The 57,671-nt window shown below is 61.5% G+C and carries 43 protein-coding genes (1 of these 43 running past the window's edge); 11 read left to right on the top strand and 32 right to left on the bottom strand.

Going from position 1 to position 57,671, the window contains the following annotated elements:
- The 22 genes from ftsA to rpsP all read right to left on the bottom strand — a co-directional run.
- On the bottom strand, nt 1-186 hold part of the coding region annotated (gene ftsA, locus AXK12_RS07010; protein WP_068712864.1) for a cell division protein FtsA (this coding region is incomplete at its 3' end). Its footprint begins 844 nt before the window's first position; 186 of 1,030 annotated nt are visible.
- Complete coding sequence (locus AXK12_RS07005) at nt 176-1,291, bottom strand: cell division protein FtsQ/DivIB (protein WP_156468922.1); 1,116 nt, start codon at nt 1,289-1,291, stop codon at nt 176-178. The genes ftsA and AXK12_RS07005, both read right to left, overlap by 11 nt.
- Before the next feature lie 63 nt (nt 1,292-1,354).
- Complete coding sequence (locus AXK12_RS07000; RefSeq protein WP_068712860.1) at nt 1,355-2,302, bottom strand: D-alanine--D-alanine ligase family protein; 948 nt, start codon at nt 2,300-2,302, stop codon at nt 1,355-1,357.
- Nucleotides 2,299-4,785 carry a UDP-N-acetylmuramate dehydrogenase gene (gene murB / locus AXK12_RS06995; RefSeq protein ID WP_082782721.1) on the bottom strand — a complete coding sequence of 829 codons (2,487 nt, stop codon included), beginning with the start codon at nt 4,783-4,785 and terminating at the stop codon, nt 2,299-2,301. The genes AXK12_RS07000 and murB overlap by 4 nt, the downstream gene beginning before the upstream one ends.
- Nucleotides 4,782-5,948: a UDP-N-acetylglucosamine--N-acetylmuramyl-(pentapeptide) pyrophosphoryl-undecaprenol N-acetylglucosamine transferase gene (locus AXK12_RS06990; protein WP_068712856.1), complete on the bottom strand. Its 1,167-nt coding sequence runs from the start codon at nt 5,946-5,948 to the stop codon at nt 4,782-4,784. The genes murB and AXK12_RS06990 overlap by 4 nt, the downstream gene beginning before the upstream one ends.
- Nucleotides 5,945-7,222: an FtsW/RodA/SpoVE family cell cycle protein gene (locus tag AXK12_RS06985; protein WP_231863584.1), complete on the bottom strand. Its 1,278-nt coding sequence runs from the start codon at nt 7,220-7,222 to the stop codon at nt 5,945-5,947. The genes AXK12_RS06990 and AXK12_RS06985 overlap by 4 nt, the downstream gene beginning before the upstream one ends.
- Before the next feature lie 36 nt (nt 7,223-7,258).
- The gene (locus AXK12_RS06980) at nt 7,259-8,245 is read right to left on the bottom strand and encodes a LysM peptidoglycan-binding domain-containing protein (RefSeq protein ID WP_068712852.1); all 987 of its coding nucleotides are present in this window, start codon (nt 8,243-8,245) and stop codon (nt 7,259-7,261) included.
- Nucleotides 8,246-8,310: 65 nt separating this feature from the next.
- Complete coding sequence (locus tag AXK12_RS06975) at nt 8,311-9,642, bottom strand: Mur ligase family protein (protein WP_068712850.1); 1,332 nt, start codon at nt 9,640-9,642, stop codon at nt 8,311-8,313.
- 90 nt (nt 9,643-9,732) lie between these two features.
- On the bottom strand, nt 9,733-10,845 hold the full coding sequence (mraY, locus tag AXK12_RS06970) for a phospho-N-acetylmuramoyl-pentapeptide-transferase (protein ID WP_068712848.1): 1,113 nt from the start codon (nt 10,843-10,845) through the stop codon (nt 9,733-9,735).
- 31 nt (nt 10,846-10,876) lie between these two features.
- Nucleotides 10,877-12,286: a UDP-N-acetylmuramoyl-tripeptide--D-alanyl-D-alanine ligase gene (locus AXK12_RS06965; protein ID WP_068712846.1), complete on the bottom strand. Its 1,410-nt coding sequence runs from the start codon at nt 12,284-12,286 to the stop codon at nt 10,877-10,879.
- Nucleotides 12,283-13,788: a UDP-N-acetylmuramoyl-L-alanyl-D-glutamate--2,6-diaminopimelate ligase gene (locus AXK12_RS06960; protein ID WP_231863583.1), complete on the bottom strand. Its 1,506-nt coding sequence runs from the start codon at nt 13,786-13,788 to the stop codon at nt 12,283-12,285. Before AXK12_RS06960 ends, AXK12_RS06965 begins: the two co-directional genes overlap by 4 nt.
- A gap of 170 nt (nt 13,789-13,958) precedes the next feature.
- A complete protein-coding gene (locus AXK12_RS06955) occupies nt 13,959-15,812 on the bottom strand; it encodes a peptidoglycan D,D-transpeptidase FtsI family protein (RefSeq protein WP_068712842.1) in 1,854 nt (617 codons plus the stop codon).
- Nucleotides 15,813-15,814: 2 nt separating this feature from the next.
- Nucleotides 15,815-16,276, bottom strand: coding sequence for a hypothetical protein (locus tag AXK12_RS06950; RefSeq protein WP_068712840.1), 462 nt, complete (start codon nt 16,274-16,276; stop codon nt 15,815-15,817).
- Between the two features lie 41 nt (nt 16,277-16,317).
- Nucleotides 16,318-17,388, bottom strand: a complete 1,071-nt coding sequence (gene rsmH, locus AXK12_RS06945; RefSeq protein ID WP_082782719.1) for a 16S rRNA (cytosine(1402)-N(4))-methyltransferase RsmH — start codon at nt 17,386-17,388, stop codon at nt 16,318-16,320.
- A 15-nt stretch (nt 17,389-17,403) separates the two neighbouring features.
- Nucleotides 17,404-17,856 (bottom strand): division/cell wall cluster transcriptional repressor MraZ, encoded by a 453-nt coding sequence (locus AXK12_RS06940; protein ID WP_068712875.1) that lies wholly within the window; start codon nt 17,854-17,856, stop codon nt 17,404-17,406.
- A gap of 633 nt (nt 17,857-18,489) precedes the next feature.
- Nucleotides 18,490-19,881 carry a TolC family protein gene (locus AXK12_RS06935; protein ID WP_068712835.1) on the bottom strand — a complete coding sequence of 464 codons (1,392 nt, stop codon included), beginning with the start codon at nt 19,879-19,881 and terminating at the stop codon, nt 18,490-18,492.
- A 21-nt stretch (nt 19,882-19,902) separates the two neighbouring features.
- Nucleotides 19,903-23,016: an efflux RND transporter permease subunit gene (locus AXK12_RS06930; protein WP_068712833.1), complete on the bottom strand. Its 3,114-nt coding sequence runs from the start codon at nt 23,014-23,016 to the stop codon at nt 19,903-19,905.
- 70 nt (nt 23,017-23,086) lie between these two features.
- Nucleotides 23,087-24,202 carry an efflux RND transporter periplasmic adaptor subunit gene (locus AXK12_RS06925; protein WP_068712873.1) on the bottom strand — a complete coding sequence of 372 codons (1,116 nt, stop codon included), beginning with the start codon at nt 24,200-24,202 and terminating at the stop codon, nt 23,087-23,089.
- A 143-nt stretch (nt 24,203-24,345) separates the two neighbouring features.
- Nucleotides 24,346-26,373: a transketolase gene (gene tkt / locus AXK12_RS06920; protein ID WP_068712831.1), complete on the bottom strand. Its 2,028-nt coding sequence runs from the start codon at nt 26,371-26,373 to the stop codon at nt 24,346-24,348.
- Between the two features lie 581 nt (nt 26,374-26,954).
- Nucleotides 26,955-27,323: a 50S ribosomal protein L19 gene (gene rplS / locus AXK12_RS06915; protein ID WP_068712829.1), complete on the bottom strand. Its 369-nt coding sequence runs from the start codon at nt 27,321-27,323 to the stop codon at nt 26,955-26,957.
- Nucleotides 27,320-28,006, bottom strand: coding sequence for a tRNA (guanosine(37)-N1)-methyltransferase TrmD (gene trmD, locus AXK12_RS06910; RefSeq protein ID WP_068712827.1), 687 nt, complete (start codon nt 28,004-28,006; stop codon nt 27,320-27,322). Before trmD ends, rplS begins: the two co-directional genes overlap by 4 nt.
- A gap of 139 nt (nt 28,007-28,145) precedes the next feature.
- Entirely contained in the window at nt 28,146-28,457 is a 312-nt protein-coding gene (gene rpsP, locus AXK12_RS06905) for a 30S ribosomal protein S16 (RefSeq protein WP_068712825.1), read from the bottom strand.
- Nucleotides 28,458-28,565: 108 nt separating this feature from the next.
- On the opposite strand from rpsP, the gene ychF reads away from it, so the two are divergent.
- The 3 genes from ychF to imm9 (AXK12_RS08575) all read left to right on the top strand — a co-directional run bounded on the left by ychF (nt 28,566) and on the right by imm9 (AXK12_RS08575) (nt 30,982).
- Nucleotides 28,566-29,666: a redox-regulated ATPase YchF gene (gene ychF / locus AXK12_RS06900; RefSeq protein ID WP_068712823.1), complete on the top strand. Its 1,101-nt coding sequence runs from the start codon at nt 28,566-28,568 to the stop codon at nt 29,664-29,666.
- A gap of 233 nt (nt 29,667-29,899) precedes the next feature.
- The gene (gene imm9, locus AXK12_RS08580) at nt 29,900-30,382 is read left to right on the top strand and encodes an Imm9 family immunity protein (RefSeq protein ID WP_082782717.1); all 483 of its coding nucleotides are present in this window, start codon (nt 29,900-29,902) and stop codon (nt 30,380-30,382) included.
- A gap of 108 nt (nt 30,383-30,490) precedes the next feature.
- Nucleotides 30,491-30,982, top strand: coding sequence for an Imm9 family immunity protein (gene imm9 / locus AXK12_RS08575; protein ID WP_082782716.1), 492 nt, complete (start codon nt 30,491-30,493; stop codon nt 30,980-30,982).
- 131 nt (nt 30,983-31,113) lie between these two features.
- Here imm9 (AXK12_RS08575) and uvrB read toward each other — a convergent pair whose 3' ends face one another.
- The 3 genes from uvrB to gpmI form a co-directional block, all read right to left on the bottom strand.
- Nucleotides 31,114-33,168, bottom strand: coding sequence for an excinuclease ABC subunit UvrB (gene uvrB / locus AXK12_RS06890; protein ID WP_068712871.1), 2,055 nt, complete (start codon nt 33,166-33,168; stop codon nt 31,114-31,116).
- Between the two features lie 568 nt (nt 33,169-33,736).
- Nucleotides 33,737-36,244 (bottom strand): hypothetical protein, encoded by a 2,508-nt coding sequence (locus AXK12_RS06885; RefSeq protein WP_156468919.1) that lies wholly within the window; start codon nt 36,242-36,244, stop codon nt 33,737-33,739.
- Nucleotides 36,245-36,370: 126 nt separating this feature from the next.
- The gene (gene gpmI / locus AXK12_RS06880; RefSeq protein ID WP_068712819.1) at nt 36,371-37,972 is read right to left on the bottom strand and encodes a 2,3-bisphosphoglycerate-independent phosphoglycerate mutase; all 1,602 of its coding nucleotides are present in this window, start codon (nt 37,970-37,972) and stop codon (nt 36,371-36,373) included.
- 182 nt (nt 37,973-38,154) lie between these two features.
- On the opposite strand from gpmI, the gene hemH reads away from it, so the two are divergent.
- The 8 genes from hemH (at nt 38,155) to AXK12_RS06840 (ending at nt 48,141) form a co-directional block, all read left to right on the top strand.
- The gene (gene hemH / locus AXK12_RS06875) at nt 38,155-39,339 is read left to right on the top strand and encodes a ferrochelatase (protein ID WP_068712816.1); all 1,185 of its coding nucleotides are present in this window, start codon (nt 38,155-38,157) and stop codon (nt 39,337-39,339) included.
- 125 nt (nt 39,340-39,464) lie between these two features.
- Nucleotides 39,465-39,884 (top strand): hypothetical protein, encoded by a 420-nt coding sequence (locus AXK12_RS06870; protein WP_197457017.1) that lies wholly within the window; start codon nt 39,465-39,467, stop codon nt 39,882-39,884.
- A gap of 124 nt (nt 39,885-40,008) precedes the next feature.
- Nucleotides 40,009-41,286 carry a TolC family protein gene (locus AXK12_RS06865; RefSeq protein WP_068712811.1) on the top strand — a complete coding sequence of 426 codons (1,278 nt, stop codon included), beginning with the start codon at nt 40,009-40,011 and terminating at the stop codon, nt 41,284-41,286.
- A gap of 14 nt (nt 41,287-41,300) precedes the next feature.
- Complete coding sequence (locus tag AXK12_RS06860; RefSeq protein WP_068712809.1) at nt 41,301-42,251, top strand: efflux RND transporter periplasmic adaptor subunit; 951 nt, start codon at nt 41,301-41,303, stop codon at nt 42,249-42,251.
- A 62-nt stretch (nt 42,252-42,313) separates the two neighbouring features.
- Nucleotides 42,314-45,691: an efflux RND transporter permease subunit gene (locus AXK12_RS06855; RefSeq protein WP_068712807.1), complete on the top strand. Its 3,378-nt coding sequence runs from the start codon at nt 42,314-42,316 to the stop codon at nt 45,689-45,691.
- A gap of 48 nt (nt 45,692-45,739) precedes the next feature.
- Nucleotides 45,740-46,414 (top strand): hypothetical protein, encoded by a 675-nt coding sequence (locus tag AXK12_RS06850; protein ID WP_068712804.1) that lies wholly within the window; start codon nt 45,740-45,742, stop codon nt 46,412-46,414.
- A gap of 101 nt (nt 46,415-46,515) precedes the next feature.
- Entirely contained in the window at nt 46,516-47,085 is a 570-nt protein-coding gene (gene pyrE / locus AXK12_RS06845) for an orotate phosphoribosyltransferase (RefSeq protein WP_068712801.1), read from the top strand.
- 438 nt (nt 47,086-47,523) lie between these two features.
- Nucleotides 47,524-48,141, top strand: coding sequence for a hypothetical protein (locus AXK12_RS06840; RefSeq protein ID WP_068712799.1), 618 nt, complete (start codon nt 47,524-47,526; stop codon nt 48,139-48,141).
- A gap of 254 nt (nt 48,142-48,395) precedes the next feature.
- On the opposite strand, the gene AXK12_RS06835 is transcribed toward AXK12_RS06840, so the two are convergent.
- From AXK12_RS06835 to AXK12_RS06805, 7 genes are all read right to left on the bottom strand, one after another.
- Complete coding sequence (locus AXK12_RS06835) at nt 48,396-49,838, bottom strand: Do family serine endopeptidase (protein ID WP_156468917.1); 1,443 nt, start codon at nt 49,836-49,838, stop codon at nt 48,396-48,398.
- A 100-nt stretch (nt 49,839-49,938) separates the two neighbouring features.
- Nucleotides 49,939-50,889, bottom strand: a complete 951-nt coding sequence (locus AXK12_RS06830) for a ribose-phosphate diphosphokinase (RefSeq protein ID WP_068712796.1) — start codon at nt 50,887-50,889, stop codon at nt 49,939-49,941.
- A gap of 54 nt (nt 50,890-50,943) precedes the next feature.
- Nucleotides 50,944-51,984: a UDP-3-O-(3-hydroxymyristoyl)glucosamine N-acyltransferase gene (gene lpxD, locus AXK12_RS06825; protein ID WP_068712794.1), complete on the bottom strand. Its 1,041-nt coding sequence runs from the start codon at nt 51,982-51,984 to the stop codon at nt 50,944-50,946.
- Nucleotides 51,985-52,108: 124 nt separating this feature from the next.
- Nucleotides 52,109-52,759 carry an OmpH/Skp family outer membrane protein gene (locus tag AXK12_RS06820; protein WP_068712792.1) on the bottom strand — a complete coding sequence of 217 codons (651 nt, stop codon included), beginning with the start codon at nt 52,757-52,759 and terminating at the stop codon, nt 52,109-52,111.
- A 58-nt stretch (nt 52,760-52,817) separates the two neighbouring features.
- On the bottom strand, nt 52,818-55,187 hold the full coding sequence (gene bamA, locus AXK12_RS06815; RefSeq protein WP_231863582.1) for an outer membrane protein assembly factor BamA: 2,370 nt from the start codon (nt 55,185-55,187) through the stop codon (nt 52,818-52,820).
- A complete protein-coding gene (gene dnaB / locus AXK12_RS06810; protein ID WP_068712790.1) occupies nt 55,168-56,595 on the bottom strand; it encodes a replicative DNA helicase in 1,428 nt (475 codons plus the stop codon). The genes bamA and dnaB overlap by 20 nt, the downstream gene beginning before the upstream one ends.
- Nucleotides 56,596-57,134: 539 nt before the next feature.
- Nucleotides 57,135-57,671: TonB-dependent receptor domain-containing protein (locus tag AXK12_RS06805; RefSeq protein WP_156468916.1), on the bottom strand; the 537-nt coding region annotated here is incomplete at its 5' end.

The raw sequence follows: 57,671 nt of genomic DNA, 5'->3' as shown, positions 1-57,671 counted from the left end.
GAGCGCTTGCGCGGTGCACTGCGAGCACGCCGCGTAGTCCACGACCACTCCCTTGCGCATGCCCTGTGCACGGCACTCGCCCCAGCCTCGGATGAGGAAACCATCCCCACTGTATTCGGCTAAAATGACAGCGATTTTCGAGGTGCCGACTTCGACGGAAGCGATGGTGATGGGATCAAAACTCACGAGCGGAAGGACGCGTTGGGTGAAAGAATAGAGAATTGTTAGGCGCGCGCTCAGTGCCGGAGCGACCGTTTTCGACTTGGCGGCGCGACGACGGAGGAGGAGGCGCGATTAGCTCGGCACTCCGCGCGCCCGAGCCTCCCACTCCGCCCGCTCCCTCTTTAAACGTCACGGGCACTTGGATACGCCCATCAACCATCCGGCCAATCGCGAGGTTGATTTCGCTAATCGCGCCCGCCGCGTCCGGCTGCACCGAGTCGAGCAAGAGGTCGAGCTGTGCCACTTGCCGCAAAAACCCCGCCGACTCGCGCGCATTAAAAATGATCCGATCAATCGTGTCCGTCCTCACCTCGATCTCCGCGTCGCTCTCCAGGCGCGCGAGCGAGACCACGCGCCAAGTTTTATAGAGTGCGGGGGCCTCGTTGCGCGCCGTCGCGAGCAACTCCGCCACGAGCGGCATTCCAAAAATCGGTGCAAACTGCGCGGCACTCGAATCGCCGCTAACTCGCCGCAGCCGCACCCCACCCAGCCAAGGCAACTCAGCGAGCAGCCGCGCATCGTAGCCGCTGCCTGGATACACGACACCGTCGCGCGCGACGAGGTGCGGACGCGGCGCGGCCTCCTCGGGGCTGCTGCGCACATTGATGCGCGCGACCGGCGAGCGCTCCGAAAGGCTCACTTCGAGCGTTGCGGGAAATTTCCGCGTAAGCGTCGCAGTAATCACTTGCCGGTCAGCGAGGAGCCGCTCGCGCAGTACCGCGAGGTCTAGATCGATCAGCGTCGCCTCCGGCGGCACTGCCAGCCGCCGCATAATCCACGCTTGGTCGAGCACACCATCGGTGCGCAGCACGACCTCACGAATCGGCTCCGCATTACTCGCACGCGAGAGTTGCAAATCACCCTCCGCAAGCCGGTGCGCCACAAACAACACGCCCGCGCAAAGCCCGATCAGCCCCACAGCGAAGCCCACCCGGCGCAGCCGACGCTGCCACTGCCGACGCCGCGCCACACGCGACATCGCACGCGGCGTCACATTCTGCGGGATGTCGCGCCAAGTGCGCATCCGCTTCGGGCCTTCGGGAGAACTGCTGGACTTCGTTTTTTTCACCTCACTCGTGCTTAACTGGATTGTTATAAAACCACGCCAAACGGGATTTCTGATAAAGAAAGCCTAAACCCGCCTGCTCGCCTCCTCTCGGAGACGCCGCACAGCGGGGGCCACAAGTTCGCGAACCAAGGCCACAAAATCGAGCCCCGCACAACGCGCACTCATCGGCAGCAAGCTCGTCGCCTTCATCCCGGGCAAGGTGTTGATTTCGAGCAAGTAAAGCGTTCCTGACTCGGATAAAATAAAATCCACCCGCGCATAGTCACGGCAGCCACAGGCCGTGTAAACCCGCTGGGCCGCATCGCGCACTTTGGCCGCGCAAAGCTCGTCGAGCGGAGCCGGGGCCAGATACTCTGTTTGGCCCGGTGTATATTTGCTCGCGTAATCATAAACGCCCGAGCGCGGCCGAATCTCCACAATCCCCATCGCCCCCCGAGCATCCAACACCCCAACCGAAAGCTCGCGGCCCACGAGTCGCTCTTCCAGCAGCCAATGATTTTCCGCGCGGCCAATTTCTGCGAGAGCCGCCGCAAGCTCCGCCGCGCCCTCAATCAAGCGCAGCCCAACACTGCTGCCCTCGGAATTCGGTTTTAGAACGAGCCGTTCGCCAAGCTGCGCAATGACCGCCTGCGGATTCGGACTATCCTTTTGGGAAAAGCACAGCCCGCGCGGCCCCGCTACACCGACTGCAGCGGCAGCGGCCTTCGTCCGCTGCTTGTCCATCGTGAGTGCGCTCGCCGCCGCGCCGCAGCCCGCGTAGTGAATCCCTGCCGCGTCCAGCAAGCGCTGCATCTGCCCGTCCTCGCCAAACACACCGTGCAAAGTCGAAAAGACGAGCTCACGACTTGAGTCGATTCCGCGCGGCAAAGTGGCCTCATTCACCTGGACTAGCCGCGTCGGAAAACTCCGCGCTAGCGCGAGCGCACTCGCCCGCCCAGAAGCCAGTGAAACCTCGCGCTCGGCAGAGACACCGCCCGCTAAAACCACAACCGTGGGGACGCGCACACTCATTTCGTTTCCCCCTTCTGCCGAGTGCTCGACGAAGCGCTCGCCAAGTCAGAGAGCTCTGCGACCTCGCTCCAGTCCTTCCCGAAAAGCCGGGCTTCGGGCTCGAGCGCGACACCGTGCGCCGCCAGCACCCGCGCCTGTACTTGGGCCACTAGTTCCAGCACTTCGCTCGCCGTCGCATGGTCTCGATTCACGATGAAGTTTGCGTGCACCGCCGAAACCTCCGCGCCGCCCACGCGCAGCCCTTTCAGCCCCGCCGAATCGATTAAACGTCCGGCAGAGTCGCCCTCCGGATTTTTAAAAATGCAGCCCGCACTCGGCTCGCGTGGCTGCGACTCAACCCGCTTCTTACGGTAAACATCGATTTGGCGCGCAACCGCCTCCGTATCGACTTGCGCGCCCGAGCGGAGCAGCGCCCCAAGCGCAATCGCGCCCTCGGCAAGCTCGGCACAGTGCCGGTAGCCGACATGCAGCTCATCCACACGGCGCGTCACGACTTCACCCGCAAGCGTGATAAATTCCAAAAGCTCGACCGCATCGAAAATCCACGCGCCCATCGCCCCCGCATTCATCCGCAAGGCCCCGCCTACGCTCCCAGGAATCCCCTCCAAAAACTCGAAACCGGCGATCCCCGCCTTCGCCGCCAAGCCGCATAAATTTTTCAGACGCAGCCCCGCGCTAACGTAAATCCGGCCATCCTCGCGCACTTCAAATTTCGCCCACTCGGGAGCGCTTAGGGAAATCACTAAACCCTCCACACCCTCGTCCGGGACGATCAGGTTCGACCCGCGACCGATTGGGAAAACCGGTACGCCTCTCGCATGCGCCGAGCGCAACACGCGCTGCAATTCCTCGACGCTCCTCGGCTCCGCATAAACACGCGCCGCACCGCCGACGAGCATCGTCGTCTTTCGCGCAAGCGGCTCTTCACGCGTAAGCTTGGTTTCTGCCGAAACCACCCCCCGCAGTTCCTGCGCAAACTCATCCCAGAACCGCGCCCGCCACAGCGCAAGCCACGCCCTCGCCTTCGCATCAATGTTTCCCGCGCCGACAAAGGCGACGCAACTGGCCTGCGCCACAGTCCTACCCAACGCAGCAAGTAACGCCTCATCGCTCCGGCAGTAAGTCGCGCCCCCCTCGGCAAACTCGCGCGCCAAATCCGCAGTCGTGCCGCCCTCCACCGGACTCTCGCCCGCACCGTAAACATCGATGAGAAAAACGTGGTCGGCACTCGACAGAGCCTCCGCCAACTCACGCTTAAACTGCGCCGTCCGGCTGTAACGGTGTGGCTGGAAGCAGACGTAAAGGCGTTTGCCCGCATCGCGCCGTAACTCCGCAAGCAAGGCGCGAATCTCCGCCGGATGGTGCGCGTAGTCTTCGATTACGCGCAGCCCGCCCAAGTCGCTAAGCCGCGTCTGCCGTCGCCGCACACCGGGAAACTTGGCGAGCAAGTGAGTGTGCAACTGCGCCCCCATAAGCTGCACCGCAGCGAGCGCGGCGGTCGCGTTGAGCGCATTGAAGCGGCCACTGGCGCGAAGCTCCGCGCTGGCAATTTCAAACCGCCCGCCGAGCGCGAGCCGTAGCGAGTCGCCGCCTTCTGCTGTAATTTCCCCGGTAAAACCGCCCCCCTCGCCGACCGGGTTTGCCCCCCCCTCGCCGACCGCGCCATCACGCCGGTCGCCAAAGCGGAAAACTGGCACGGCAGCCGTTTCTGCCGCCAGCGTTTGCGAGAGCGGACACGCGGCGTTGATGAGCACCGCGCGGCGGGTTTTCGCAAACAGCGCGCCAAAAGTCGCACGCAACGCGTCCTCGCTCGGGTAGTGATCGACGTGATCCCAGTCCAGATTCACGCAAAGCGTGATCTCAGGCGTGAAGTGCTCAATCGTGCCATCGCTCTCATCGACTTCAGCCACAACCCAAGCGCCTTCCGCGCCGGCCACTTGCGCCAGCGGAAACTCGCGCCGCGCGGGCAGTCCTCCCAAAATAAAGCCAAAAGACAGGGGCGGCGGCTCGCCTGCTAAGCCAGTGCTGAGCGCGCCGCTCGCACGCAACGCACTCGCAAGCATCGCGGTCGTCGTCGTCTTCCCGTGCGAACCGCACACGGCAACGAGCCGTTTGTCCTTCACGACCTCCGCCAGTAATTCACCGCGCCGGACGATCGATAACCCGCGTTGGCGCGCCGCCAAAACCGTCGGGTGACTTTGCAAAACCGCAGAAGAGGTAACGACTAGGTCGCACGCTTCGGGCAGAGGCTCCAGTCGGACTCCGGACTCAAGCAGACGCTCGCGCAGCTCCGCCGCAGCGGGCGCCCCCGGCCCTGTCTCTGCTGCCGCCGCGTCCAATGAGTCGTCCTCGCCACTCACCTGCCAGCCACTGCGCGACAAATAGACAGCCAGCGGCCCAAGCCCCATCCCCGCCACGCCCACGCAGTGAATGCGCACCGCAGTTTTCCCAAAAAGAGTCGGTAAGGCAGCGGTAGTCATCATTCGCGCACAAGCGTTTCGAGGTCATCGAGGATAACCGAAATCGCGTCCTCTCGCTCCATCTGGCGCAAGTTTTGCTTAAGCCTATGCAGCAGCCATTCATTAAAAATCGTGTCGAGCACTTCGCGTTGCAGCCGCCCAAGCTCGCTTTGCTCGATCACGATACCGCCGCCGCGCTTTTCAAAAAACGCGGCGTTGGCGCGTTGGTGGTCGTCCGCCGCATGCGGATACGGGACGAGAATCGCAGGGGTCGCGCAGCGGATGAGCTCGGCAATCGTGCCTGCCCCCGCACGCGACACCACGAGATCTGCCGCCGAGAGCAGCGTCGCCACATCATCGCAAAACGGCACGAACACCGCGCGGACAGTCGCAGGCTGGTTTGTTTGGCGGACCTCTCGCTGGAGCTCCACCGGCTCGGTCTCCGCTGTGCCGCCGCGCTTAAGCGGTAATTCGCGTATGCCTGCCTCGCCCTTTCCCGGGCCAGTCACGCAGTACACTTGCACTCCCTCTGAGGCGAGTGCACTCCAGTGCGCCTCCGCCCAATCGTTGAGCGGGCCCGCGCCTTGGCTCCCGCCGAAAATCACGATCACCGGCCGCTTCGGATCGAGCCCGAGCTTGGCACAGGCCTCGCCGTGCGGTTTTGGCGAAATCTCGCAGCGAACCGGCAAGCCCACATGGCGGATGCACGTTGGGCGAATGCCGGTCAGCCGCACGCCCTCTGGCAGGTAAACGCGCACGGCGAGTCGCCCGAGTGTGCGCGTCGCCAGCCCGGACACCCGGTTCGACTCGTGCAGCGCAAGCGGGATACCGAGCAGCCGCGCCGCCACGGCCACCCCCGCCGAGGTAAACCCGCCCATCCCTAAGACCACGCTCGGCTTTTCCCGAGTGAGGAGTTTTAGGCAAAACAGAAGCCCTTGGAATTGCGACACGATGCATCGCAGCAGGCGCGCCGGTGCCCACGAAAACCCTGTGCCCGGCACCGCGACGAAGCGGAGCTGCGGGTAACGCTCGCTTAGCCGCGCATCGATTTTCTTTTGGCTAATGAGGAGCGTCACGCGCGTGGGTGCGCCGCGTTTTTCTCCACGCGCAAGCAAGCCTTCGGCCAACGCGACTCCCGGCGTGAGGTGTCCGCCAGTGCCACCGCAAGAGATGACGATCGACCTCATCGAAGTCCCTCCTTTCCGAGCGATGACACGGCCAGTCCACGCCGTCCGCGCGGGTGGGCCAAGGCCGCCCTTGGCCAAGCCCGTTGCGTGTTGATGACCACGCCGACCAGTATCGCCATCAGCACCAAGTTCGAGAGCCCCGCACTAATAAAGGGCAGCGACATGCCCTTCGTCGGAAAAATCCCCGTCACGACGCCGAGGTTGATTATCGCTTGCAGGCAAATCAGTAAAATCGCCCCCGCCACGATCAGAAATTGGAAAAGGTTGGGCGCCTTGCGCAGGTGCATCAGCCCCGCGATGAAGATGACCGTGTAGACCACCACGATTCCCATCGTAAACCATAGCCCGAGCTCCTCCGCCACGACCGCCAAAATAAAATCCGTGTGTGCTTCGGGCAGGTAGTGCAGTTGCTGGCGGCCTTGGCCGAGCCCCACGCCATCGACGCCGCCCGCTGCAAAGGCCGCGAGCGCTTGGTAAAGTTGGTAAGTGCCTTCCTGCTTGTTCCCCTCGACATCGAGAAACGAGAGCAAGCGGTAGAGCCGATTCGGATTATTGAGGACGAGTAATGTAAAGCCCGCCAAGACCGCCGCGCCCGTCGTTAGGATATACCGCCACTTCGCACCCGCCAAAAACAGCAAGAGCAGCCCCACTGCGACCACGAGTGCGGCCGTGCCGTAGTCCGGCTCCAGTACAACCAAGCCCGCCGTGCCCAGCGTGATGGCGACGGGAATCAAGAACCCACGCTTAAACTCTCCTATGCGCGTCTGGTTCACCGCGAGGTAGTGCGCGAGGCAGAAGACGAGCCCGAACTTCGCAAACTCCGAGATCTGCAAGCGCAAGCCGCCCACGCCCAGCCAGCGACGGCTGCCGTTGACCTCAATCCCCAGCCCGGGAATCAGCACCGCCACGAGCAAAAGCCCGAGCCCCAGCGCCAGCACCCACACGTAGCGGCGCGCCCAATCCAGATTAACCCGACTCACCACCAGACACACGAGCGTCGCCAACGCGACGCCCACACACTGCTTGGCGAGATAATAATAGGGCCCTTGGGCAAAGCCGACGCTCGCACTAAACAAAATCGTAAGCCCGAGAATCGTGAGCCCCACCGCACAAATCACGATCACCGCCGCCGGGGAGGTCGCAGCGCGTTTTACTGGGCGGGCCGCAGCTTGGCGGCCCCTCGAACTCGCCAGCCCGCGCTCCCCCGCAGTCCTGGACCGAAGTCCTAGGTCCGGGTCATCCATCCATGCAGCCTGTGACTGGGCGCGAGCCATTGAGCGCGGCGAAAGAGCCAACTATTCTCGGGGCGATTACTCCTCAATATCGATCACCGGCGCATCGGCCGGCACCGCGCCAAAACCATCGTCGAGCGGGCTGTCAATCGGCGGGGCCGCGATGATCTCGGGAGCTTCGATCGAGAGCGCGGGCGTGGACTCGATTTGCGCTGCGCTCGGCGGGGTCGGCGCCGCGGGCTCCGCTTTGGCGACGGGCGTTTGCGCGGGACGCGGCGCGGCGACAGTCGTCGAAACGCGCCCGCCCGGAATCACAAGCGTTTGCCCGAGCCGGATTTTCGCGGGGTCGGCGATGTTGTTCGCGAGCGCGATGTCGCCGACCCGCACTTGATAGCGGCGGGCGATACCGCCGAGCGTCTCGCCCGAGCGGACGACGTGCACGAGGCTCGCCTTCGGCTCAGTCGCCGTGGCGGCAGCAGGCGCACTCTTGGCCGCGGTCGTCGCTGCGGGCGTGGTCGCCGTCGCGGCGGACGAGGAAGACGACTTCCCGGGGATGATGAGTTTGCGCCCAACCTGGAGCGGTGCGCCTTGGGCCATTTTGTTAACGGCGGCGAGCTCGGCGACCGTCACTTTGTTGCGCTTGGCGATTGTCCAAAGGCTATCGCCACGGACGACTGTGTAAGTCGTCGCAGGCGTGACGTCCCCGACTTCGGGAGGCGCGTTCAGCGGAGCGCTGACTGCTGTGCGCGGGCGAGTTGGGCGCGCGCGGCCCGCAGCCGCATCCGGCTGCGCATCTTCATTCACGAAGAGCGGCACTGCGCCCTCGCCGCTCAAGCCAGCGTCTCCACCGAAGGCGTTAAGCTGTGTTGAGGCAGGATCACCACTTTGGTCAGCGACGATGTAGGGAACGCTCACTACAGGCGTATCGGCAGAGCCTAGAGCCGTATTGTTCGAGTTGGGACGCGGGCCGCGCGAAGTGGCGCTGCAACCCGGGTTGGCGAAGATCAGCACGAGCGCGGCGGCGTGGAGCCCAGCGACGATGCCGAATAGTTTTAGTAATTTCATGGGAGTGGCGGGTGTGGGTTGTGTGCTCAAGTGAGTAGAAAAATCGGTCGGAGGCAGGCTGGCGTTTAGGAGAGGGCGCGGACAGCCGCTTCAAAGGCCTCGCCGCGTGCTCGGTAGTCTCGGAAATTATCGAAGCTGGCAAACCCTGGGCTCAGCAAAATCGCTTCGCCGGGCTGGGCCTTGGCATGCGCGGCCTTCACCGCCGCCTCCAGCGAGTTGCAACGCGTGTAGGCGAGCCCTGCTGCCGCACAGGACGACGCGAGTTCGGACGCGGTCTCGCCGATTAAAAAGGCGTGCGCGACACGCGGTGCGATTCGCTCGATGAAGCCGCGCAAGTCGCCGCCCTTACTGCGCCCGCCCAAAATCAAATTCACCGGCGTGCGCGTCTCCGCAAAGCGCGCGAGTGCGCCCTCGACTGCGTTAAAATTCGTGGCCTTCGAGTCGTCCCAATAAGTCACTCCGTCCAGCTCGACCAAGAGTGTGAGCCGGTGCCGCCCTAGGGTAAAAGTCTGCGCTGCCTTGTAGAGTGTCTCGGGGGGGCGGCGCGTATGCCGCCACCACGCGAACCCGAGCCGGAAATTGTCGCGATGGGGCAGTGTGTCGAAGTCCGTGCCATCCAAGGCCTCGTCAGCAAACGGCCCGTCACAGCGCATCGCCGCGTAAGGCGGAAATGCGTACCCGAAGTCACGGGCGGCCCGCGCTACGCAGGCTCCGGAGAAAGTGCAGTCTGCGGGCGCAGAAGCCAGCAACCGCGCCTTCGCGCTAAAGTAGTTTTCCATGCTGACGTGCCGGTCGAGATGGTCTTCCGAAAAGTTCGTCCACAGGAGCGCATCCGAATAAAAATACTGGAGCGACTCGGCTTGGAAGGAGCTGACCTCGCAGACGACGATTTGCCTAGAATCGCGTGCACTGCCGCGGCCCGCACCGTACCTAGCGGTGTTTTCGAGGACGAGTTGCGCGAGCGGCTTGCCGATATTCCCCACAGCGTAGGCCCGCTCTCCCCCCACGCGCAACGCATGCGTGAGAAACTCAGTGAGCGTGGTTTTCCCGTTCGTGCCCGTGACCGCGATCAACTCACCGCGCCGGTGGATCGCCTGTAATTGCTCACGCCAAAACAGCGCCGAAAAGTCCAACTCGCCCAAGCAAAGTAAGCCATGCGCCCGCGCAAGCTGAAGCCACGGATGATCCACCGCAAACCCCGGAGAGAAGACCACGAGCGCATGTTCCGCGCAATCCTCCTCGCCAAACACCGTATCGCTCGCCTCATCGTAAAGCAGACTCTCCGCGCCCACCGCAGTCAGGAGTTGTTGCACCGCAAAGCCACTCACCCCCATGCCGAAAATGGCGACGGGCTTGGCGAGCGCAGATTTGAGAAGCGAGGGAATGGGAAACTGCATGGAGTGCGGAAAACGGATGTTTCTTGGGGGGTTGGGAGAAATAAAAGATCGAGTGTGCGTCTCTGTTTTCTCGGGTTTAGGTATTAGGACTTAGCGAAGCTTCAGTGTGGCGAGCCCCGCCAGTGCAAAGCCGAGCGAGAGCACCCAAAAGCGCAGCACGACTTTCGACTCTGGCCAGCCAAGTTTTTGAAAATGGTGGTGGATAGGCGACATCAGGAAGAGCCGCTGCCCCACCCCGCCGCGTGCCCGCGTATATTTAAACCAGCCGACTTGCATGATGACCGATAGGGCCTCCATGACGAAAATCCCGCCGACGATAATCAGCGTCACCGGTTGGTGTATCATGAAGGCCATCACGCCAATCAGCCCGCCCAACGCGAGCGAGCCCGTATCGCCCATAAACACCTCGGCTGGATGCGAGTTATACCAGAGGAAAGCCATGCACGCACCGATGAGGGCGGAGCACAGGACGGCCAGCTCGCCGACGCCCGGCACATAGCTAATAAGCAGATAATCGCTAATCCGCACATTGCCCGCCGCGTAGGCCATAATCGCAAAAACCAGCGCGACCGTAATCGTGCAACCGACCGCCAGCCCATCAAGCCCGTCGGTCAGGTTAATCGCATTACTAAAGCCGACCACCCACAGGTAGATGAGGGCGAGTAGGAGCCACCACGGCATTTGCGCGATGACGGCAGTTTTGAAAAACGGCACCCAAAGCTCGCGCACTTTGGCGGCACTCAGCGGATGGCAAAGCAGCAGCCCGAGCGCGATCAGCGTGACGAGCGATTGCCAGAGGAGTTTTTCGCGAGAGGAGATGCCCGCCCGATTGCGGTGGACGACTTTTAGGTAGTCGTCGCGAAAGCCCGCCACCGTCAGCGCCGCGTACACGAAGAGTGCCACCAGCACCCACACGTTAGGCGTCGCCCACAAGAGCGCACTCGTGAACACCGACAGGAAGATGATTAGCCCACCCATCGTCGGCGTGTTCTTCTTATCAAAGCGGGTGGCTATGTCGCCCGTGCGGTCATCGTCGTAGTGCTGGCCGACTTTGAGCGCGCGGAACTTTCGGATAAACCACGGCCCAACCAGAAACCCGATAACGAGAGCCGTGCCGGCGCCGAAAAACGCGCGCACAGTGATATACCGCAGCAAGCGCAGCGGGCCGAAATACTCTTCAAAATTGGCGAGGTAACTAAGCACTTCAGTTCTTGGTTTTGGATTCGAGTAAGGGTTAGAGGCGTGTCGCCTCGGACAGGTTATTCGTGGTGGCTGCGTCGTTTGGGCTCCCAGCAGTGGAGCCCTCAGGCGCGACTAAGTCTTCTAAGCGATAGCGGCGGCTGCCTTTGAGAAAGAGCGCACCGCGAAAGTCGGCGATTTTCGCGCGAAGCGAGTCGAGCGTCTCCACGACCCTGATTTGTTCGGGCGTGACTTGGCCGCCTTCGAGCGCGCCCGTGCGCAATGCCTCCGCCTCGTCGCCAAGCGCGTAAGCGCGATCTTGCGCGCGCAGCCGCAGCGAGCGGCCCAGCGCACGGTGAAACATCGCTGAGCGCTCGCCCAGCTCCTCCATCCCGCCCAAGACAAACACACGCGGTAAGGCCTCGGGAGCCTGCGCATAAAAGGCATCGAGCGCATCCGCCATCGACGCCGGATTCGCATTGTAGCAATCCAGATAAAGGAAACGCCCGTCTGGCTCGCTAAGCGTTTGTCCGCGCAGCGGCGCAGGCGACCACGCCTTGAGCCGAGCCTGAATCTGCGCAGGCGCGACGCCTAAGTAGAGCGCGGCGCGAATCGCCAGCCGTGCATTCTGCGCCATGCCTGCCGAAAGAGTGGGAAGCGTAAACTCGCGAGTCAGTCCGCCAAAAGTCCCCTCATCAATCCGCTGCGTTTTCGATGAGCGAAAGGCCTCAAAGTCACCGAGTGGAGCGGGGAAAATCGCGACGCCCTCCGCCCGGACATGTGCCGCGAGAATCGCCTTCTCTCGCGCGACTCCGTCGATGTCACCGAGCTCGGCGAGATGGGCGGCGGCGACTGCTGTGACAATCGCCACATCAGGCCCGATCATTTGCGCAAGCGGCGCCATCTCACCCGGACCGCCAATCCCGGCCTCAATCACGGCAAAGCGATGCCGCGCAGCGTCGATCCGCGTGAGCGTCAGCGGCACGCCGAGATGGTTGTTAAGATTACCCTCCGTCGCGAGCACACGGTCGCCCTGCCCGCTCTGTGCACCGAGCAGCGCGGCCAATAAATTCTTGGTCGAGGTCTTACCCACGCTGCCGGTGATGCCGATCACTCGCCCGCCCGCGGCTTGAAACTTCTCTCGGTGCTTTTGGGCGATCTGCTGAAACGCGCGTAGCGTATCGCCGCCACGACTACCGCCGCGCGTGTCGCCGCCCTCGACGACGAGTTGCGGCAGGTCGATCGACGCGTCTGCACGGGCCACGAGTGCGGCAGCCGCCCCCGCTTGCGCCGCCGCAGCGAGGTAGTCGTGCCCGTCGCGGTTTTCGGTTTTCAGCGCGACGAAGATTTGCCCGGGCCGAAGCTGCCGCGTGTCGATTCCGAAGCCGCCCAGCCCCCCGCCGGGAAACCGCGTCCAACTCGCCTGAGCCCACTGTGCTAGTTCGGCTGCATCGAAACTCGTCACGCCGCGCCTCCGTGCTTAAGGGCCTTTATCGCGATGAGTTCGCGGACGGTTTTGCGGTCGTCGAAGGGGATAACGGTATCGGCAAACTCCTGGTAACTCTCGTGTCCTTTGCCCGCGACGAGCAGGCAGTCACCCGCTTTGCAGGCATCGAGCGCGAGGCTGATTGCGCGGCGGCGATCGTCTATCCAAGTGATCCGCGCCGCATCGCTAACGCCCGCCTCCATGTCTTTGAAAATTTGAGTGAGCGCTTCGCCGCGCGGATTGTCCGCGGTGGCAAACGCGAAGTCGGCAAACTCTTGCACTGCCGCCGTCATGAGTGGGCGTTTGGCACGGTCGCGCTGCCCGCCACAACCGAAGACGACCATCAAGCGCCCGGGCGTAATGGCGCGGAGCATACCCAGCGCATTGCGCAACGCATCGTCAGTGTGCGCGTAATCGACCAGGACGCTGTAGGCTTGCCCGGCCTCGACCTGCTCCATGCGGCCCGGCACACCTTTGAAGCTCGCCAGCCGGGCGAGGCACTTGCGCAAGTCCAGGCCCGTGCTCCACGCAACCGCAGCGGCAGCAAGGAGGTTGCTCACGTTATAGCGACCGATGAGCGGCGAGGTCACTTCGCAAGTCCCCTCGGGCCAGACGAGCCGTAGCCGCGTCGTTTTAAACCCGAGCTCGACCGCCTCCGCGCGAATCATCGCGTCCGGGTTTTCGCCATACGTCACCAGCCTCACAGTTTCGGGGAGCATCGCGGTGAGCCGTTGGCCGTAAGCATCGTCGGTATTGATCACGGCGATTTTGGGCGCGGTGCCCAACTCGCCCGTAAAGAAACGCGCTTTGACCTTAAAATAATCCTCCAGTCCGTCGTGATAATCGAGGTGGTCGCGGGTAAGATTGCTGAAAACCCCGACTTCGAAGCCGAGCCCGAGCACGCGGTGCTGGTCTATGCCATGAGAGCTGACCTCCATCGCGACTTGCGCACAGCCCGCGTCACGCATCTGCGCGAGCATCCCGTAAACATCGAGTGATTCGGGCGTAGTCCGAAAGCTAGGCACTGTGCGTGCGCCCAGGTCGTAGTGAATCGTGCCAATCAGCCCCACGCGCTGCTTCGGCGTGTCGAGCAGGTGCTTCACGAGGTGCGTGACGGTCGTCTTGCCATTAGTGCCCGTGACGCCAATCGCCGACAGTGCGCGGTCGGGGTGGCCGTAATACCGCTGCGCCACACGCGCGAGGACGACGCGCGGATCGGCCACTTGCACGTAGGTTAACTTACTCGGCACGAGCCCGGGAAGCTTTTGGGCGACGATGGCGACTGCCCCGCGCGAAATCGCCTCGTCGATAAACTGCACCCCATCGCTGCGCCGCCCGGGCAGCGCAAAAAACACGGAGCCCGGCACCACGCGGCGACTGTCCATCACAAGCCCCGAAATCGGACAATCCAGCGAGCCTTTGTGCGCTTGGATTTCATCGGGCTTTAGAAAATCGGAAAGTTTGGGAGCGGATTTGGTCATGCGGTTTCTAACGAGGGTTTTGCCTACGCCGTTTTTGATTCGATTCGGGTCGGAGGGCTTTGAGGGTCTCGTTTGGGTGTGGTGGCGACTCGGAGCGACCAACCGTAGAGGCGAGTCAGTCCGTGGCGCAAAGGCATGGATAAGTGGGAAGTTTTGGGAGAGATAGCCAATCACTGGGTGGCTCCTTGTAGGCTAAAAAGTGGCCGAGGCGAAACAGGCGCGACCGAGCCCGGGCCATTCGTTGGTTTGATGTCGAGGTATTGGACAAGCTGCTCGCCAATCCGCTTAAATGAGGGCGCGGCGACGATGCGCCCGTAAGCACTGCGGCCATTGGGCAGGCGCGCGTTATCGACGATCACCGAGATCACGACTTCGGGACGGCTCGCAGGGAAAAAGCCAACGAAAGAGCCGACGTGTGCGCGGTTCGAGTAACGGCCGTTGACGAGCTTTTGCGCAGTGCCCGTTTTGCCCGCGACTTCGTAGCCGGGGATTGCGGCCTCGCGCGCGGTGCCGCCGGGCGCAGCCACAGCCTGAAGCATCCGCGCCATCTCGCGTGCAGTGGCCGGGCTAATCACACGGCGGCGCACTGCCCTATCAAAACTGTAGACGACCTCGCCCGACGCATCGCGGACTTGCGCGATAATCTGCGGGCGCAGCAACTCCCCGCCGCTCGCGATGACGCCCATCGCGTAGTGCACCTGTAGCGGAGTCGCCGATACACTGTAGCCAGCAGGGATGCGCGTGATGTCTATCGCACTCCACTGCTTCACCGGATTGAGCTGCCCGCTAATCTCGCCGCCAAAGGGAAAGCCGGATTTTTCTCCAAAGCCAAAAGCCCGCGCGTAGTCGTAAAGGCGCTCTTCGCCGAGCAGCATCCCGAGCCGCGCGGCGCCGATGTTGCTGGAGCGGCTAATAATCTCGGCAACGCTTAAGGGCTGATCGTAGCGGTGCGTGTCGGGCATCGCTCGCAGCATCCGCCCGCGATACTCGATTTGCTCAGTCGAGCAGTCGAAGCGCGTATCGGGCCGCACGAGTTTTTCGTTTAGCGCAGCGGCAGCCGGCACGATTTTAAAGGTCGAGCCAGGGTCGATCTGGTCGGTAATCGCAAAGTTGCGCTGCACATCGAGCGGCGCCTGGCCGTAGGCGTTGAGGTCGAAGCTCGGGTAATTGCCCATGCCGAGGATGAAGCCCGTGCGCGCGTCGCTGACGATGATCGTCGCCTTGTCGGGGCGTAACTCGCGGGCGATTCGCGCCAGCTCTTCCTCGACTAGGTGCTGCACGATGATGTCGGTCGAGAGGACGACGTTGTAACCGTTCGTCGGCGCGACCTCGCGCGTGCGAAACTGGGCCAGCTCGCGCCGCGCACCATCGCGCTCGCCCTCACGCCAACCGTCCTGCCCGCGCAGGTAAAAATCGGCATACGCCTCAACTCCGGCGGCAGCGGTGCCCTCCTTGTTCACGTAACCGACGAGGTGAGCGGCCAACGCGTTGTGCGGATACACGCGGCGAAACACACGGTTTCCGTAAACGCCCTTTATGCCGAGCGAGCGGATTTTCTCATAAGTCGCCTCGTCGATATCTTCGCGCAGCTTTGCCCAGCGTATCGGACGATTAACTACGCTCGCCGCCGCTGCGCTCGCAGTCGCCGAGTCGCTCGCGGCGGTTTGGATTGGCCGCGTCCGCAGCGTGAGCACGCGCTCCAGTTGCGCGTACGGCAGCCCGAGCAGCGCAGCGAGCTCAGGCCATTTCTCGCGGTCGCTCTCGCGCAAAACCTGAGGGTCTACACCCAGTGTGTAGACTGACTGATTCGTAGCCAGCAGGTGCTGATGCGCATCGTAAATATTGCCGCGCCGCGCGGGTTCGACGACCACTTGGCGGCGCACTTGCTCGATGTAGCCCAGCAGCTTCCCCCGGTCGATGATGTGCAGAAAGACCAGCCGCGTCCCTACCCCGCCCAAGCACGCAAAGACGACTGCGGCGAGCAGGACGACCCGATAGTTGGAGGTGAAGCCACGGCGCGCCATTTTCAGTTACCGCGCCGCACGGGCACGCCTCTAAACGATACAGTGGTCGCCTGTGGGACAGGACGGGAAGAGCGGGAGACGTCGCCCGCGTCTGCGCGAAAATACGCGTCGTCACCGTCGCTGCCGAAGAGTTCGCGGTTGTGCTTCGCGGCAAGATACGGGACGGGCATCTCGTCGAGCGTCGCCGTCTTCTGCGGGTCGGGCGGCACGAGCCCGAGCCGCCATTGCGCGTTAAGGAGCTTGAGCATGGCCGGGTCTTGCGCGCGCTCGACATCGGCGCGAGTCGAGTTGATTAACCGCTCGGTCTCCGTAAGCCGCGCGTGCAGCACCTTTGTGTGATTGGCCGTAGTGGAGATTTGGTGACGCATCCACACGGTGCCCATCCCGATCGAGCCGGTGAGGACTATCATAACGAGCGTGGTGATGAGTAACTGATTCGCGAAAGCTTGGGTGTCGTTTTTCATAGTGGGAGCGGACTGCAGGAACGGCGGTAAACAGCAGTCGGTTAGTCTTTGCGGATGGCGCGTAGCTTCGCACTGCGGCTGCGCGGGTTGGCGGCGAGCTCGGGCTCGCTCGGGGTGATCGGCCTGCGCGTCAGCGGCTCGGCGTAGCGCGGGCGCAGGTCTTGCGGACGCGCATCACGCGCGTCCACGGGTTGGCCGCAAAGGCGGCGGAAAAAGTGCTTCACCGGCCTGTCCTCCAGCGAATGAAAGCTAATCACCGCGAGCACGCCGCCCGCCGCGAGCAGCTCGAAGGCGACCGGCAGCGCGCGCTCAAGCGCACCCAGCTCGTCATTTACTGCGATGCGAATCCCCTGAAACGCGCGGGTCGCCGGATGCAGCTTCATCGTGTGTCGCAAGCGCGCCGGTATCGCTGCGGCGATCGTCTCGGCCAGCGACTGCGTGCGCGCAAGTGCTCCCGTGCCGCGCGCGGCGAGTAGCGCGGCGACGACGCGCCGCCAGCAGGGCTCCTCGCCATAATCACGAATCGCCCGCACAAGCTCGGCCTCGCTCGCGTCCTCCAACCATTGCGCAGCCGAAACGCCCTTGCGCGGGTCCATCCGCATGTCTGCCGGCGCGTCATATCGAAACGAAAACCCGCGCTCGACCTCGTCGAGTTGGAACGACGAAAGCCCAAGATCGAAGAGTATCCCACAAAACCCAGAAGGCGCGCGGCGCGGGAAAGACGGGAGGCGGCCTTGGCGGCCTTCGTCGCGCAGCGCGGCCAAGCGGCCAAAGTCCGAGTCGATTAACGCAAACCGATCGCCAAACGTTTCACCCAGCTGCGCCGCACGAAGCGACGCGCTCGGATCGCGATCGAGCGCAACGAGGCGGCTTGTGGGGAATGTTTGCAAAATCGCACGCGAGTGCCCTCCCCCGCCAAAGGTGCAATCGAGGAAAGTCGGCTCTACGTCCAAGTCCGCGTCCGCATCAGCAGCCCCACTCGCCGCAGTGTGCTTCGCCAAAAGGGCCAACACCTCGCGTAAGAGCACGGGCTGATGCGACAAGGCACTCGACGGCTCGGCCCGCTCTGCGCGCGCCTGCTTTGTAAGTGATAGTTTTGACGCGTGTGGCATGGCAGTCGCGGTGCGTCAGAGCCCGAGGCGACGCATGATGTCGCCGAAGTTTTCGCCCGAGGTTCGCGCTTCGACGCGCTCCCAACGCTCGGGGGTGTAGATGTTAAACTTGGTAAGACTGCCGACGAGGACGGCGTCCTTCGCGATCCCCGCATGCTCAAGCAGGCCCGCGCCGAGGCTGATCCGGCCCGACTTGTCGAACCACAGCGACTGCGTCTGCGCGAAAAACCGCGCCACGAAATCCTGCCCAAGCCCATCGCTCAGGGCCATCCCCGCAATCTTGTCGTACAGCTTTTGCACCTCCGCCGGCGGCAACACCGCGATGTATCCCTCCGGGTGCGGCGTCGCCAAAAACACATCGTCTGTTCCATGCGCAAAACGCCACGCCGACGGAATCGTGAGCCGATTCTTGTCGTCCAGCGCGTGCCTAAAAAGGCCCGTATAATGCGGAGCGAGTGTTGCAGACATGGTGAAGCGGGGCTTCAAGCGCCCCAAAGTGCCCCAATCCATCCCCTTTTCCCCCACAAGCGTCAACTCCATAGGCCATAAAGTCCCACTTACTTACTAATAAGTTATTCACATCCTGTTTTTGTGCCTTTCCCGCTCTGGAAAGATCGACCGCCCGCCTCCACTTATTCGCACAAAATCAGACACAAAAAAAACGCCCAAAGGGACGGTCCACAACCGCCCGCGAGGTCAGTGTCAGAGGTCACAGACCTCCACTGCGCGTGGGGCGGCAGCGTGTCGCTGCACCCATTTACAGAGCCGCTTGGTTGCCGTGCATTCGCACAGCAGCCAAGCGGCTCTGTGAAAAGGATCCCAAACTTTGGAACGTGGATTTTTTCGTGATTTTTCCCACCTCGCCCAAACGGGTTATCACTCAACTTTCCCTTTTACTACTCTCCCTGTCGCAACGCGACAGGGGGGAATGCTTTCAAATTAGGGATTTCGCTTTCGCGCGATAGCGCGATGCGAAATCCCAAATTGAATGGAAGCGGTCACTGACCGCCGCCCCACGCGCAGTGGAAAAGTACCCCACGCGGAGTGGGAAAAAGCGTATCAGCGCGGCTCGCCACTCACGTGTGCTGCGCACGCTCGCCGCTATATCAGCGGATCGGGGGTGCCGGTGGCTTGGCGCAGCGCCGCGAGGGCGACGTTGTAGCGATACACGGATTGCCATTGGTTTAGGCGAGCGCGGGTGAGCTCGACCTGGCTGGTGAGCACGTCGAGTTGTGTCGCCGTCCCGGCTGCGTAGCGCACGCGGGCTAAGCGCAAGGCTTCGTCGGCTTGCTCGACGACTTTGGCGGACGCGGAGACGAGCTCGCTCGCCTCGGTTAACGAAGAGTGCGCACGACGGACCTCGACGTCGATTGCGAGCTCGGTTTCTTCGAGTGCGAGGCGGGTTTGGACGAGGCGGGACTTGGCTTGCGCGCTGCGGCCCGCCGTCGCACGTCCGTCGAAGACGGCCCACTGGGTTTGCAGGCCAGCGGTCCAGCCGTCGCGCCGGTCACTCCAGCCGGTGCTTGGGCCGCCGCGCTGCCAATCGTAGCGGCCAAAGGCCGAGAGACGCGGGAGGTAGCCCGAGCGTGCAGCGACGACTTGATTTTCACCTGCTTGGGCGAGCTTGGACAGTCGTTGGAGTTCGGGCCGGTTTGCGCGTGCCGCACTGAGCGAGGCCATGAGGCTAGCCTCATCAACGGTCTGCGCGGGAGTGCCTTCTAGGGCGAGTTCGCCCGCGAGCGGCGGTAAAGAAGTCGCCGCCTGCGCGGGTGTCGCCGCCGAGGCTAGCGCACTCGTCGCAGCACGCGGCACACCGAGCGCGCGGCGCAGTTCCTCAATGGCGAGCCGGTAGTCGTTACGCGCGGTAATGAGATCGGGCTGGCCGTTGGCGAGGGCGACCTGCGCGCGCAGGACTTCAAAGTTCGACACCGAGCCCGCTGCGAAACGGCTCTGCACATCCTTTAGCTGCTCTTCGAGGAGTTTTAGATTTTCCTCCTGCACGGCGACCTGCTCTTTGGCGAGCAGCGCACCATAAAAGAGCGTGCGGACGCTGAGCAGGGCTTCGTTGACGATCGCTTGCAGCTCCAGTTCAGCGGCCTGCACGGCAAGCCGCGCACTGCGCGAGGACGCGAGCGCGCCTCCGCCGGAGTAAAGGAGCTGGGAGGCGACCACGCCCATTCCCCAGTTGCGGTTCTGCGCTGGAGAGCCTGCCGAGAGGTCCCGGTCGTTGGCCGAGATATCGCCGCTCAGCGCAAGGTTTGGGATTTGTTGGGCGCGCACTTCGAGGACGACTCCTTGTTGCTCACGGATGCGTTCGCGCGCTTGAGCGATTGCCGGGTTGTGCTCAATCGCGTAGCGGAGCGCATCGGGGAGTGTGAGAGTCGGCGTCGCTAAGCTCGCAGTCGATTGCCCGCTCGGCGGCGAGGGTTGAGCTAGGGCAAGACTCGCAAAAAGCGCGGTAACCGCGCAGAGAATCGAAAAACGGGAGAGCATAACAAACTGGGCGTACGGTGTTTAGATGGACGGCTCGGCTTCGGGATCGGCGACGATGAGTCCGGCCTCGACCTCGCGCTGGTGCTCGATCTCGGTCGCTTTCTTATGATCACGGGCGATTGCCATGTAGACCGAAGGCACGATGAAGAGCGTGAAGAGCGTGCCAATCGCCATGCCCGCGACGAGCACCAGACCGATAGAGTTACGCGCGGCGGCACCCGCTCCGCTCACGAAAACGAGCGGCATGTGTCCAAATACGGTCGCTGCCGTAGTCATCAAAATCGGGCGCAGCCGCAGCGAGGCGGCTTCGATGAGGGCCTCCAGCTTTTCCTTGCCTTCGATTTGGAGCGTGTTGGCAAACTCGACGATCAGAATGCCGTTTTTAGCAATCAGGCCCACTAGTGTCACGAGCCCGACTTGCGAGTAAATGTTAAGCGAGGTCGCGCCGAGAAACGTGAAGGACAGCGCCCCAAACATCGCCAGCGGCACAGAGCCCAAGAGCACGATAAACGGATCGCGGAAGCTTTCGAACTGCGCGGCCAAGACGAGGTAAATGAGCACGAGCGCGAGGATAAGCGTCGTCGTAAGCGTATCGCCTTCTTGGCGGAGCTGGCGCGACTCGCCGCCGTAATCCATGAAATACTCGCTGGGCGCGACCTCGCGCATGGCGTCCTCAAAGACCTTGAGGGCTTGATCAAGCGTCACGCCGGGCAGCGGCTGAGCGGAGATAATCGCCGCGTTGAGTTGCTGGAAACGCTCGACTTGGCGCGGCTGAGCCGAGGTCTCGAAGGTCGCAAAAGTGCCCAGCGGAATCAGTTGCCCGCCCGGGCCGGTGACGTGCACCTCGCTCAGTTGCTCTACGTTGAGCCGCTCCGAGCGTTTAACCTGCGGGATCACCTTGTAGCTGCGGCCTTGGATGCTGAAGCGGTTGACGTAGCCGCCGCCGAGCAGCGAGCCAAGGTCCGCGCCGATTTGCTGCATATCGAGCCCGAGCGTCGCCGCCTTATCGCGGTCGATGATGACTTGCGTCTCGGGCCGGTCAAAGCGCAGTCCCGTAAACGCAAACATGATTTTACCGGACTGGAGCGCGCGCTGGTGGACGGCTTGAGCAACCTCGTTGACCTGCTCAGGAGCAGCGGTCGAAGCGACGACGAAAGACACGGGAAAGCTCGACCCGCCAGGCAGGCCCGGCGGCATAAAGGGGAAGACCTCCATCCCGCCAAAGTTCTGAAACTTCACGCTCGCTTCTTGGAAAATCTCGCGCGTGCTGCGCTCGCGCTCGCTCCACGGCTTTAGGCTAAGCCCAAGGAAGGCAAACCCACGCCCGAGCACCGAGAAGGTGTCCGCGCGCTCCGGAATCGCCTGATAGACGCTCTCCAACTCATCGGCATAGAGCATCATTTGCTCGATGCTTGCATTGGGCGGAGGCTGGAGAATCGCGCCAAAGAAGGATTGGTCTTCCTCGGGCGCGAGTTCGCTTTGAGAAAACATAAACATCGGCCCCAAGAGCAGCGGCACGACGATAATGACAAAGAGCGTGACCAACCAATTGAAACGCGGGACGACGAGCCACGCGCGCAGCGCCCGCGCGTAGCGGCGACGCAGCCCGTTAAACCGCGTATCGAGCCATGCGGCGAAACCGCTCGTGTGATTGTCAGCCGGGATAATCCGCGAGGCCATCATCGGCGAGAGCGTCAACGCGACGATCCCCGAAATCAGCACCGCGCCCGCCAGCGTAAATGCAAACTCGCGAAAGAGTGCGCCGGTAAGTCCGCCTTGAAACCCGATCGGCGCGTATACGGTGACCAGTGTAATCGTCATCGCGATAACGGGACTGACCAACTCACGCGCCCCCTTAATCGCCGCCTCAAAGGGCGTCTGCCCATCGCGCACATGACGCTCGATATTTTCGACAACCACGATCGCATCGTCCACGACGATACCGACCGCGAGCACGATGGCTAAGAGCGTGAGCAAATTCACCGTGAAGCCGAGTAGCAGCATCAGAAAGACCGCACCGACGAGCGAAAGCGGCATCGCCACCACCGGAATCAACACCGTGCGGAAGGAGCCCAGAAACAGGTACAGGACGATGACGACGATCAGCATCGTCTCGGCCAGCGTGGAGATGATCTCCTTAATCGCATCTTGGATATAGCTGGAGCCATCGTGCACGATTTTCGCCGTCATGCCGGGCGGCAGCGCAGGGATGATTTCGCTATCGATGATTTTGCGCACCTCACCGAGCACATCGAGCGTGTTAGCAGTCGGGAGCACCGAGACACTGATAAAGGGCGCGGTGTGGCCGTCGGCGCGCACCTCACTGTCGTAACTTTCGGCTCCGAGCTCCACGTCCGCCACGTCGCCCAAACGCACGACTGCACCGCCCGTTTCACGCAACGCAAGTTGGCGAAACTCCTCGACGCTGCGTAGGTCCGTGTTGGCCGTGAGGCTCACGCTGACCATCTCGCCTCTGGTGCTGCCGAGCGCCGAGAGGAAGTTGTTACTGGCGAGTGCTTGGCGAACCTGGGTCGCGCTGATGTTGAGCGCAGCCAGTCGGTCCGGCTTTAGCCAGATGCGCATCGCAAAATTGCGCGCGCCTTCGATGTTGGCGCTTTGGATCCCCTGCACGGCAGAGAGCCGAGGCTGCACGACACGCGTCAGATAGTCGGTGACTTGGTTCAGCTCCAAATCCTCCGAAACGAAGCTGATATACATGTCTGCCATGTTGGAGTCGGCAGGGGCGATATCGATGAGGGGCTCTTCGGAGCCGGGCGGTAAGTCGCTCTTTACTTGGTTTACCTTGGAGGTGATTTGCGCGAGCGCAGCAGTCGGGTCGTAGTTGAGCTTTAGGCGCGCGGTGATCGTCGACATGCCCGCGCCGCTCTTGGACTCCATGTAGTCAATCCCATCGGCACTCGCGATGGCGCGCTCGAGTGGCGTGGTGATGAAGCCGTTTACGAGGTCAGCACTCGCCCCGATGTAAATCGTCGAAACAGTCACCACCGACACGTCGCTGCGCGGGAACTGCCGCACGCTCAACGCGCGATACGACTGCACGCCGAGGATTAAAATGACCAAGCTCACCACGACCGCGAGGACGGGCCGTTTGATGAAAATATCGGTAAAGTGCATAAATAAAAAGAGAGCGGGAAAACGGGATAGGCTCAGCTGCCAAGAGCACTAAGAGAACGCGGTTTTTCGCTCAGCTATCGGGAAGCACCGGCGCGGGGTCGGAAGAAGGCACGACTGCATTGTTAATCGCGACCGCTGCGCCGTTTTGCAGTTTGGTGAGCCCGCCGACGGCGACCTGGCTCCCCGACTCCACGCCCGACAGGATAGCGACTTGGCTACCGCGCCGCGGGCCGATTTTTACAAATTGCTGGCGAACGCGTAAGCCCTCCACTCCGTCGTCTCGCGCTTCGACGATGAAGACCGCATCCCCGTAAGGGCTAAAGGAAATCGCGGTCGCAGGCAGCGTCACATAATGCTGCACCTCGGCGCTCAGCACTTGCGCCTTGGCAAACATGCCCGGGCGCAGTCGCCCGTCCGGATTGGCGAGCGTCGCCTGTAGCTGGACGTTGCGCGTCACCGTATCGACCTGCGGGTTAACGGCCGTCAGTCGGCCCTCAAAACTCTCACCGTCAAACGCATCGACGGTGATTTTTACGACTTGGCCGACCTGAATCGCGGTCAAGTGCTGCTGCGGCAGCGAGAAATCCACATAAATCGGGTCAAAGGAAAACAGCGGCACGACCGGCTGCCCACCGCGCAGGAATTGCCCAAAGTTTACCTCGCGAATCCCGAGCCGTCCGGAGAATGGCGCGCGCAAAGTCTTCTTCTCAATCGTGGCCTTGATCGTGGCGACTTGCGCCTCCGCAGAGCTAAGCGCAGCGCGCGCAGTGTCGAACTCGGACTGCGAGTTTGCCCCCTGCTGCCGCAGCTCGCTGGCCCGCTCGTAGTTGATTCGCGCGAGGGCCGCGCTGGCTTGCGCATCGGCAAGCTGCGCTTCCTCGCTCGTCGTGTCTTGGCGCAGGAGCAGATCGCCCGCGCTGACTTCCGCACCCGACTCGAAGGCGATTTCCACGACCTTCCCGTCGAGCTCGGTTTCGACGATGATCCCCTGCACTGCCGTCAAGGTGCCGACCGCTTGGAACGACTGTTCCCAGGCTTCTTCGTTCGCAATCGCGCTCACAATCGAGACAGGCGGCTGCGACCAATCTTGCGCCATCATCGCACGGACTTGCGCGACTTTCACAAAAACAATGCCACCAATCAGCACAAGGGCCCCGAGGAGGAAAAAGGCAGAGCGTTTAAACATAAGAGAAAGAGAGAGCGGAGGAGTGCCGCGCAGGCCGAAAGTCAACTCTTGCGCGTAGAAATGATAAAAAAATGGCGCGACCACAACGCACGCGGTTCGCGCCAATGCAAATAGCAGAAATCGTGAAGTGGAAAGCGCGACTATTAGTTTAGCGCGCGAACTTCCTCGACCACGCGCTCGGCAGTGATCCCCAGCTCCTTAAAAATAACCGGTCCGGGGGCGGAGATCCCGAAGCGGTCGATTCCGATAATCGTGCCACGCGGCCCCACGTAGCGGTGCCAAAGCGCAGTGACGCCTGCTTCGATCGCGACCCGTCGCTCACAGGAACTCGGCAACACACTCTCCCGATACTCGGGGGCCTGCCGCTCAAAACGCTCCATCGAGGGCATCGAGACCACACGCACGCCTGACCCGAGCTCGCGTGCAGCGGCCACCGCAAGGTGCAGCTCGCTGCCCGTCGCGATGAGGATATGCGTCAGCGACGTAGTCTCGCGCACGGCGACATAGCCGCCATGCAAGACGCCCTCGCGGCGTGTCTCAGCGGGAATCTCGTTGAGCAGTGGCACGGCTTGGCGGCTCAGCGCGATGAGCGTAGGCCCGTCCTCGCGCGAAAGCGCAGCGGCGTAGGCGCCGACGACTTCCTCGGCGTCGCCCGGGCGAATCACATCGAAGCCAGGAATAAGCCGCAGCGCGGAAATCGTCTCCACCGGTTGGTGAGTCGGCCCGTCCTCGCCCACGCCGATCGAATCGTGCGTGTAAATGTAAACGACCGGCAGCTTCGTCAGCGCAGCCAGCCGCATCGCAGGCCGCGAGTAATCGGCAAACACAAGAAAGGTCGCCACACTCGGGCGGAAGAGCCCGTCGTAGGCGATGCCGTTGGCAATCGCAGCCATCGCGTGCTCGCGGATGCCGAAGCGGATGTTGCGCCCCGCGCGCCCGCCCGCTACGGCGGCGGAGTTCGCCTCCGTCGCGGGCTCGAAGTCGCCCGAGCTTGCGATGTAGTTGAGCGTCGAGCCGTAAAGGTCGGCACTGCCGCCAATGAGCAGCGGAAGCTGCGCGGCGAGCGGCTGGAGCACGTCTTTGCCCGCAGCGCGAGTGCCCCCGTGCTTCGCATCGGCAGGGAAAACCGGGACCGCCGCAAGGAGCTGCGTGGCACTCGGCGCCTTAGCCGCAGTATCGATCTCGGCGGCGAGTGCGGGATTGGCCGTGCGCCACGCCTTGTAGCTGCGCTGCCATTTGTTGGCGACGCGGGCGGACCGCTTTTTCTGCGCGTCGAAGTAGGCGCGAACGTCCTCGCTCACGTAAAAGTGCTCGTCAGCGGGAAGCCCGAGCCGGGCACGGGCCGCTTCGGCAAACTTCGCGCCACCCTCGCCGTGGCCTTTGGACGTGCCCTCGACCTCGGCGATCCCTTTGCCGATTACAGTCTTGGCAATGACAAGCTGCGGCTTCCCGCTCTTGGCGCGGCGCGCTTTTTTGAGGGCTTTGACGATCGCCTCAATGTCGTGGCCGTCGATTGTTTGGACATCCCAGCCAAGAGCCTTGAAGCGCGCGGCGGCGTTGAGGCTCTGCGTCTTATCGGCCATCGCGTCGAGCGTCACATCGTTGGCGTCGTAGATGAGGATGAGGTTGTCGAGCTGCTGGTGCGCGGCGAACTCCATCGCCTCCAGCGCGACGCCTTCCTGCATGCAGCCATCCCCCGCGAGACAGAACACGCGCGACGAATCAAAGAGCGGGTGATCCGGCGTGTTGAAGCGTGCCGCAGCCATCTTACCCGCGACTGCCATGCCCACTGCGTTGGCGATTCCTTGGCCGAGCGGCCCCGTCGTGGATTCGACGCCCGGCGTCTCGCGAAACTCGGGGTGGCCCGGCGTCTTCGAGTGCAGTTGGCGGAACGCGGCCAAGTCCTCACGCGAAACTTCGTAACCGCTTAGATGCAGCCACGCGTAAAGAAACATCGAGCCATGCCCAGCCGAGAGCACGAAACGGTCGCGACCGCGCCAACGCGGCTGCTCCGGGCAATGCACAAGCGCAGAGCCGAAGAGCGCCGCACCGATTTCGGCAGCACCGAGCGGCAGGCCCAGATGGCCCGAGGAGCATTTGTGAACGGCATCAATGGCGAGGCCACGGGCCTGGTTGGCAGCTTTAGCGAGGGTGTCAGTCGGGAGGCTCATAGAGTGTAAAGCGCGGAGATCTAGGCTCAGCTACACAGACCGCAAAGCAGAAAAGGGCGACGACCTGATTTATTGGCCGAGCCCCGCAGTGCTCGCCCGCGCCGCTGCCTAGCGCTGGCTGATACGCTTTTTTTCCACTACGCGTGGGGCGGCGGTCAGTGACCGCTTCCATTAAATTTGGGATTTCGCAACGCGCTATCGCGCGAAAGCGAAATCCCAAATTTAAAAGCACTCCCCCCTTGTCGCGTTGCGACAAGGAGGGGAAAGTAGAGTGATAACCCGTTTGGGCGAGGTGGGAAAAATCACCAGTAAACTCCCGCCTCCAAGTTTGGGTTCCTTTCTACCGAACGCTTGGTTGCCGTGCGTATGCACGGCAACCAAGCGTTCGGTAAATGGGTGCAGGCACAGCCTGCCGCACCACGCGTAGCGGATGCTCAGAGAGAGCGGTCGCCTTGCGGGCACTCGCTAGACCCGCATTCCGGAAGGCGTGAAGCAGCGCCTCATCCTGCCTCAAAAACGAAACGAGCCCCCGTTTGGGGGCTCGTGAGAAAAGGAAGAGGAAGCCTTGGGGCGCATGCGCACTAGGCCCGCGTCCGCTTTTCGGCGCGGACTTCGCGGATCGCCATCGCGGCTTTGCCCTTGCGCTTACGCAAGTAGTAGAGGCGGGCGCGCATCGGCTCGGACTGGCGATCAATCTCGATTTTTGCGACATTGGGCGAGTGCACGGGAAAGACTTTCTCCACGCCCTCACCGTAGCTGATGCGCCGCACCGTAAAGGTCTCCTGAATCCCCGCGCCTTTGCGCGCGATCACGATTCCTGCGAAAATCTGCACCCGCTCCTTGTCGCCTTCGCGCACCTTGGTGTGCACCTTGACACCGTCGCCCACCCGAAACTGCGGGAGCTGGGCTTTGATTTGCGTGGCGGTAATTTCTTTGACGATGGGATTCATGCTGTAGTGTTAGAACTGTTTAATAAATCGGGTCTTAGGAGAGCGGTCTTCCGCTCTTGCTCCGCGCGGCGCCACTTTCCAATCGCGGTATGGTTGCCAGAGAGGAGCACTTCGGGAACGGCCATACCCCGATACGTCGCCGGACGCGTGTATTGAGGGAAGTCGAGCAGGCAGGCAGTGAAGCTCTCGTGCGTCAATGACTTTTCCTCGCCCAAAACGCCCGGGATAAAGCGGGCCAGCGCATCAATGATGACCGCAGCCGCGAGCGTGCCATTAGTCAGCACGTAGTCGCCGATTGAGAGCTCCTCATCAATCACCGTGTCGCGAATCCGCTGATCGATGCCTTCATAATGGCCGCTTAGGAAAACGAGGTGCGATTCGCGCGAAAGCGCTTCCGCACGCGCGGAGCTAAAAGGTGCGCCATCGGGCGTCAGATAAATCCGACGACAGCCGGGGCTTTGCACCGCCTCAATCGCCGCAAAGACCGGCTCGCACTTCATCACCATCCCCGCGCCGCCGCCAAGTGGGCGGTCGTCCGTCGTGCGATGCTTATCGGTCGCCCAATCGCGGATGTTGTGCACGCCAATCTCCAAGTGACCGCGCTCGCGCGCACGGCCGATGATGCTTTCCGACAAAAATCCGTCGAGCATCCCGGGGAAAAGCGTGAGGACATCAATCCGCATCGGCGTAGGAGAACTAGGAAACGGTAAAAACGATGAAAACGGTGAAGAGACAGCTAACCCGCTTGGGCGGCTAGCAAAAAGCCCCGACTCAAGTCGGGGCTTTCACAATAGCTGCAAAACAGAGCGGGGAAACTTGGGCTTAAGCCGCTGCGGCAACGGGCTCAGCAGCCAGAGCAGATTGCGCCTCGGCAGCAGCAGCAGCGGCCGGAGCCGCTTTGCGCGCGCGTTTAATCATCGCGCCCATCGTGTCGGTCGGCTTCGCGCCCTTGCTAATCCAGTAATCGACGCGGGGGAGGTTTAGCTTGAGTTGCTCGCCCTTGTTGCGCGGCGCGTAGGTGCCGAGATACTCGACTGCCGCGCCATCGCGGCGGCTGCGCGCTTCGGCCACGACCACACGGTAATGCGGGTTGTGGATGGAGCCGACGCGGGTAAGACGGATTTTGAGTGCCATAAAAAGTGAATGCGAAACCGAGTGCGTGTGGGTGGAAAAAGGCGCGGAGCACAGGCCCTCACAAATGGCTTGTCAAGCCCCCAGTCCCCGCCCTCGCTCTCGCGGCTTATGAAAGCCGGAATCGTCGGGCTGCCCAACGTGGGAAAGTCCACCCTCTTTAACGCCCTCACTCGCTCGCGCAAGGCCGAGGCCGCCAACTACCCCTTTTGCACGATCGACCCAAATGTAGGCGTCGTCACCGTGCCCGACGAGCGCGCCTACGTGCTGCAAAAAATCGCCAAAACCCAAGTCGTCATCCCCGCGGCGATTGAGTTTGTGGACATCGCCGGACTGGTCGCCGGTGCCAGCAAGGGCGAAGGACTCGGTAACCAATTTTTGGCGAACATCCGCGAGGTCGACGCCATCGTGCAAGTCGTCCGCTGCTTCGAAGATAGCGACGTCATCCACACGATGGGCTCGGTCGATCCCGTGCGTGACATCGAGATTATCGCCACCGAGCTGATGCTCGCCGACCTCGACTCCGTCACTAAACGCATCGAGAAAACGCAAAAAAAAGCCAAGTCCGGCGATAAAGACGCACAGGCCGAACTCGCACTATTGCAAAAACTCGAACCGCACCTCGCCGACGGTAAACCCGCCAACGTCCTCGAGCTCGCCGACGACGAAAAAGTGCGGCTCAAACAATTCCACCTCCTGACGGCCAAGCCCGTGCTCTTCGCTTGCAACGTCGCCGAAAGCGACCTCGCGAACGCCGAGGCAAATCCCTTTGTGCAAAAAGTCGCCGACTACGTGCGCACCCACCACGACGCCGCCTACGTGCCCATCAGCGCAAAAATCGAATACGAACTCATCGACCTAAGCCCCGAAGAAGCGCGTGAGTTTTTGGCCGACCTCGGCGTGAGCGACTCCGGCGTGTCGAGCCTCATCCGCGCCAGTTACGCACTGCTTGGCCTGCAAACCTACTTCACTGCGGGCGAGAAAGAAGTCCGCGCGTGGACGATTCAAAAAGGCTGGAAAGCCCCGCAAGCCGCCGGCGTCATCCACACCGACTTTGAGAAAGGCTTTATTAAGGCCGAAGTCGTCTCTTACGACGACCTGACGAGCTTGGGCAGTGTGGCCGCCGCGCGCGACGCCGGTAAATACCGACTCGAAGGTAAAGACTACATCTTCCAAGACGGCGATGTCGCCCTCTTCCGCTTTAATCGGTAAGCAACGAGAAAAAAGGCCGAGGCCCGCCCCCGCTCCACTTTTAGCGAGCGCAGCAGAGGACTATGCTGCGCTTGAAGTGCGCGAGCAAATGCGCGCGGCGAAACCCTAGTATGTTCCGCACGGCCATACGCGCTGACCTATCCCGATCATTTTTGCCTATTGCTTAGGCTCTGCCAGCCTACTTTTGAGAACAGTATCCGTAATGAAAAATAAAAAAGCCAGGAGATATAAAAATGAAACATGATCAAGTAACGGTCAACATGCAGATTGAAGTCATTGGGCCTCTTAATCTTGCTGGCGTAGCTTCAATTAGAAAAAAAATAACTACTTATATTGAGTCTATTTTGCCAAGAATAAATATGGAAGACCTATCAGGATGGAGGTTATCTTTCCACATTACTTACCTATGCACAGACTTCATTGGAGTTTATAAAAAATTTGTACGGTTTCCTTCAGATAGAGAATGCGAAGTTTCGATTGCCATCGCCATCCCCGATACTACGCAAGCGCCTTATGGCCTACCGCCTGGAAAACATGGAACAATTGGCTTTTTTCATTCAGGAGACAGCAAGTACTGCCATCTTTTGGATCCGGAGTATGATAAATATACCGATCTTGACCAATATGTTCTTGCGTCAGCAATAAAGGCGATAGACCTCGGCTTCACCAAAGGTTTCACTTGTTACGGTAAAAAAATAAAATTTCAAGATTTATAATGACGCGCACATGACGCCCCCTTATATCGCCTTTCAGCGAATAAGGGGGCAAAGCGTAAAAAACATGGGGGTTCGCAATAAAATATAAACAAGCCAGGAGATTTAAAAATGAAAGATAAAAAAGATAAACAAGTAAAGGTCACCAAGTATATTGGAGTTCCTGGGCTTCTTGGTTTTGCTGACGTATTTTCAATCAACAAAAAAATAGCCACTTATACTAAGTCTATTTTGCCAAGAATCAACATGGAAGACCTCTCGGGATGGAGGCTATCTTTCAACATTGGTTACCGATGCACGGACTTTATTTCAATTTATAAAAAATTTTTACGGTATCCTTCGGATAGAGAATACGTAATTTCATTTTCCATCCCCATCCCCGATAGTACACAAGCGCCTTATGGCATGCCGCCTGCCGGAGATGGAAGAATTGGATTTTTCCATCCAGGACAAAGCAGGCACTCCCATCTTTTGGATCCTGAGTATCATCAATATGACAATCTTGATCAATATATTCTTGCCGCGGCAATAAAGGCGATAGACCTTTGCTTCACCAAAGGTTTCACTTGTTATGGGAAGAAAATAAAATTTCAAGATTTATAGCGACTCGCACATGACGCTCCCCTCAAGCTGCCTTTCAGCGACGAGGGGATTTTGCTAATAGCAAGAGGGAGTAGCGGAGCGATTAATATACAGAGGCCGCGAGAATAAAAACCGGCTTCATAGCGCAGCCCTCACTTTGCACGCGCGGGCTTGATGGTCGTGCGTTTTGGCTTCCGACTAAAACTGCCGCGTGCGGTGTCGGGTTGCAGGCCTTTACCGCTGCATAGGGCGTCGATTTGATCGCGAATCACCGCCGCGCGCTCGAACTCCAGTTTGCGCGAAGCGGCGAGCATTTCGTTTTCCAACTCGGCAATGACGGCCTCGCGGTCTTCTACGCCTTCGGCGACTGCCAGTAATCGCGACTCCTCGTCCTGCCCTGCGCGTGCTCCCGAGCCGTCGTAAACGTGAAGGCTGGCTTGCGCAGCACGCTGCACACTGCGCGGGGTGATGCCGTGCTCGCGATTGTAGGCGAGCTGCTTTTCGCGGCGATAGGCGACGACTTCCATCGTGCGCCTTATCGAGTCCGTCTGCTTATCGGCGTAAAAGATGACGCGTCCGCGTTCGTGGCGGGCCGCGCGACCGGCGGTTTGGACAAGGCTCGTCTCACTGCGCAGAAAGCCTTCCTTATCCGCATCGAGAATCGCCACCAGGGCGACTTCGGGCAAGTCGAGCCCTTCGCGTAGTAGGTTTATCCCTACGAGCACGTCGAAGTTACCCAGCCGTAGGTTGCGCAAGATCTCCACGCGCTCAATCGCATCGATATCGCTGTGCAGGTACTCGACGCGAATCTTTGCCTCGCGCAGGTAGCTCGTGATGTCCTCGGAAAGCCGCTTGGTGAGCGTCGTGACGAGCACGCGTTCGCCCGCCTCGACTGCCGCGCGAATCTCTCCGATGAGATGCTCCACTTGGCCTTTGATCGGGTGAAGCACGATTTCGGGGTCCAGCAGCCCGGTCGGGCGGATGAGTTGCTCGGCGATAACTGCGGAGTGCTCTAGCTCAAACTTGGCAGGGGTCGCCGAGACGAAGAGCGTTTGCCCGGTAACACTACGAAACTCTTCAAAACTCTGCGGGCGATTATCGAGGGCCGAGGGCAGCCGAAACCCGAAATCCACGAGGTTCTGCTTTCGTGCGCGATCTCCATTAAACATGCCGCCAATCTGCGGCACTGTCGCGTGGCTCTCATCAATCATCAGGAGAAAGTCCTTCGGGAAAAAGTCGATGAGGCAGAGCGGGCGCTCGCCCGGGGCACGGCCCGAAAGGTGGCGTGAGTAGTTTTCGATCCCGTTGCAAAACCCCATCTCTTGAAGCATCTCCAGATCGTAGTTCGTCCGCATGCGAACACGCTGCGCTTCGAGAAGCTTGCCCTGTGCCTCGAGCTCGGCAACGCGTGCATCGAGCTCGGTCTTTATCGCGACAATGGCGGGCTCCAGCTTGCCGCGAGAGGTCACGTATTGATTAGCAGGATACAGATCAAAGTGCTCAAGCACGCGCAGCACCTGGCCCGTCAATAGGTCGAACTCACTAATCGCTTCAACCTCATCGCCAAAGAACTCCACACGCAGCCCTTGTTCGGAATAGGCGGGAGTAATATCCACCACGTCGCCGCGCACGCGGAACGCACCGCGTTTGAGCTGCACATCGTTGCGCTCGTAGAGATTTTCGACAAGCCGCTCCAGCAAGCGGTCGCGCCCAAAATTCTCGCCGCGCCGCAGCTCGATTCGCATCTCCGTAAACTCTTCAGGCGAGCCCAGCCCGTAAATGCACGACACGCTAGCGACCACGATCACATCGCGCCGCGAGACCAGCGCACTCGTCGCCGCGATTCGCAGCCGCTCAATCTCATCGTTTATCGACGAGTCTTTCTCGATATAGGTGTCGCTCGACGCGATATACGCCTCCGGCTGGTAGTAGTCGTAATAGCTTACAAAGTATTCGACCGCGTTGTCGGGGAAGAAGTTTTTGAACTCCGAGTAAAGCTGCGCAGCGAGCGTCTTATTGTGCGAAATGATGAGTGTGGGCCGGTCGCAACGCGCAATCACGTTGGCCATCGTGAAGGTCTTTCCCGAGCCCGTGACACCGAGCAAAGTCTGGTCGCGATTCCCCGCTTGGATGGAGCTGACCAACTTCTCAATCGCCTGCGGCTGGTCGCCCGTCGGGGCATAATCACTCTTGAGCTGGAAAAGCATGAGAAAACGCCGAGCAAAGCCCACCCGAACTCATCCCGCAAGCACGAGGGGGAAGGCTGAAACTAGCCAAGATCGCCCGCTGGCCCCGGCTAGGATCTGATCCGTCCCTTCGGGCCGCGCCGTAAACCGCAGCGCGGTCAGTGACCGCTCTATCTGAGCTTCCACTACGCGTGGGGCGCAGCCGCAGGCTGTTTTATTTGGCGGCGGGCTCGTTGGCCCGCCGCCCATCGCTGCACCCGTTCAATTTGGGATTTCGCTTTCGCGCTATTGCGCGAAAGCGAAATCCCAAATTTGAAAGCACTCCCCCTGTCGCGTTGCGACAGGGAGGGGAAAGTAGAGTGATAACCCGTTTGGGCGAGGTGGTAAAAATCACCAGTAACCCTTCGTCTCCAAGCTTGGGTTCCTTTCTACCGAGCGCTTGGTTGCCGTGCGAATGCACGGCAGCCAAGCGTTCGGTAAATGGGTGCAGGCACAGCCTGCCGCCCCACGCGCAGTGGGAAAAAGCGTATCAGCCAGCGCTAGGCGACGGCGGCTCCGTCGCAGCCACGTTTCAGACGGGAACAGACCGCTAGGGAGCGGGCGAAGGGGGCTGCGCCCCAGTGATCGTCGAATCCGAATCAGCAGAAGGCGAATCTGCGCTAGAGGAAGGCGGCACCGCTTCCGCAGGCGCGCCGATCGTCGCCTCGCGAGCAGAAGGCTCAGGCGAGTGTTCGGGAGCGACTTCTTGCCCGCCGCCATCCCCCGCAGCCGACTCCGACACGGTGGCAGGGCTTAGCTCTACAGAGCTTGAGGCCTCTGCTTGTGCTTGTGGCAGTGAGCTTGGCTCGGGGGAAGACTCCTTGGGCTTCGGCGCGTCAGGAAAGTTTTCGAGGTCGGGGGCGTCAGCGTTTTCGGCAGCGTGTTTGCGCGACTCGGGCACCGGCGGCGCAGCGAAGAGGCGTCCGTCGATAAACTCCGTTACGTAGCCTTCGGTCACGAGCCAGCGGAGGTCGAGCTGGAGCCGGTGGAGGGCTTCGCGCTCGACCACTGCGTCTTTCGTAGACTCGTCGGAAGCAGAGAGTGAGGCGGGGACTTCGGCTTTTTCAGCTTGTGTGTGACTCGCCGGCGCGGCCGGCAGAGCCTCTTCCGATGCAGAGCTGCCCGCAGTCGACGTAGTCGCAGAAGGCGGCTGGGCGACCTGTGTTTTAATTCCGAGGAAGCGCTCGGGGAGCTCGCTGACGAGCACCATCGGGTGTTTCTCGATGAAGTCGATGAGGGCCGAGATCGAGTCCGCAAAGGTCTGCCCGGGGGTGCGGAATTTCCGCTTCACCGCACAGACGTAGGAGATGCCCTTGGAGCCTTTTTTGAAGATGGTGAAGTGCTCGCGGCGGAGGCGTCCGCGTAGGCCGTTGGCGGTGTCGAGCGGGAAGCGGCGTTGGCGCTCAAGTGCACCTTCGATTGCGCGGCGGATTTCCCCGTCGGGGAGTTTTTCGAGGAGATTGCCGTGAAAGCGTGCTGTGTCGCTAGTGCGGTAAACTTTGTCCCGCGCATGGGTCAGCAAGTACACTTTGGCGTCCTCTAAAGAGTCAAAATAGGCTGCGCTTGGTGCCTGTGCGGCTCCGTCCTCCGGCGGAGCAGAGTTAGCGGACGATTCCTCAGCCGCACTGCTCGTTGGCGGTGCAGCTTCATCAGCTCCTTTGTCATTTGCAGAGCCCTCGACCGCGCTGGCGGCGACTTCGGGCTTCGGCGCCTCGTTTTCGGCAGCGGGGGCTTCGTGCGAGGTGGAGGCGGCTTCCCCATCAGAAGGCTTTTCGGATTCGGAAACGTCAGCGACTGACTCCGAGTCAGTCTCTTGACGAAGCGGCTCTGTCTGCGGCGGCGACGCTTCGCTAGAAGGCGCGGTCTTCTTTTTGCCTGTGCCCCGCCAAGTGTAGCGGGTCACGGTCTTCATCTTTTCCAACCACTCGGCAACCACGGCTTCGTCACGAAGCGTCTCGATTTTAGCGCGGAAGGCGTCGAAAGAGAGGTGCTTTATCCGCGCGTCGAAGTGTTGTTGGACGATTTGATTGTAGCGGTGGTAGTTTGGCGGGCCGAGCAGCTCGCCGGTCACACCGCAGCGGTTGATGACTTGGAAGTTTCCTTTGGGCGGATCGACCTGGACTTGCTCGGTCTCAAAGAACTGGCCGATGTGCTGCGAAACGACGTAGTTGATGACGGCCTCTTCGCTGTCGAAGGGCACGCCATCGGGCCGCGCGATATAGATCGCTGCCTCGCGGTGGCTTTTATTTTGCGCGCTGCTCGCTGGCTGCGCATCCCCCGAGGAAGATGGGGTCGGAGCGCTGGGCTTGCGTGTCAGCAATGCGATGAAGCGGTCGTTTTTGGCGACGACGGTACGCGCGATTTCAAAGAGCTCTAGCGTGCGGTAGGAGCTGCGAATCGTCTTAGCGAGCGCGGCAAAGCTCGTGTCTTCGGGGTAAAAACTAACCGCAAAATACGGGCTATCGTAAGGCGGCTGAAGTGCCTCGCGGTGCTGCTGGAAAAACCGGCCGCCCGCCCCTCCCGCCCCACCGGGCCCACCCGCTCCACTGCGGCGGGCACCTTGATACGAGCCGCTACCCCCTTGTCGTCTTTCGCCCGCGCCAACGGCGCTGCGCCGTTCTTGCTGACCCGCGCCGCCGCTCTGCAGCTCGCCACGCGACGAGAGAGAATCACTAGGCGCGGATCCGCCCTGCGGTTTGCGAAAGCCGCGGCGGTCACGTTGTGCAGGTGCAGAGTCGCCGCGGCGAGTGTCACGCTTATCGCCAAACTCGCGGCGGGCTCGGCCAGTATCACTGCCGCCGTCACGACGTCCTCCACCGTTGTGGTCGCCACGCCCAGCTTGGCGTTTATCGTCCGGCTTACTCTCCCACTTGGTGCCAAAGCTGAAGCCTTGGAGTTGCGAAAGGTCGAGTTTGTTAAGATCCGCAGCGGGAGGAGCCGAGGGCGCAGATCCCTTTTCTTGCGCGGTGTCAATGACCTCAGTCGCACTGCTGTTCGCGGGCTGATTCGGAAGCGGCTGCGGCTGTGCCTGCTGTTTTTCTTGGGTGGCGTCGTCCATTTTGAGGCGGGCGCGAAAACGAGGGCTAGCTCGCTCGCGGCGGGGCTGAGAGGTTTTGCTTGGGAAAGGGGGCCAGAGAGACGGAAAGGGTTCGACTGTGTCAGTACGAGGGGCGGAGCGTGCTGCTCACGCCGCGCCGCCTGCAACAAGATTTTGGCCAGTCATCTCGGGCGGCTGCGGTAGGCCCATCAACGCGAGCAGGGTCGGCGCGATGTCGGCAAGCCGCCCGCCTTCGCGCATGGGCGTTTGCGGGTTGAGCTGCGGGGCGACGACAAAGACCTCCACGAGATTTAGCGTGTGCGCGGTGTGCGGCATGTTGCGCGACGCGTCCCACATTTGCTCGCAGTTCCCGTGGTCGGCGGTGACAAGCGCCGTGCCGCCCACCTGCTCAAGCGCAGCGAGTAACTCGCCCACGCCCGCATCGGTCGCTTCCACCGCGCGCTTGGCAGCCTCTAGCGAACCGGTGTGCCCAACCATGTCGGGGTTCGCGTAGTTGACGACGATGAGCGCGTAGTTGCCGGAAAGTATCGCTTCTTTGCTGGCGCGAGTGACTTCGGCGGCACTCATCTCGGGCTGGAGGTCATAGGTCGCGACCTTCGGGCTCGCGGGGCAGTAGCGGTCTTCGCCGGGAAAGGGCTCCGTGCGGTAGTTATTAAAGAAGAAGGTGACGTGCGGGTTTTTCTCGGTCTCGGCGCAGCGAAACTGCGCGAGGCCCGCACGCGAAACGACCTCGCCGAGGATGTTTTTTAGCGGCGGCGGCTTCCCCGAAATGACCTGCACGGGCAGCCCTGCTTCATACTCGGTCATCGTGGCGTAGCTGAGGTCGAGCTTGGGGCCGCGCGCGAAGCCGTCGAACTCGTCGAGCACAAAGGCTTTTGTAATCTCGCGCGGACGGTCGCCACGGTAGTTGTAAAACAATACGGCGTCGCCATCCGCGAAATGCGGGAGAGGCTGGCCCGCCTCGTCGAGGATGCGCGTCGGCGGTAGAAACTCGTCGCCCACTTGGCTCGGCGCGGACGGGTTTGCGTAGTGACGCTCAAGGGCCTCGGCTGCACTGCGGGCGGTCGCCTCGGTGGCGCGGCCCGCCAGCAGGTCGTAGGCGCGTTGCACGCGCTCCCAACGGTTATCCCTATCCATCGCCCAAAAGCGCCCGCAAATCGTCGCGATCCGCCCAACCCCGATTTCGCGCAGCCGCGCCTCGACTTGCGCAACAAAGCCCAATCCGCTGTCTGGCGGTGTGTCGCGCCCATCCGTAAAGCCGTGGATGAGCACCCGATCTGCCGAAATCCCATCTTCGCGCGCCTGCTCTAATATCCCGTAAAGGTGCTCCAACATCCCGTGCACCCCGCCATCGGAGAAAATCCCCATCAGATGCAGCCGGGCCGTAGGCGAGCCGCGCAAGCGGTCGAGGATGCCCCGCCACACGGGGTTTTGCGCGAGCTGCTTTTCGCTAAAAAGCTTGTTTAGCCGCACGAGTTCTTGGTCGACGACACGGCCCGCGCCGATGTTTTCGTGGCCCACCTCGCTGTTCCCCATCTGCCCGTCGGGCAGCCCGACATCAAGCCCGCTGGCAGAAACAAGCGCGACCGGATAACGCGCACGCAGCGCATCCTCACAAGGCGTCGCCGCCAGAAACGCGGCGTTGTTTGGGTTTTGGTCGGCGTAGGGGTTTCTCCCCCAACCATCGCGGATCACGAGCAGGACAGGTTTACGCAGTGTGTTCGTCATAAAAAGCTGGGGTAAAAAATGCCGACCAGCCCCTCTGCCCTGCAACGCCAAAGGGCGGGCGCGCATCCCCCTTTAGCAGGCGCAGCGGCGTGGGCGCTGTGTCGGCCTAATCGCTGCCGCACAGTTGCAAACCAAATTGACCGTGACAGCCCGCCAAAGCCCAATGACTGTTAGCGCCGCTTATGTCCGCTCGCCGCGCTGTTTTAATCGTTAACCTAGGTTCTCCTGCGTCCACTGCGCTAGAAGATGTGCGCGAGTATTTAGAGGAGTTTTTGGGCGACCCGCGCGTCATCGACCGCCCACGCTGGCGATGGCTGCGGCGGACAATCGTCAACCGGATCATCATCCCGCGTCGGCTCAAAAACTCCGCCCACGCCTATTCGCAAATTTGGACGAAGCAGGGCTCGCCACTCATCACCACCTCGCGCTCGGTTTGTGAGAAGTTGGCTGCCGCGCTCAGCCGTCCCGCAAATGCGCCTCCGCAGCAAGCCGACGCATCGCCGACACGCCCCGACGAGGCCGCTCCAGAACAAAGCGACCACGCCCTCGCGAAGGTGTATCTAGGGATGCGATACGGGCAGCCCTCGATTCCCGAGATCGCCGCGCAAATCGCCGCAACAGGCGTGAAGAAGGTTCTGATTTTCCCGCAATACCCACACTACGCGATGTCCTCTTGGGAGACAGTGGTCGTCCGCGTCTGCGAAGAATTTGCGAAGCGCGCGCCCGACATCCGGCTAGACTGCGTAAAACCGTTTTATGCAGACGCGGACTATATCGATGCACTCGCTGCGGTGTGCCGCCCGTATCTCGAAGCGCGCCCCAACCCCGCGCCGCACGACCACCTGCTCTTTAGCTATCACGGAATCCCCGTGCGGCATGTGGACATCGCGAGCTTGCGCGGAGTAACGGCAAACTTCGTCGATCATCCGCTCGCCCAGTGGACGCCCGAAACCGGCGGGCTCTCCTACGTCGAACACATCAAGCAAACGACGGAAAAACTTCTCTTACGGCTAGGCGGCCTCGCTCCGCGCCACTCACTCGCCTACCAATCGCGACTCGTCGGCGAGCCCTGGCTCTCGCCCTACACCGATATCGAACTCGTGCGCTTAGCGCAGGAAGAAGGCGTTCGGCGGCTCTTCGTCCTATGCCCCGCCTTTACGACCGACTGCCTCGAAACACTCGAAGAAATCCAATGCCAAGGCCGTGACAGCTTTCTGGGAGCGAACGGCGACAAGTGCGATAGCGCGAGCGGCGATGCGGGCGGCAGCCTTGGCGGCGACTCGTTTCAACAAATCCCCTGCCTCAACGACCATCCCGCCTATATTGATTTCCTCGCAAGCCGCGTCCGGCACTGGGCTGCGAGTTGAGCAGCCGAAGCGAGCGAGAGATAATGGGCAAATCCCCCTCTTCTGAAAACTCGCCCCGCTGGGGCGCGTTTTTGCGTAAAGCGAGATTGCGTATTGGCCGCGGTGTCATACCACTGCGCGTCGTCGTGTTTTCCTGTGCCCGCATTTTCATCCTTTCGGTGATGACCCTCGCTTGGGGGGTGGGTTTTTTTCACAGCAGTCTCTGTGCTGCAGACTGGCTTCCCGATCACGAACACCACCACCCCGCCTATCACGATCCGGCAAACCCTCACGCGCACGAACACACGGTGGGCGACGGAGGAGACCAGGAACCCCTCTGGGCCGCTCAGCCCACTTCGCACGCCTCGCTCCTGCTCGCCGTTCTTACGGCACTGCTGCTTGCACCGCTTTTCCTGTCCCCGCGCTGGACCTTGAGCGCGCTACTGCGCGTCGCGCGTCCGAAAGTCGCTCCACGTTGGCGTATCAACGGGAGTCATACGCGAGACCCGATCTGGCACTTCGTGCGCCGCTGCGCACCCGACATCGCCGCCCCACCTCTGCGTTGAGCTCACTGTAGGCCAAATCCACTCCCCCCTCTCTCTAAAGGGGCTGAGTGATTTGGGATAGCTCTCTAACAGGCCGCCAACGCGCAGCCTGAAAAAACAAAAGGGGCTACGCCCCGGGGTTCCAATGTCTCTACGTTTTTCTCTTTTTTTGGCTGCGCTCGTCTCGACGACCGCACACGCCGTTCCGTCCGCTCTCTCCACGCCGCGCGCACTTACGCTCGACGAGGCCATCCACCACGCCTGGGCCCGTGACCCACAAGTCGCCGCCCTCGCGCTCGCTCCGCAACTCGCCCAAGCCCGCGAGCTCCAAGCGGGCCTGCGCCCTGCTCCACGGCTCGAGGCCAACACCGCCCTCGGGCTCGATGATAAGAGCGAGTGGGCGCTCGGGCTTGGGCTGAGCCAATCGCTCCCACGCCGCGAACGCGTCGCCCTCGCTCGTGCTTATGCGCGGCTCGGCGGGGAGGCCGCCCCCATCACGCTTGCGCTGCGCCGCACACAACTCGCCGACAAGGTTCGCCGACTCTGGTATGCGCTCGCCGTGCAAGACGCACGCGCGACCCTCACCGAGCAGATGTTTGCCGCAAACCGCGCCCTCGCCGATGGCCTCGTGGAGCGCCATGCGGCGGGCGAAATCGCCGAGAGCGATTGGTTATTCCTAAAACTCGAACTCGGCCGCAGCGCTCAAGCCCAAGCCCTCGCCAAAGCCGAGCGCGACGCCACTCGCGCCCAGCTTCGCGCCCGCTTGCGTTGGCCCGCAGCAGAGCCACTCCCAGCGCTGCAACTCGCACTCAACCCGCTGCTTGAGGTCACGCTTCCCGAAGGAAACGCGGGAGTCGCCTCTCTCCCCAGCCTCACGCTCGCAGAACACGAAGTCGCCAAAGCGCGGGCCGCCCTCGACCTCGCACGCAGCGAGTCGCGCGAAGACTGGACGGTGGGCGCAGGCGTCGAGGTTGAACGCCGTGCCAACGACGCGAGCGGCCGGCTCAGCAGCGAGCCGCGCCTCACGCTAAGCACCTCCGCACCTTGGCCCGTGCGCTCAGGCCGCGCGCCCAACCGAGGAGTCATCGCCGAGCGCGAAGCGGCGCTACGAATCGCCCAAGCCGAGCTCGACGCACTGCGCGACGAGCTTGCTGCCGAAGCCCATGCCGCACTCGCCACCGCCCGCGCCCTGCAACCCGAAGTGCTCCGCTATCGCGAATTCGCGCAGCACGCCGCCACCGCACAGCAAACGCTAAGCCCACTACTCGCGCGCGGTGAGATCTCCCCCCGCGAGCTCGGCCAAGCTCAGCAACAGCACGCCGCGATTGAGGCCGAGTTTCTCGATGCCGCCGCCCGCTACCTAGAAGCCCGAGCCACGCTCGAAACAGCACTAGGCCAAATCCCCCCACAACCCCAGCTCTAACCCTTTTCTAACACATGAAACTTTTCCTCACTACGCTCTGTATCGCCGCTTTCGCTACACTGGCCCGCTCCGCAGAAATCGAAGTCAGCGCGCAAGTCGCCCAAAACATCGGGCTGCAAACTGCCGTGGCGGAGCTGCGCCCCATCGAGCGCAGCGTCTCCGCCCTTGGCCGAGTCGAGGCCGAGCCCGGCAGCCTAGTGGCCATCACCTCACGCGTCGCCGGTCGCGTTACCGCACTCGCCGTGCACGACGGCCAACGAGTCGAGGTCGGTGACTTCCTAGTCGAGGTCGAGTCGCGCGTCGCTGCCCAGACACCGCCCCGCCTGCGCTTCACCTCGCCCATCGCGGGCCGCGTCCTCGAAGCGGAGATTCCGCTGGGTGGCGCAGTCGAGCCTGCCGATACGCTCCTCACACTCGTCGACTTGAGCGAAGTCGATGTCGTTGGCGAAATCCACATCCGCGACCTGGCCAACGTGCAACTCGGCCAACGCGTTCGCGTGCGCAGCGCGGCCTACCCGGGCGAAGTCTTCGAGGGCGAGCTAAAGACCATCGCCGCCAATGTAGACCGCCAAACAGGCACGCGGCGCATCTTCGTCCACACGCCCAACCTTCAGGAAAAACTCCTCCTCGGCATGCGCGTACAGCTCTCGATTGTAGTCGAGGATCAAGCACGCGCGGTCGTCGTGCCACGCGAAGCGGTGCGCGGCGAAGCAGGCGATTTTTTTGTCTTTCGTGAGCTCCCGAGTGCAGGCGGAAACGCTGGCCTCAGCGCGTCACACGAACGGCACTACGAGCGCACAAGCGTCGTCGTCGGTCTGCGCGACGACCGCTTCGTGGAGATCATTGATGGAGTTCTCCCGGGCGACCGCATCGTCACGCGCGGCAACTACCAACTCGAATACCTTGAGGCCGCACGCGGCGAAGGGTCCGCCGCATTTGATGATGGGCACGGGCACACTCACTAACGCGCCACAGCGCAAAGCCTCCCGCACACTCACACCTCACAACTCGGCCCACTTCCCCCGCCATGTTAAAACGGCTCATTCATTTCTCGCTGCGCAACCGGCTCAGCGTCCTCGCGCTTGCCGCGCTCGTCCTCGGCTACGGTGGCACTGTCGCGCTCAAACTCCCCATCGACGTCTTCCCCAACCTCAATCGTCCGACGGTCACGCTCATGACCGAGGCCGCAGGACTCGCCCCCGAAGAGGTCGAAACGCTGATTTCCATCCCACTCGAAACCGCACTCAACGGTGCACCCGGCGTGCAACGCGTCCGCGCCCAATGCGGCGTTGGGCTCTCAATCATCTACGTCGAGTTCGACTGGGGCCAAGACATCTACCGCGCACGCCAACTCGTCCAAGAACGCGTTGAACTCGCCCGCCCGCGACTCCCGCTCGGCACAGAGGTTCACATGGGCCCGATCTCCTCGCTCATGGGCGAAATCCTGCTCGTCGGGCTCACCACGGAGCCCCTCGCGGAAGCGAGCAGCGAAGGAAAAAGAGAGCGCAGCCCGGCCTCCGCAGTCCTCACGCCGCCCGAGTTGCGCACACTCGCTGATTGGGAACTCGGCCCGCGCCTACTCACGCTTAGCGGCGTCTCGCAAGTGATGGTCATTGGCGGCGGCCGCCAGCAACTCCACATCAACCTCGACTCCGAAAAAATGGCCGCGCACGGCGTCGGCTTCGAGGAAGTCGCCACCGCCGCAGCCGAGGCACAAGGCAGCTCGGGCGGCGGTTTCCTAATCGACGGCCCGCGCGAGCGACTCATCCGCAATCTCGCCCGCAGTGCCGATCCCGCCGAACTCGGCGCAGTCGTCATCCGCCCTGCGAGTGTAGAAAGTGAGGAGCGAAACGAGTCCACTCGTGGACGAGTCGGCCCGGCCCGCGCTCCCGACGCCTCGCAAAATGAATGGGGCTACGCCACCGCCTCCCCGCTCTTCATTCGCGACGTCGCCGATGTCGCGCTCGGCACGCAGCCGATGCGCGGCGACGCGGGCGTAAACGCCGCCCCCGCCGTCATCCTCGCCGTCCAAAAACAGCCCGATGCCGACACTACCGAGCTCACACGCCGGATTGAGCGCGCACTCGAAGAGATGCGCCCCTCCCTGCCGCCCGGCGTGCAGATCCAAGTGCTCTTTCGCCAAGCGACCTTTATCGAAAACGCCATCGCCAACGTGAAGGAGGCCATCCGCGACGGTTCGCTGATGGTCATCCTCGTGCTCTTCGTATTCCTGCTCAACTTCCGCACGACCTTCATCACGCTCACGGCCATCCCGCTGAGCTTCGCCCTCTCCGCGCTCGTCTTCCAGTGGCTGGGAGTCTCCATCAACACCATGACGCTCGGCGGGCTAGCGGTCGCAGTCGGGCTCGTTGTGGACGATGCGATCGTAGACGTAGAAAATGTGTTTCGCCGCCTCCGCGAGAATCGCGCCGCACCAAGCCCACTCCCCACACTTAAAGTCATCGGCGAGGCGAGCAGCGAAGTCCGCAGCTCCATCCTCTACGCGACACTCGTCATCGTGCTCGTCTTCCTGCCGCTCTTCGCGCTAAGCGGCATCGAGGGCCAGTTCTTCGCGCCCATCGGCATCGCGATCATCGTCTCGATGCTCGCCTCCTTCCTCGTCTCGCTGACGGTCATCCCTGCGCTGTGCAGCTACCTGCTCCCGCGGATGAAGCGGATGCGCGAAAACCGCGACGCATGGTTCGTGCGCGTGCTCAAGGCCGCCAGCTCGCGCTGGATACTCGGCCCCTCGTTGAGCCACCCCTGGGTGCCTATGTCGCTCGCACTCGTGCTCGTCGCCGCCTCCGCTGCGCTTTACCCACGGATGGGCAAAACCTTCCTGCCCGAGTTTAACGAGGGCACCGCCATCGTTTCTCTAATTATGCCGCCGGGCACCTCCCTAGAAGAAAGCGACCGCATGGGCCGTATCGGCGAAAAACTCCTCCTGACCATCCCCGAAATCGAGCACACAGGACGCCGCACAGGACGTGCCGAGCTCGACGAACACGCCGAAGGCGTGCACCGCTCCGAAATCGATATCGAGTTTGCCAAAAGTAAGCGCAGCCGCGCCGAGATACTCGGCGAGATTCGCGAAAAACTCGGCGGACTCCCCGGCGTAGTGCTCAACGTAGGACAACCCATCTCTCACCGGCTCGACCACATGCTCTCGGGCGTGCAGGCCGCAATCGCCGTCAAAATCTCCGGTCCCGACCTGGCCCAGCTCCGCCGCTACGCCGCGCAAGCCAAAGACGCGATTTCTAACATCGAGGGCCTCGTAGACCTGCAAATCGAAGCCCAAACCCTAGTCCCCCAAGTGCGCGTCGAGATCGACCGCGAGCGCGCCGCACACTACGGACTGCGCCCGGGCGAGCTCAGCGAACGGCTCGAAGCCGGGCTCAATGGCCGCGTCGTCTCCCAAGTCCTCGACGGCACCCGCTCGATCGATCTCGTCCTGCGCTATGCCGACCACGCCGAAATGAACAAAGCGGAAACCCGCCCGGGCGAGTTGATCGGAGCCACGCGCAGCGACGCCCTCGGCGAGGCCGCCACGCCTGCGTCGCAAAATAAAGCAGGGCGCAGGCCCTTACGCAGCGACATTGAGCGACTGCGCGCGCTCCTCATCGATACCCCACTCGGCGGCGCAATCCCGCTCGCCCAAGTCGCCGACGTGCACGAAGCCCTCGGGCCCAACGCCATTAACCGCGAAGACGCCATGCGCCGCATCGTCATCTCTGCCAATGTCGGCGGCTCCTCGCGCCGCGCGCTCGACGCCATCGTCGCCGACATCCAAACGACGCTCGCCCAAGCCCTGCCGATGGAGAGCGGCTACTTCATCTCCTACGAAGGCCAGTTCCAAAGCCAGCAAGCCGCCGCGCGACTCATCGGGCTACTCGCCCTGCTGACCCTGGCGGCGATCTTTCTGCTGCTCTACTCGCACTTTCGCTCGGCGATGATTGTCGCCCAAGTCCTGCTCAACGTGCCTCTCTCCTTCATCGGAGCGCTCGCCCTCACCTATTGGACAATCGGCACAATCTCGGTAGCCACACTCGTCGGGCTCATCACCTTGGCCGGTATCGCCACGCGCAATACAATCATGATGATCTCGCACTACCTGCACCTCATACAACACGAAGGCGAAAAGTTCGGCCCACAAATGATTCTGCGCGGCTCACTGGAGCGACTCGTGCCGGTGACTATGACCGCGCTCGCCGCCGGGCTCGCACTCATCCCGCTCGCACTCGCCGCCCACGAACCGGGCAAGGAAATCCTCTACCCTGTCGCTATTGTGATTTTGGGCGGACTGCTCAGCTCCACCCTCCTCGACATGGCCGTGACGCCCGCCGTGTTTTTAAAATTTGGCAAACGCGCCGCAGCCGCTGCGCTAGCACAACCCACGCACGACTAAGCGCCCAGTGCTCCCTTCTCCCTAAAACGACAACCCACACACAAACAAATGTCCCTCCGCTCACTCCTCATCATCGCCCCCGGCGCATTGCTCCTCATCGCCGCGCTCGCCTTCGTCTTCGTCAATAAAGACGATGGACACGGGCACGACCACCACGGCCATTCGCACGGTGCACACAGCGACCACGATCACGACGGTCACTCACACGGCAGCGCCACCGCTAGCACGAGCGCTCCTCACGACCACGCGGGGCATTCGCACTCACACGGTGGGCCCGCGCCGCAAGTGTCCATCGAGCACTCCGACGAATGGCGAGCGCACTACAGCAGCGCTTCACTGCCGCTCGTTTTTAAAAGCCTACTCGCCGCGCGCGACGCCCTGCGCTATGGCCTGGACCAAGACGCGGAGCTCCCCGCGCTCACCCGCTACGCCGAGACGATTCACCTGACCGCGCACGCGCTCCTCGACCAAGTCGTGCTGCCTCAGCCTGCGGAACAACAACGGCTCAACGCCTCGCTCGCGCAAACCGCTGCGCTGGCCGATGCCCTCCTCGAGCCGCTCCATCACAGTGAGCGCGCCGCAGCGCGCACGAGCTTTAGCCGGCTCAACTCGGCAATTGGCGTAGTATCAATCCGGCTTCCCGAACTCCTCCAAAGCCAAGCCGAGCAACTCAGCGAAGCGCCGATTTTTGCGCCGGCTCCGGCACACACCCACGCACACTAAGAGGGCAGTGCCTCGACTCTCCGGTGACTCTTCGGAGCCGCCGGAAAGCCTCAAAATCCGTTTGTTTTTCTGGGAGCCGTCTCCGTAACGTCGACGGCTTTATGGACGATATACAGCGCGAGGCACTGGCCATCTTTCGAGAAACGGGAGCCCTGCTTGAGGGGCATTTCATTCTGCGTTCGGGGCTGCACAGCGGACACTTTTTTCAGTGTGCGCGGGTCTGCGAACAGATGGCGCAAGTCGAGCGGCTCACCGCGATGCTCGCCCCCAAGCTCGGCGAGTTTACATTTAGCACCGTGCTCGCCCCCGCGATGGGCGGGCTCGTCATCGGTCAAGAAATCGCCCGCCAAACGCGTTCGCGTTATCTTTTCGCCGAAAAGCAAGACGACCGGCTCGTGCTGCGGCGCGGGTTTACACTCGCGGCGGGCGAGCGCGTCCTAATCGCCGAGGATGTCGTCACACGTGGGGGGCGCGTTCGCGAGTGCATCGACATTGTGCGGGCAGCGGGCGCAGTGCCAGTCGCTGTTGCGATGCTCGTCGATCGCAGCGCAGGCGTCGCGCGTTTCGACATCCCCGCGATCTCGCTACTCCAACTGAGCTTCCCCACTTACGAGGCGGATAAACTCCCTCCAGAACTCGCCACCCTGCCCGCTCAAAAACCCGGAAGCTGAGGCCCGCTGCCCCACGCGTCTCTCCACTACGCGTGGTGCGGCAGCGTGTCGCTGCACCCATTTAGATTTTGGTTTCGCCTCTGCGCGACGCGCAGAAACGAAACCAAAATCTGAAAAGGACAATCCCCTGTCGCGTTGCGACAGGGAGAGTAGGAAAAGGGAAAGTAGATTGATAACCCGCTTGGGTGAGGAGGGAAAAATCACTAATAAGCTCCCGCCTCCAAGTTTGGGCTCCTTTCTACCAAACGGCTCTGTGAATGGGGGCAACGATGGACGGCGGGCCAACGAGCCCGCCGCCAAATAAAACAGCCTGCGGCTGCGCACCACGCGCAGTGGCTGGCTATCGGTATCCGTCGCTTTGACCGCGGCCTAGGTCTGTTACCGAGAAATATTTGGCTGGTGATTATCAAAGCAGACGCTCAGTTGAGCGGGCTTTCTATGAAGCCTTACTCCACCCCTCCCCTTCTCAAGTCTCTCGTCGCTGCGCTCGCCCTGCTGCTAGTCGCGGCCCTTTCTCCACTCACCCAAGCCCAAGCTGCTATGAACGCCTCCATCCCCGCAGATATCGAGTTTCTCGATGAAGTTTACTCGCTCGCATGGACATCCGACCCGGCGCCCAATTACAGCAAAGCCGAATACCTGCCGGAAGACGAGGAGTTGCCCTATTACTACAACATGCTGCTCGTGGAGCGACTTAGCGGCGCGACGGTCAAGGACGTAGTGCGAGCGCAAGTGGATTTCATCAAAGGGCTTAGAGAGAACGAGGATCCCGCAGCAGGAGGCAGAATCCTCAACCTGATGGAGAATCCTAACACCGGAGAGGTCTTACTCGTATTCGTGATGAGTGCCGCCGATGAAGAGCGCGAGATGATCTGGGAGTGGAATGCTTACCGCTACAGTCCTGTGCAAACGGCCAACGGTGAGGAAGCTGTGCAGCTCTTCGGCTACAGCGTGCGCCACTACGGAAACGACGACAGCGTGTATGACTTTCTGGAGGAACTCGACGACGCGAACGCCGAGCGCGTCAACGCCGTCCTCAGTGCTCAAATCCCGTAAAAGGGTTTGAGTGGCTCAGCCGCGTTGATCGCCCCCTGCTCAACGCGCTTTTTCGGCCACGACTCACCGCTCCCCCAGCCCAGCCAGCAACAACTCACACTCGCCGCCAGCCATTGACGATGGGGTTTCGCGTGGCGGCTGGGGAGACTGGCGGACTGAGCTGCGCCCACGCCTAAGCCCGCATTTTTGACCGAGTGTGTGACACGAAGAGAGAGCGCTAGAGGGCGAGTCGTAAAAAGCCGCCGCTCTCCCTACTACTCCACCGTTAGGCTTAGGTAGTGGTATTGGCCGCGATAGGTGACGAGGAGCAGGTTTCGGCCTTCGCGCAGCAGCCCTTGGGCGTTGGCGAGGCTCGTCACAGGCATCCGGTTAATCTCCACGATCACGACATCGGGGATGAGGTAGCCCGCGTACGGCGAGTCATCTTCGACATTGGTTATCACCAGTCCCGATACACGCGGGTCGATGCCCAGCCGCCGCCTCATGTCCGGCCCGAGCAAGTCCACATCCACACCCTCCAAAAGCGCGTTGGGCCGCTCCACGACTTGGCCGAGCGTCACGGTCGCAGTCATCGCCTCGCCGTCGCGCACAAACGCGATCTCCACCGCAGAGCCCGGCATCGTCTGCGCAATCTGGAGTCGGAAATCCTCCATCGTCGAAATACTGCGCCCGCCAATCGCATAAACGACATCCGCCGCGCGCAGCCCCGCGGTCTCTGCCGGGCCGCCCTCGGTCACTTGGGTAATCACCACGCCGCGCACTGCTCCACTGGGCAGTTGCAGCCGCTCTAACACATCGGCAGACACGGTCTCTGCTGAGGCCCCCAGATAACCGCTCGCGACTGTGCCCGTTTCGACGAGGCTGTGCATAATCGACGCCGCGAGGTTGATCGGAATCGCAAAGCCGATGCCGATATTCCCCTTGGTCGTGGAGACGATTGCGCTGTTGATTCCCACGAGGCGGCCCTTGGCATCGACGAGCGCGCCGCCGGAGTTGCCCATGTTAATCGCCGCATCAGTCTGAATGAAGTCCTCGTAACCGGCGACGTTTTCCAAGAGTCCGAGCGAGTTGCGGCCCTTCGCCGAGACGATACCCATCGTGACGGTTTGGCCTACGCCAAGCGGATTCCCAAAGGCAAAAACCACGTCGCCCACGCGCAGCTTATCGCTATCGGCAAGCGTGACAGTCGGCAGCTCGGTCGCGTCGATTTTAATAACAGCGACATCCGTCTTCGGGTCTGCACCGATAAGCGTAGCGCGATACTCGCGATCATCAGGCATGAGGACGCTCAACTCATCGGCGCCCTCCACGACGTGGTTGTTCGTAATAATGTAGCCATCGCGACTCACGATGACGCCCGAGCCGAGCCCCTCTTCGCGTTGCTGGCGCGGTGCAGATGGGCCGCCAAAAATCCGCGCCCACGGGTCCGCTCCCATGCGCGTCGAGACGATCTTGGTCGAGTAGACCGACACCACCGCCGGTTGCACGGCCTCAACCATATCCGCGTAACTGACGCGCACCTCGTCAGCAGCGTGCGCGAGTGGAGTCGGGTCAATTTGCAGTATGGTCGTCGTTCGCTGCGGCTCAGCAGGGCGCGGCAAAAGCGTATCCCCGTCTCCGATACCGCGCGTAAACAGCAGGGCAAGCCCCCAGCCCACGAGCCCGGCAAAGAGTAAGGCAGCAAATTTAGTTCTCATCCAAAAAACCTCTGGTTGGCAGATTTTGCAGAAAATCGACAGCGCGAATGAGCGCGCACTCGCCGCGCGGCTCACACGCACGCGGCAGAGTTTCGCCCTTCTAGAACCCCTTAATCTTAAAGAGATCCGTGACGCTCTTATTATTCGTGATACGCAAAATCGCCTCGCCGAGCAGGCTCGCCACGCTGAGCACGCGAATCGGTAAGCCGTGCGTCTGCACCGGCGTCGAGTCGGTCGTAATCACCTCGTCGATTAGGCCCGCCTTGAGCCGCTCCACAGCGATATCGTTTAAAATGCAGTGGCTGACCGCCGCCCGCACAGTGACCGCGCCATGATCGCGCAAAATCTTGGCCGCCGCAGTCAGCGTGCCCGCCGTCTCGGTCATATCGTCCACGAGGAGCACGTCGCAGCCCTCGACCTCGCCCACGATACTCATCGCTTCGACCGAGCTCGCGCTTTTGCGCTTCTTAGCAACCATCCCGAGCGTCGCGCCCATCGTGTCCGCATAGGCCGCCGCCATTTTCATCCCGCCGATGTCGGGCGAGCAGACGACTAGCGGGCGCTCGCGAGGCTGCTCCGCCAGATACTCGAAAAACACCGGTGAGGCGTAGAGATGATCTACCGGAATATCAAAAAAGCCCTGAATCTGCTGGCTGTGCAGATCCATCGTGAGGATGCGCTGCGCACCGGCAGCGACGAGCAAGTTGGCGACAAGCTTTGCCGTGATGGGCACGCGCGGCTGGTCTTTGCGATCTTGGCGCGCATAGCCGTAAAATGGCAGCACCGCAGTGATCCGCTTGGCCGAGGCGCGCCGCGCCGCGTCAATCATGATGAGTAGCTCCATCAAGTGATGGTTCGTGGGCGGACAAGTCGCCTGCACAATGTAGACATCGTTACCGCGGATGTTCTCATTGATTTTCACGAAGGATTCGCCGTCGGGGAAGCTCGTGACAGTGGCTTCGCCAAGTGGCTCGCCGATGGAGCGGCAAATCGCCTCGGCCAAGGCACGGTTAGAGTTTCCTGAGAGGATTTTGAGTCGGGACTCGCTCATGATTGGTGTTCGTATCGGAAAAGTCAGGACAGGGATTTGGAGAAACGGCTCGGTTTAGGTTTGCGCGAGTTGCTGCTCCAGTTGGTCAACCCGCTTAAACAAATCGGGCAAGCGGCGCTGGAGCACTTGCAAGCGGCTGGCGAGCCGGTGCGGCATGGCCGGATAACCGCTAATGAAAGCGCCCGGCTCCACATCGGCGATGACGCCTGCCTGCCCGCCCGCCTTGGCGGCTTTGCCAATGCGCAAGTGGCCGCTCACACCGACTTGGCCGCCGAGAATCACGTAGTCTTCCAAAGTCGCACTGCCCGCGATGCCCACCTGCGAGCACAAGATGCAGTGTTTCCCTATCACTACGTTATGGCCGACCTGCACGAGGTTATCGATTTTCGTGCCCTCGCCGACCCGCGTCTGGCTAAACCGCGCGCGGTCAATCGTGCTGTTTGCCCCCACCTCTACGTCGTCCTCAAGAACGACCGTGCCGACTTGCGGGATTTTTTCGTGGCGGCCTTCGACAAACTCGTAGCCAAAGCCATCTGCACCGATGACCGCGCCCGGATGCAGTCGCACGCGATTCCCCAACGTGCATTGCGCGCTCACGGCACTGTGCGGCATCAGCCAGCAATCGTCGCCGACTTGCGCCCCTGCACCGACGAAAACCTGCGCCTGCAAATGCGTCCGCGCGCCGATTCGCGCGCCCTCTTCGACAACGCAAAGCGGGCCGACCGTCGCCGTCGGGTCAATCTCCGCACCCGCCTCCACGACCGCCGTCGGGTGCACGCCCGCTTGCGGCTTTGGCCAAAGCGATTGCTCAATCCGCGAGCAAATCGACGCGAGCGCCGCCGATGGGTTTTTTACAAAAAAGTAGCACTGCCCCTCGCCCGGCTCGCTGCCTTCGTAGTCTTCGGGGAGTAGGATGAGCGAAGCGCGTGAACTCGGCACCGCCGTGCGGTATTTCGCGTTGCCGAGGAAACTCAAGTCGCCCGCCTCGGCGGCCTCCAGCGAGGCGATGCCCGTAATCGTCGCGTGGGTCTGCCCGCTCGTGCGCGTCGCACCAGTGATCGCGCGGAGTTCTTCGGGTGTCAGGGAGATCGACATGCAGCGATAGGGTCTGACGGTTTAGCGACGCAGTGCAACGAGAACAAAAAAGCCGCCTGCGAAAATCAGGCGGCTATGTGTGGCTTATTCAGCAAGTCAGCTCCGGTTGGGCGCAGGGCGAAAATTAACGCCCGAGCGGCACGCTGACCGAAGGAGTGGCGTCTCCGCTCGTGCCCGCTGTGCTGCTACCTGCGGGACGGTCGCGGTTAATCTCGGCCTCGACCTCAGCAGTGATGTCGAGCGACTCGTCGTGATAAACGACCGTGGCGATGCCGAGGAGGTTGGGGCCGGACTTATCGAGGACGAGCGTCGCGCCTTTACGCTTACCCACCTCGACCGCGATTTTCGAAATCTCCTCGAGCATGATCGTCTTAAAGTTCTGGAAACGCTGCTGGAGGAGGTTGCGGGTGTTGGCCTCGAAGCTCTGAAGCTCGTTATTTTTGCGCTGGATTTCTTGGAGCTTTATCTCGGCCTGCTCGCGGGCTTGGTCTTTGACCTCGGCACGGGTGGCGGGGTTGTTGCTCTGCTCAAGGGCTTCCTTGTATTCCTCGACCAGCGCGTTGCGCTCACCGAGGAGCCGGTCCGCCTCTTCGCTGGCTTTCTCGGCGTCGGCCTGGAGCTTATTCTTTTGCTCCTCAGTTTTGTAGTGCTCGTCGAGCAGTTTCATCATATCGACAACGACGATTTTCGGCGCGGCGACTTGGGCTTGGGAGACTGCTGCGCCGGAGACGAAGAGGGCCGCGAGGGCACCGAGGAGTTTTAGAGATTTAAGCATGGGTTAAAGAGAGTCAGTGGGATAGTGGGTGAGAAAAAAGGAGGTGAGTTGAGGGAAATTAGAAGCGTGTGCCAAAGGAAAAATTAAACTGCCCGCCCTTGTCCGCCTGCTTGCTACTGCTAAGCGGTATCCCGTAGTCGAGCCGTAGTGGCGCACCCGCGACAAAGAGCTGGATGCCGACGCCGATGTTATCGTGCAGGCCGGAGGGGTTGAAGTCGTAGGCACCGGGATTGACGAAGCCCGCATCGTAGAAGGCCGCGATCCGGATCGGGTTCACTACATCCATCGAGTATTCGAGGCTAAGCATCCCGTAGGATTTACCCCCGCGAAGGAGGCCCGCGCTGTTTCGCGGAGCGACATCGTTATACTCGAAGCCGCGCAGCGTGTAGGGACCGCCGAGGAAGAAGCTGTAGTAGTAAGGCACGCTCGTGCTGTCGCCATAGCTGTCGATAACACCCGCCCGGCCCATGACGGACATGACTTGGTTTTGAAACTCGAAAGTCGGGTAGTATTGGGCACCGCGAAAATCGAGTTTGTAGTAATCGACATTGCCGCCAAAGGGCCCACCCGCGACGTCGATGTTGAGCTCCACGCGGTTGCCGGTCGTCGTGCCGATAATCTTATCGCGCGTGTCGCGCAGGATTTGGAGCCCGACGCGCGAAATCTCGGTGCGGCCCGGCTGCACGAGCGTAAGGCCCTCCGAAGTCACGTCCTTAATCTCGACCACTTCGTAGGTGTAAGAGAGCCGCCCATCGACGAGCTCGAAGAGCCGCTTGCGCAGGTAAACCTCTCCGCCCGAGGCGATTTGGTTGTAGTAGTCGCTGTTATACTCCGAAGACGTGCGGTAGAGGGTGAAGCCCATCGCGAGCTGCCGCTCAAAAAGCCACGGTTCCTCGAAGGAGAGCAGTGCCTCGCTAGAGCGGGAGCCGAGCTGCATCCGAAGCCGGAATTTTTGCCCGTCGCCTTGGAAAAAGGAGCGGTAGTTAAACAGGTCAAAATTCCCTTGGGAGACCTCCGCAAACACGGTTGCGCGGTCGAGCGAGCTAAAGCCCGCGCCAAAAGTCAGATTACCCGTGCGCGCCTCGCGGACAGCGACCCGCAGATTGCGCCGGCCCGGGATATTCGTCTCCTGCGGGGAGAGCTGCACGTCCTCAAAGAAGCGGGTGTTGTCCAAGCGCAGTTTACTGATTTTCTCGCGCACGGTGTCGTAAACGTCGCCCGGGCCCAGCACCAGCTCACGCAAAATCACGACGCTCTTGGTCTTGGTGTTCCCCTCGATGGCGATCGACTCGACGCTAAACTTCTCGCTCTCCTCTATCTCGTATTCGAGGTCGATATCGCCCGTAGTGATATTGGGCTTACGAATCATCCGCACGCGCGTATCGAGGTAGCCAGCGGTGCCGTAGGCGTCTTCGAGCCGCTCCACGTCTTTATCGAGCTTTGAGGGCGAGTAGACCATGCCCGTGCGCTGGCGTAGCAGGCGCTTGAGCAGCTGCGGTGGGTAGATCGTCGCATTGGTCACCTCGACTTCGCCGATCCGATACTGGCGGCCTTCGTCTACGGCGATGGTGATGAGCAACTTCTTCGGGCTGGGGTAGCTGAAGCTGATGTTTTCGGGCAAGATCTCGACATCGAGGTAGCCTTCCTCGCGGTAATAATCGCGCAGCTTGTCCAAGTCTTCCTCAAACGCATCGTCCTTGAAACGGCCTTTGCCGGTCAGCCACGAGAGCCACCACCACTTACGCGTGTCCATCGCCTTGCGCAGCTTGCGCGACTTGATGTTGTCGTTACCGACGAAGCGGATGGAGCCGATTTTCGAGCGATTGCCCTCGCGGATGTTAAAGATCACCGCGCCAAAACCCGTCGCACGGTCACGCTCGATCGCATAGGTCACCGAGACTTGGTTGTAGCCCTCCTTCTGGTAGTGCTCGCGGATTTTCTCGCTGTCTTCCTTGATTTGGCGCTCGTCGAGCGAAGCGTTGGCGCGGGTCTTAATTTCGCGGTCGAGCCGGTTGTCCTTGATTTTGCGGTTACCGCGATAGCTGACCGACATGACGCGGTACTTCGGCGTCACCTCGACCACGAGGTTAAACACGTTACCCGGCAGGGCCTCGCGCTTTACCTCAATAAACTCAAAGAGCCCCGTCCGGTAGAGCGCGCGGATGTCGCGATCGATCATCGTGTCATCGACCGCTCGGCCCTCGCGGATTTGCATGTTCGCGCGCACGACCTCTTCGCTCACGTTGGCGATGCCCAAAAACCGCACGGCAATCTCGCCCACGCGGATCTCGGGCTGCCCCTCTCGCCCCTCGCCTTGGTAAAAGGGCTGGGCAACGACGAGCGGTGAGCTCGCGAGCCCCGCAAATCCCAACAAAACGGCCAAAAAAAGTCTGACTCCGCGCTGGGAGTTACTGGGTATAGTTTTCAAAACGGGTGATGTCTCGGAGAAAGGTAAGTTTCAATTCACCTACGGGGCCATTTCTCTGCTTGGCAACGATTAACTCGGCGGAGTCGGCGGCGACTTGGAATTTTTCGTCGGCGTCCTTGGGCCGCGCCAGCATGAGAACCACGTCGGCGTCTTGCTCGATGGAGCCGGACTCGCGCAAGTCGGCGAGTTTGGGCACGCGGTTCTCCTTTTCGGACGCGCGGTTGAGCTGACTTAGGACGATCACGGGGACATCGAGCTCCTTGGCCAGCGCCTTTAGCCCGCGCGACGCTTCGGCCACTTGCTGCTCTCGCGGCACTTGAGCGTCCGTCGGGCTCAGCAGTTGCAAATAGTCTACGATGATGAGTCCGAGCTTCGTGCGCGCGTGCAGACGGCGCGCCTTGGCGCGTAACTCCATGATAGAGAGATGGCTAGAGTCATCGATAAACAGCGGCGACTTCGTAAACTCGTCCGCCACATGCACCAGCCGCGTCTGCGCATCGTCGTTGCGAGGCAAGAGCCCCTCGCGCAGCAGCTTCATATTTACCCGAGAACGCGAGCACAACAGACGCAGCGCGAGCTGCGCCGCACTCATTTCGAGCGAAAAGACCAAGGTCGCCGTCGGTGCGACGCCGTGGCGCGGCATCGCCGCGGCCTCCGCAAAATTGAGCGCGAGCGAGGTCTTTCCCATCGAAGGCCGCGCCGCCAGCACGATCATTTCCTGCCGCTGGAAGCCGTACATCAGCGTATCCAGATCCTTGAAGCCGGAGCTCACGCCCGTGAGCTCGCCCTTCTTGTCCATCATCTTGTGCAGCACCTCGACCGCCTCCTTCATCGGCCCACCGATGGGCTTAGCGGCATCCGAAATCCGGTCCTGCGTGACGCTAAAAATCTCCTGCTCGATCTTATCAATAAACGACTCCAAGCCGCCCTCGTAGTTAAAACACTGCTCGACCGCGCCCGTCGCCGTCTTGATCAGCTCCCGCAACAAGTGCAACTCGCGCACCCGCCCAATGAAAAACTGCGCCTGCGCGGTCGTCGGAATCGACAGGCTCAACTGCGAGAGATAGGCCGGCCCGCCGACTTGGTCGAGCTCACGCGCAATCCGTAACTCCTCGGCCAACACCGCGATATCGACCGGCGGCTTGGTCTGGTAAATCTCGCACAGCTTCCTATAAATCAGCCGGTTAGCCGGGTCGTAAAACGCGTTTTCGCTCAGTTTCGACTCTAAGCAACGCGCAATCGTGTCGGAGCCATCAATCAAGCAACAGGCAATCACATGCTGCTCGGCCTCCACACTGTGCGGCAGCGTGCGCCCGAGCGGCTGCATGGCCGACTCCTCGTCGCGCTCTCGGTCGCGTGAGGGGCTGCTGCGGCTGCGCTTAGTCGTGGTGCGGGGAGAAGAAATCATGAGAAAAAAGAAGCCGCAACTTAGAGAACCCGCGTGAGCGCACGGCAACTCCACACTGTTCAGAATCTCTGCACAGGGACTTCACCGCTTATTCACCGAGCGTTTCAAAAATGAAACCGCCTGCGACTGCAGCGGCGACAAAGCGCTCCCCTTCCCTGTTGGCGCAGTCGCGGGACTTTTGTACGCATTTTCACCGGGGCCTGTTCCGGTTTCAAACGCGAGCCGCGACGGAGCCATATTTTGAGCAGCAGCGCGACCACGTTTGAAACGTGAGCAGCCGCTTGGACTGCGTTTGCCTCCTAAGAGCCCAAATAAAATCCGAGCTAGCTCCTCCGCCCCGCTACAGGCTGCGCAGCTGACCAGCCCAAACCTGGCTCTCACCAAGTTCCAGTCTTGGTTATGGGTGGCCTTATGTTTCGTACTCTAAACCGGAATAGACAAGTTGCGATGTTTACGAGGCTGCCTCGGCCTTCCTTCAGATAAAGCCTCCCTCACTTACGGTGGAGCGCACCGTAAGTGAAGGCGCTTAATTACCTTACTCAGAACTCATAGCGTAGAGTGAGCTTTGGATTAATCGGGGTACTGACCTGCACTTGACGGAGGGTGGCACCAGGGATGTAGTCTTTATCCAAGAGATTGTGGATGTATAGCTGCACCTGCCAGTTTTTGTTAAAACGATAGCTGGCACTCGCTTCGACGAGGATGTAGGAGGGCATCCAGAATACGGGTTGGACTCGCACGGGGTCATAGCCTGCCGGTGGCGACGTCCATCGCCCTTCTGGATCGCCGGGGCGTTCACCCACATAGTTTGCGCCTAGCCCTACTCGCAGTCCGCTCAGTGCGCCTTGAGTGAAGGTGTAGGAGGCCCACATTGCCGCAGTCTCGTCGGCAACATTAGTAGCCCTCATGTTCTCATCATCGCGGAACTTGAAGTTAGTGTAGCTACCAATCAGCGAGAAGTTCTCATTTGGGGCCCAAGCGAGCTCGAATTCGACACCCTTAGAGCTGACGCTGGTGTTTACCGCAGGCAGTAGAGGGAAGGGGATAGGGGTTCTATTATTTTCAGGGTTAGCTCC

The organism is Cephaloticoccus capnophilus (assembly GCF_001580045.1).
GTDB lineage: Bacteria > Verrucomicrobiota > Verrucomicrobiia > Opitutales > Opitutaceae > Cephaloticoccus > Cephaloticoccus capnophilus.
The sequence above is the reverse complement of the archived record's forward strand: the minus strand, read 5'-3'. Positions and strand labels throughout refer to the sequence as shown.

What these genes read in the sequence shown, in the direction of transcription:
- trmD (WP_068712827.1), bottom strand. Translation starts at nt 28,006, where the DNA reads ATGCGGATTGATGTCCTCACGCTTTTCCCCGGGATGCTCGACGGATTT.
- rsmH (WP_082782719.1), bottom strand. Translation starts at nt 17,388, where the DNA reads ATGCCACACGCGTCAAAACTATCACTTACAAAGCAGGCGCGCGCAGAG.
- AXK12_RS06865 (WP_068712811.1), top strand. Translation starts at nt 40,009, where the DNA reads ATGTCTCTACGTTTTTCTCTTTTTTTGGCTGCGCTCGTCTCGACGACC.
- AXK12_RS06940 (WP_068712875.1), bottom strand. Translation starts at nt 17,856, where the DNA reads ATGTCTGCAACACTCGCTCCGCATTATACGGGCCTTTTTAGGCACGCG.
- AXK12_RS06840 (WP_068712799.1), top strand. Translation starts at nt 47,524, where the DNA reads ATGAAGCCTTACTCCACCCCTCCCCTTCTCAAGTCTCTCGTCGCTGCG.
- AXK12_RS06885 (WP_156468919.1), bottom strand. Translation starts at nt 36,244, where the DNA reads ATGGACGACGCCACCCAAGAAAAACAGCAGGCACAGCCGCAGCCGCTT.
- AXK12_RS06850 (WP_068712804.1), top strand. Translation starts at nt 45,740, where the DNA reads ATGTCCCTCCGCTCACTCCTCATCATCGCCCCCGGCGCATTGCTCCTC.
- AXK12_RS06860 (WP_068712809.1), top strand. Translation starts at nt 41,301, where the DNA reads ATGAAACTTTTCCTCACTACGCTCTGTATCGCCGCTTTCGCTACACTG.
- AXK12_RS06830 (WP_068712796.1), bottom strand. Translation starts at nt 50,889, where the DNA reads ATGAGCGAGTCCCGACTCAAAATCCTCTCAGGAAACTCTAACCGTGCC.
- AXK12_RS07000 (WP_068712860.1), bottom strand. Translation starts at nt 2,302, where the DNA reads ATGAGTGTGCGCGTCCCCACGGTTGTGGTTTTAGCGGGCGGTGTCTCT.
- rplS (WP_068712829.1), bottom strand. Translation starts at nt 27,323, where the DNA reads ATGAATCCCATCGTCAAAGAAATTACCGCCACGCAAATCAAAGCCCAG.
- rpsP (WP_068712825.1), bottom strand. Translation starts at nt 28,457, where the DNA reads ATGGCACTCAAAATCCGTCTTACCCGCGTCGGCTCCATCCACAACCCG.
- tkt (WP_068712831.1), bottom strand. Translation starts at nt 26,373, where the DNA reads ATGAGCCTCCCGACTGACACCCTCGCTAAAGCTGCCAACCAGGCCCGT.
- uvrB (WP_068712871.1), bottom strand. Translation starts at nt 33,168, where the DNA reads ATGCTTTTCCAGCTCAAGAGTGATTATGCCCCGACGGGCGACCAGCCG.
- AXK12_RS06980 (WP_068712852.1), bottom strand. Translation starts at nt 8,245, where the DNA reads ATGAAATTACTAAAACTATTCGGCATCGTCGCTGGGCTCCACGCCGCC.
- AXK12_RS06835 (WP_156468917.1), bottom strand. Translation starts at nt 49,838, where the DNA reads ATGAGAACTAAATTTGCTGCCTTACTCTTTGCCGGGCTCGTGGGCTGG.
- AXK12_RS06960 (WP_231863583.1), bottom strand. Translation starts at nt 13,788, where the DNA reads ATGACCAAATCCGCTCCCAAACTTTCCGATTTTCTAAAGCCCGATGAA.
- AXK12_RS06925 (WP_068712873.1), bottom strand. Translation starts at nt 24,202, where the DNA reads ATGTTTAAACGCTCTGCCTTTTTCCTCCTCGGGGCCCTTGTGCTGATT.
- AXK12_RS06820 (WP_068712792.1), bottom strand. Translation starts at nt 52,759, where the DNA reads ATGCTTAAATCTCTAAAACTCCTCGGTGCCCTCGCGGCCCTCTTCGTC.
- AXK12_RS06975 (WP_068712850.1), bottom strand. Translation starts at nt 9,642, where the DNA reads ATGCAGTTTCCCATTCCCTCGCTTCTCAAATCTGCGCTCGCCAAGCCC.
- AXK12_RS06955 (WP_068712842.1), bottom strand. Translation starts at nt 15,812, where the DNA reads ATGGCGCGCCGTGGCTTCACCTCCAACTATCGGGTCGTCCTGCTCGCC.
- AXK12_RS06930 (WP_068712833.1), bottom strand. Translation starts at nt 23,016, where the DNA reads ATGCACTTTACCGATATTTTCATCAAACGGCCCGTCCTCGCGGTCGTG.
- ychF (WP_068712823.1), top strand. Translation starts at nt 28,566, where the DNA reads ATGAAAGCCGGAATCGTCGGGCTGCCCAACGTGGGAAAGTCCACCCTC.
- imm9 (WP_082782717.1), top strand. Translation starts at nt 29,900, where the DNA reads ATGAAACATGATCAAGTAACGGTCAACATGCAGATTGAAGTCATTGGG.
- AXK12_RS06935 (WP_068712835.1), bottom strand. Translation starts at nt 19,881, where the DNA reads ATGCTCTCCCGTTTTTCGATTCTCTGCGCGGTTACCGCGCTTTTTGCG.
- AXK12_RS06855 (WP_068712807.1), top strand. Translation starts at nt 42,314, where the DNA reads ATGTTAAAACGGCTCATTCATTTCTCGCTGCGCAACCGGCTCAGCGTC.
- hemH (WP_068712816.1), top strand. Translation starts at nt 38,155, where the DNA reads ATGTCCGCTCGCCGCGCTGTTTTAATCGTTAACCTAGGTTCTCCTGCG.
- imm9 (WP_082782716.1), top strand. Translation starts at nt 30,491, where the DNA reads ATGAAAGATAAAAAAGATAAACAAGTAAAGGTCACCAAGTATATTGGA.
- murB (WP_082782721.1), bottom strand. Translation starts at nt 4,785, where the DNA reads ATGATGACTACCGCTGCCTTACCGACTCTTTTTGGGAAAACTGCGGTG.
- AXK12_RS06990 (WP_068712856.1), bottom strand. Translation starts at nt 5,948, where the DNA reads ATGAGGTCGATCGTCATCTCTTGCGGTGGCACTGGCGGACACCTCACG.
- dnaB (WP_068712790.1), bottom strand. Translation starts at nt 56,595, where the DNA reads ATGATTTCTTCTCCCCGCACCACGACTAAGCGCAGCCGCAGCAGCCCC.
- lpxD (WP_068712794.1), bottom strand. Translation starts at nt 51,984, where the DNA reads ATGTCGATCTCCCTGACACCCGAAGAACTCCGCGCGATCACTGGTGCG.
- pyrE (WP_068712801.1), top strand. Translation starts at nt 46,516, where the DNA reads ATGGACGATATACAGCGCGAGGCACTGGCCATCTTTCGAGAAACGGGA.
- gpmI (WP_068712819.1), bottom strand. Translation starts at nt 37,972, where the DNA reads ATGACGAACACACTGCGTAAACCTGTCCTGCTCGTGATCCGCGATGGT.
- AXK12_RS06985 (WP_231863584.1), bottom strand. Translation starts at nt 7,222, where the DNA reads ATGGCTCGCGCCCAGTCACAGGCTGCATGGATGGATGACCCGGACCTA.
- AXK12_RS06950 (WP_068712840.1), bottom strand. Translation starts at nt 16,276, where the DNA reads ATGAAAAACGACACCCAAGCTTTCGCGAATCAGTTACTCATCACCACG.